The following is a 56,550-nucleotide window of genomic DNA, read 5'->3' on the forward strand; positions in this document are numbered from 1 at the left end:
CCACTCAGACAATTGGCCTAAAGGGAGGGGTGGGTTGTTCCGGAGCCCTGCGCGCACGGGCCGGAGCAGGCACACTGGCCGGCCTTCCACCCACGCACGACCCATGAGCGATCTGTCCGCATTCCCCGTCACCCGGAAGTGGCCCGCGGCGTTCCCGGAGCGCCTGCAGCTGTATTCGCTGCCGACGCCCAACGGCGTCAAGGTTTCCATCGCGCTGGAGGAGACCGGCTTGCCCTACGAGGTGCACAAGGTCGCCTTCGACAGGAACGACCAGCTCACGCCGGAATTCCTGTCCCTCAATCCGAACAACAAGATCCCGGCCATCCTGGACCCGAACGGGCCCGGTGGCAAGCCGCTGGCGCTGTTCGAGTCCGGCGCCATCCTGGTCTACCTCGCCGACAAGACCGGGCAGCTGATGCCGAAGGACGTGGCCGGCCGCTACCAGGCCTTGCAGTGGCTCATGTTCCAGATGGGGGGCATCGGGCCCATGTTCGGCCAGCTCGGGTTCTTCCACAAGTTCGCCGGCAAGGACTACGAGGACAAGCGGCCGCGCGACCGCTACGTGGCCGAATCGAAGCGGCTGCTGGGCGTGCTCGAGCAGCACCTGAAGGGCAGGCAGTGGATGCTCGGGGACGAGTACGGCATCGCGGACATCGCGATCTTCCCCTGGGTGCGCAACCTGGTGGGTTTCTACGGCGCGCGCGACCTGGTCGGCTTCGACGCCTTCCCGCAAGTGCAGCGCGTGCTCGACGCCTTCGTCGCGCGGCCCGCGGTGCAGCGCGGCCTGGACATCCCGAAGCGCGAAGGCTGACCGGGCGCGCCCGGGCCGCTAGGGCTGGCGCAGGCGCAGCTGGCCCGGCAGCGGCACCGAGCGGCGCAACACGTCCTCGCCCAGCCACATGGCGGAGCGCAGCGCACGCTGCGCCACCATGGGCAGGGGCATCTGCACGTAGTCGTCGTTGAACACCTCGAAGCTGTAGTCGCCGGCATAGCCGAGGGCGTCGAGCTTGAGCACCAGTTGCACGAGCTCCTGCGTGTGCACGCCTTCGCCCGGGAACACGCGGAAGGTGCGCGCGGTGGCCATGCGTTCCTCGAAGGTGCGCGTCTCCTGCCACATGAAGTCCGAGAGCTGCACGAGAAAGATCTTCGCGGGGTCGAGGTCGTCGATGGCGTCCAGCGAGGTCTTCGCCGCGAGGATGTGGAAGGAATCCATGCCGATGCCCAGGTTGGGACAATCGGCGCGGCACACCACGTCCCAGGCGGTGGTGAACTCGTTGACCGTGCGGCCCCAGGACAGCCCTTCGTACGCGATCCTGATGCCGAAGGGGACGGCCAGCATCGCCAGCTTGCGCAGGTCGCGCGCGATGTGATCGAGGTCCTGGCTGGCGTGCGCCGAAGTCGACGAGCAGGCCAGCAGCACCTTGCACCCGAGCGCCGCGCACATCTCCAGCATGGTCTTGGCGATGTCCACCTTGTACTGGTGCAGGTGACCCGACAGGCCCTCGAAGTCGCGCAGCACCTGGAAGCCGGTGCCGCGCAGTCCGCTCGCGTGCACCGCCTTCACCGCGGCCTGCCAGCCCTGCGGATGCCCCACGAGGTCATTGGCCTTGAGCATGACCTGGCGGAAGCCGGCCTCGTGCATCGCCTCCAGCTTCGCCTCGAGCGGGCCGGCCAGCGTGATCGTGTCCATGCCGAAGGCGCGGATCGCCTGGTGCAGGCTGCGCGCGTGGTTCATGGCTGCTGCTCGCTGTGAACGAGCTCGAACACCACGCTGCCGAGGTAGGTCCTGGTGATCGCCCCGCGCCGCTCGGTGTGGGCCGCGGCGTTCTCGACGAACTCCATGCCCAGCGCGCGCAGCTCGCGCACGGCCGCGAGCACGTCCGGCACGCCCAGGCCGATGCGCTGCAGGCGTTCGCTCGTGTCCAGGGAATCCGCTTCCGGCTCGATCACCTGCAGCATGAATCGGTTGGCCGGCTGCAGCGCGGGCGCGCGCAGCAGCTTGCCCGCGGGCATGATGCCGAAGCGCTGCTCGTCCGGGATCGCCTGGATGCCGAAGAGCTCGCGGTAGAACTCGAGCCAGTCGTAGATGCGGTCGGCGCCGATGTACTGCACGATGCCGAAGAAGTGCATGCCGGCCACCGCGGGGGGATTGCGGTCCACGCCGGGGATGGGAATGAAGTCCACGTCGTAGATCGAGAACTCCCGGTACCGGTCCACGAAGTAGATGCGGCTGCCGCCCACGCCATGGATGGCGGGAATGTTCAGTTCCATCGCTTCCGGGTGCGTGGGCACTTCCCAGCCGCCGTGCTCCAGCACGTAGCGGTAGGCCGCGCGCGCATCGCGCACGCGCAGGGCCACTGCGCTGATCGCGGGTGCCGCGTCCCCGTGCGTTGCGCCCTGCGCATCGCGCGGATGCGCGTTCACCACGATGTTGATGCCGCCCTGCCGGTACAGCAGCACTTCGCGCGAGCGATGCCGCGCGACGGGGCGGAAGCCCATCATCTCCAGCACCTGGCCCAGCGCCTGCGGCTTGGAGGTGGCGTATTCGACGAACTCGATGCCGTCGAGGCCGACCGGGTTGTCTTCGTCGCTGAACGAATCCTGCAGGGGCTCGCGCGCGTGTTCGGGTTGCAGGAGGAAGTCGCTCATGGTCAGTACTCCAGCCGTGCGACGGCGCGCAGCGTGTCCGCGCTGGCCGTCGGCCATCCGAAGAATTCGAGATAGGCGGGGATCATCTCGAACAGCATGTCGGTGCCGACCTGCACACGGCAGCCACGTGCTTCCGCGGCTCGCAGGAAGGCAGTCTTCTCGCTCTTCATCACGACCTCGCCGACGAAGGTGCGGCCGTCCAGGCGGTCGATGTCCACGGGCAGCGGATCGCCCGGGTTCATGCCAAGGGGTGTCGCGTTGACGACCAGGTCGAAGCCCGCCGGATCGCTGCTACCCGTTTGCACCGCGATCGCGGGATAGTGGGTCCGCAGCCGTGCCGCCAGTGCATCGGCCGTGCTCGCATGGACGTCATGGAGTGCCAGCGTGCCGACGCCCGCGGCGGCGAGCGAGGCGGCGATCGCGCTGCCGACACCGCCACTGCCCACCACCAGCGCGCTGGCGCCGCGCAGCGCCAGCCCCTTGCCCAGCAGGCCGCGCACGAAGCCTTCGCCGTCGAACATGTCCCCCACCAGCCGGCCGTCCGCCGTGCGCTTCACCGCGTTGCACGATCCCGCCACCTTCACGGTGGGCGTCACTTCGTCCAGCAGGTCCACCACGCTCACCTTGTGCGGCATGGTGATGAGGGCGCCGCGAATGTTCTCCAGCGTGAAGAGGCTGCGCAGCACCCCGGTGAACGCCTCGGGCTTGCAGCCCATGGGCAAGACCACCGCGTTGATCCCCACCGACTCGAAGTAGGGGTTGTAGATCATCGGGGCCTTGAACGAATGCGTGGGCCAGCCCAGGTGGGCGATGAATTCGGTGTGGCCGTTGATCAGCATGGGTGTGGGAATGCGCGCGCTCATGTGAGTCGGGGGTTGTCGGGATCCTGGGTGCGCACGAGGCCTTGCATCGCGATGACGTAGCCTTGCACGCCGAAGCCGATCACGATGCCGGCTGCCGCCGGGGAGATCCACGAATGGTTGCGGAACGGCTCGCGCGCGTGCACGTTCGAGATGTGGCACTCGATCACGGGCAGGCCGTCCACGCCCTTGATCGCATCCTGCAGCGCGACCGAGGTGTGGGTGAAGGCGGCGGGGTTGAACACGCAGCCGAGGGCCTCGCCCTGCTTGAAAAGGCGACCGTACTCGTGGATCTTGTCGATCAGCGCGCCTTCCCAGTTGCTCTGGAAGCACTCGGCCTCGTAGCCCAGGCGCTCGGCGGCGGCGCGGCACATCGCCTCCACGTCCGCGAGGCTGGTGGAGCCGTACAGCGCCGGCTCGCGCGTGCCGAGCAGGTTCAGGTTGGGGCCGTTGAGGATGAGGATCTTCTTCATGGCGGTCTGTCAGGTGGCAGGTGCACTTGCTGGAAGAGCCGTGCAGGATGCGACGTCCTGCCAGGCGCCCTGGCGCGCCGAGGCGAACAGTGCCTCGATGGTCCGCATCGTGTCCAGCGCATCCTCGATGGGCCAGCCCGGCACGGCGTCGCCGAGCAGCCGCCGCGAGAAGCGCTCGACCTGCAGCAGGTAATGGTTCGCCGGCTCGAAGGAAAAGGTCGCGCTCGGGAATGCGCCGACGCTGCCCGCATCGCCGACTTCGATCTGGCATGCCGTCGGGCGCGCGTGGGCGAACGGGAAGTTCATGCGCAACCAGCCGCGCGAGCCCAGCACGGAGAACTGCTGGTGCGTGCCCCACGCGTCGGAGCCGGCTTGGGTGCCCACGGTGAAGGCTGCATGCCGGTCGCCGTAATCGAGCAGTGCGCTGGACAGGCGATCGATCCCGAAGGCGGGATCGCGCTCCAGGGCCGCCACGACGCGCGCAGGCGGCCGACCGAACACGAGATTGCACGCGCTGATCGCGTACGAGCCCAGGTCGTAAAGCGCGCCGCCGCCGGCTTCGAGCTGGTTGCGCACGTCGGCGGGATCAAAGAATTGCTTGGCCAGGGTGGCATGCACGGCGCGCACGTCCCCGATCGTTCCCGCTGCAATGATCCCGGCGAGCTTCGCCCACTGCGGATGGTTGCGGAAGGCGAAGGCTTCCTCGATGTGCCTGCCGCTGCGGTCACGCGCGGCACAGAGGCGCTGGACCTGCTCCGAGCTGATGCACAGCGGCTTTTCGCAGAGCACGTGCTTGCCGGCCTGCAAGGCGCGCAGCGACCATTCGAAATGCAGCTGGTTCGGCAGCGGCACGTAGACGGCGTCCACCTCGGGGTCCGCCAGCAGCGCTTCGTACGTGGCGTGGACGCGCGGGATCGCGAACTCCTGCGCGACGCGGCGACCCTTGGCCGGATCGCGCGACGCCAGCGCCACGAGGGTGGCGCTGGGCGCTTCGCGCATTGCCGGCATGGTGCGTCCGGTCGCGATCGCTGCCGCGCCCAGTACGCCCCATCGAACGGTCGCCGTCATCCCGTGCCCCGGCCCGTGCCTTATTTGCTGCCTTCGGCCTGCTTGACGGCAGCCTGGATGCTGTCGATCAGCTTGGGGTCGACCTTGGTCTTCAGGAACTCGACCACCGGCGGCTGGGCAGCGGCGCGGAACTCCGCCATTTCGGCGGCGGTCGGCGTATAGACGGTCACACCCTTCTCGGCCAGGATCTTGGTGCCGTTCGCCGTGAACGTGCGGTTGGCCTTGCGCTCGGCGCTGCACGCCACGCGCGCCGAATCGGTGACCACCTTCTGCAGGTCGGCCGGCAGCGACTTGTAGAACTTGTCGCTCAGCACGAACCAGTCGATGCCGTAGTTGTGGCCGTCCAGTGTCACGTTCTTCTGCACTTCGTAGAACTTGGCGAAGATGAACGTCGGCAGCGGGTTCTCCTGGCCGTCGACCACGCCGGTCTGCAGCGCCGTGTACGTTTCAGGGAACGCGATGGGCGTCGGCTGCGCGCCCAGGGCCTTCATCTCGGTCACGTACAGGGGCGTCTCCTGCACGCGGATCTTCAGGCCCTTCAGGTCCTTGGGCGAGTGGACCGGGGTCTTGCCCGTGCTGAAGTGGCGGAAGCCCACTTCGCCGAAGCACAGGTTGTGCATGCCGGTGGCGGCCTGGAAGTCTGCCGACAGCTTCTGGCCGAAGGGGCCGTCCATCACCTTGTCCGCGACCTCATCGTTGGGAAACAGGTAGGGCAGGTCGGTGACCATCGCGCTCGGGAAGAAATTGGCCATCACGCCGGAGGCGAGGCCGGCCTGGATCACGCCGTTCTTGACACCTTCCACCAGGTCCTTCTCACCGCCCAGCGCGCCCGCGCCGAACACCTGCACGTCGATGCGGCCGCCGCTCCTCGCCTTGACTTCCTTGGCGAACACGTCGGACATCACCGCCTTGCGCGAGGTGGTCATGTCCGCCGAGTCGGAGTGCGCCAGTTTCAGGACGAACTTGTTCTGGGCCAGGGCCGGCGCGCAGGACAGGGCGGCCGCCAGGGCAACGGCGGACAGCAGGGTGGGCGTGGTTTTCATGCGTGAGTCTCCTTGGGGCTACGGGTCAGTGAAGGTTGAAGGCGTGGGGCAGGGCCAGGCTGATGGCCGGGAACAACGCGATGAACACCAGGCCGATCAGCAGCATGGCCAGGTAGGGCAGGAAGCGGGGCGTCACCCGTTCGACGGTGGTGTCCATCACGGAGCAGGTCACGAAGTAGCAGACGCCGAAGGGCGGGATGAAGGTGCCGATGCCCATCGAGATGATGATCACGATGCCGTAGGCCATGGGGTCGATGCCGTAGTTCCTCGTCAGCTGCAGCAGCATGGGCCCGAAGATCAGCAGCGAAGGCAGGCCTTCCAGGATGGAGCCCATGATCACCATCAGCACGACCGAGAAGACCATGAAGGCAAAGGTCGAGCCGCCGAGCAGCGCCAGGAAGTCCGACACGACAGTCTGCAGGCCCGTGATCGCGAGCGTCCAGGAGAAGGCGCTGCCCGCGCTGACCATGAACAGCACCATCCCGGCCATCGCGGCCGAGGTCGCCAGGGTCCGGATGAACTTGCGCATGTTCATGCCGCGGTAGATGAAGACCGAGACCAGGATGGAGAACACCACGGCGATCGAGGACACCTCGGTCGTGGTCGCGATGCCGCCGACGATGCCGATGATCAGGATGACCGGGACCGCCAGGGCGGGCAGCGCGCGGCCGGAGAGGCGCAGGCGCTCGGGCCAGGAGATCGGTGCACAGCGCGGCCAATCGTGCTTCTTTGCGCGCCGGTGGATGATGATCATGAGGCACACGCCCAGCACCGCGGCGGGGACGACGCCGGCGACGAAGAAGGTGGCGACGGACAGCGTGGTGATCGAAGCCAGCACCATCATCACGAGGCTGGGCGGGATCGTCTCGCCCATGATGCCGGCGGCCGACAGGACGGCGGCGCTTTCCGCCGGGTCGTAGCCCTGCTCCTTGAGCATGCCCTTGAGCGTGGTGCCGACCGCGGCAACGTCGGCGATCTTGGAGCCCGAGATGCCGGAGAAGATGTACATCGCCACCACCAGCGCCTGCAGCAGTCCGCCGCGCATGCGGCCGACCATCGCGGTCACCCAGTCGGCCAGCGGCTTGGTGAGGCCGCCGTCGGTCATGACGTTGCCGGCCAGGATGAAGAAGGGGACGGCCAGCAGGATGAAGCTGCTGATGCCGTTGGACATGGCCAGCGACACGGCCATCGGGTCCTCGCCCGAGCTGTAGATGCAGATGTAGGCAGTGACCGAGAGCACGTACGCGATCGGCACGCCGGCAAACACCAGGAACAGCAGCAGCAGCAGCGCGATGAGGATGGCCGGGCTGCCGGTCCAGGGGCCGGTGAAATACTGGGCCAGGAACCAGGCCAGCGCCAGCACGCCCACCGCCATGCCGGCGACGATGTTTTCCTGCAGCGTGTGCCGGCGCAGCTCCGCCAGCGCGAAGACCACCGTCAGGCCCATGCCGATGAAGAAGGGCAGCAAGGTCCACGACTTCGGGATCTGCAGCACCACCGTCAGGACGTTCCAGGAATCGTGCCACATGGGGTAGGCGTAGCACAGGGCGACAATGGCCACGGCGATCACGAAATAGTGCCGCGCACATTCGGCGTAGTCCTGCCAGCGCCTGGGCAACTGGTCGATGCCGATGCGCACCACCAGGTGCAGGCCGCGGTGGTACGCGATCGCGCCGCCGATGAACGCGAGGCTCGTCAGCGAATACTCGGCCACTTCATTGGCCCACACCACCGACGTGTTGAACATGCCGCGCAGGGCCGTGTTTCCGAACAGCAGCAGCAGTTCGAGAAACAGCACCAGCGCGAGCAGCACGTCGAACACATGCTCGATGCGCGGCGAGAAGGGGCGATGCGGCAGGGCGACCGTATTGGCTGCCGCCACTGCAATGGAATCGCCCTCGGGGCTCGCGATGGCATGGTTCATGTTCTGGCTCCGTTGCGGGTGCGGGGACAGGTCCGCGGAACGAGCGCAAAATGTACCATCCGGTTAATTCATCGTTATCCGTAATGACCCTAATACGGACGGATGACCTCGCGCGCTGGCGAACGCGTCCCGCAGGAAGAGGTGGTGCTCAGTCCGCGCGCATGAAGCGCACGACCATCTCGACCACGTTGTCGCGGCGGTGCGCGATGTAGGCGGGTGAGCGCGTGTCGAGCTTGAAGATCACGCCGAAGGTATGGCGGTTGGACACGTTGAAGAAGCTCAGCGCCGAGATGGACGCATGGATGTCCACCGGATCCAGGCCGGGGCGGAACACGCCGGCCTTCAGGCCGCGCTGGTACAGGTGCCGGATGGCCGCGATCGCCGGGACGTTGAGCGCCTGGATGTTCTTCGACTGCTTGATGTACTGCCCGCGGTGGATGTTCTCGGACATCACCAGCCGGATGTAGTTCTCGTGGGAGAGGTGGTGGTCGAAAGTGAAGGCCACCAGCCGGCGCAGGGCCTGCTCGGGCTCGAGGTCCTGCAGGTGCAGTTCGGCCTCGATGTCGCGCACGCGCTTGTACGACTCTTCCAGCACGGCGAGGTACAGACCCTCCTTGCTGCCGAAGTAGTAATAGATCATCCGCTTGCTGGTCTGCGTGAGCGCGGCGATCTCGTCGATGCGCGCACCGGCCAGCCCCTTTTCGCCGAACTCCACCGCCGCCACCTCGAGGATGTCGGCCTTCGTGCGCTCCGGGTCGTTGGTGCGGGTCGGCTCCTTGACGGCCGGTTTCGCCGACCGGCCGGTAGCACGCTTCGCATGTACTAGTTCGTTCATTTCGGCAGTATAGGAGCGCACGAGGCTCGCGCGCAATCGCGGCGGCGCGCGTGCTACAGCGAGAGGCTGGCGTCCAGGTAGCTGCGCACGCGGTCCGTGATCACGGTCGCGTCGTCCAGCGGCGGCTGCTGCGGGTGGATAGGCTGGCCGTACACGAACCAGCGCACGCCGCCATAGAAGATGCCTCCGTGCAGGCCCATCAGCAGCTCATATTCGCGCACGCTCGGCGCGCCGCGCGCGCGGCTGCCGCGGTGGCGGCGGGTCTCTCGGAGCAGGCGCGGGAACAGGCGCTCGGCCAGCAACGCGAAGTAGCGGTCCGGGATGCTGCGGTCGCTCAGGCCCGAGAACACCATGATGCGCACGAAGTCGCGCGTCAGCACCGCGCGCGAGTAGGCGATGTAGAAGCGCACCAGCTTGTCCTCGACGCCGAGGTCGCGGCGGTCCAGCAGCTGTTCCCACTCCTTCTTCCAGCGGCCCGCGAACACCTCCTGGTACACGCGGTCGACCAGCGCCTGCTTGGTGGGGAAGTAGTGATAGACCAGCGTGTGGGTCACGCCGATGGCGCTGGCCAGTTCGCGCATCTGCGCGTCGAGCCCGTGCTCGGAAAAGAAGGTGATGGCGCCGTCGACGATGTGCCGTTCGCGCTCGGCGACGCTCATGCGCCGGCGCGGCGCCGGCTCCGCCTGCACGGACTTCGCGACCGTCGCAGCGCGCGCACTGCCGACGCCGCTAGGGTTTGTCCGGGGCCCAGGCCCATGGTCCGATCGTTCGGCCATTCCTATGATTGTTGAACATCTGGTCAATATGCTAACCCGAAGCGGCGCGGCTTCCCACCCCGGAGCGCGCCCCAACCAGGAAGAGCCCACCCCATGAAGGCCCCGCGCTTCGACTACGTGCGCGTCCGCTCCATCGAAGAGGCGATCGCGCAGCTGCAGCAGCACGGCGAGGGCGCGCGCCTGCTCGCCGGCGGCCAGACGCTGCTCGCCACGCTGAACCTGCGCCTGTCGGAGCCGCAGATGCTGGTGGACATCGGCGGCATCGCGGCACTGCGCGGCATCGAGCGGCGCGGCGAGCAGCTCTGGATCGGCGCCCTCGCGACGCATGGCGAGATCGAATCGTCACCCCTGGTGGCCGAGCATGCGCCCCTGCTCGCGGCGGCCGCACCCCACATCGCCCACCGCGCCATCCGCAACGTGGGCACCTGGGGCGGCTCGCTCGCCTACGCGGACCCTGCGGCGGAATGGCCGGCGTGCCTGGTCACGCTCGAAGGCACGGTGGTGCTGCAAGGCCCGCGCGGGCGCCGCAGCGTGCCCGCGCGCAATTTCTTCCGCTCCATCCTCACCACCGCCATGGAGCCCGACGAGTTGCTGCTAGGCGCGGAGGTGCCCGTGGCGGCGGCGGGCGACTGGTTCGGCTTCGACGAGCTGGCACGCCGGCGCGGCGACTACGCAGCCGCGGGGCTCGCGGTGGCGGCGCAGTTCGACGGGACCGTGGCGCGCCGGGTCCGCCTCGGGTTCCTTTCGGTCGGCCCCACGGCCTTGCGCGTGCCGCGCACCGAGGCGCTGCTCTCGGGCAAGGAACTCACCGCGGGCAACATCGAGATCGCGATCGCCACCCTGAAGGCCGAGCTGGATCCGCTGTCCGACCTGTACCACGCCGTCGAGACGAAGCGGCACCTCGCCGCCGTCCTCGCGCGCCGCCTGCTCACCGCCGCGCACGCCAGCCGCGTCGCGCTCGCCGCCTGAACCCGACCTCCATGCCCGAACTGCACACCATCGAAGTCACCGTCAACGGCCAGGCGCAACGCCGCGCCGTCGAACCGCGCCAGCATCTCGTCGACTTCCTGCGCGGCCCGCTGGGCCTCAAGGGTTCGCACCTCGGCTGCGAGCACGGCGTCTGCGGCGCCTGCACGGTGGAGGTCGACGGCCACATCGTGCGCGGTTGCCTGACGCTGGCGGTGCAGGCCGATGGCCGCAGCGTCCGCACGATCGAGGGCGTGAGCGCGGACGGCGACGTCGCCGACCTGCAGGCCGCCTTCGTGCGGCACAACGCGCTGCAATGCGGCTTCTGCACGCCGGGCATGGTCATGGCGGCCAAGGAGCTGCTGGAACAGAAGCCCGATGCAACGCGCGCCGAGGTGCGCGAGTGGATGAGCGGGAACTACTGCCGCTGCACCGGATACCACGCCATCGTCGATGCGGTGTGCGAGACACTGGACCAGCGCGCCGGGCGGCCGCGCACGGGAGCTTCGGCATGAGCAGCCTCGAGATGCACGTGCACGCCGGCAGCGAAGTCGTGGAACGGCCGGAGCAGGCCGAGACGCTGCGCCCGGTCACCGAAGACGCGCGCTACATCGGCAGCAGCAGCGAGCGGCCGAGCGCGCGCCGGCTCGTCCAAGGCCAGGGCGTATACGTCGACGACATCGAGCTACCCCGCATGGCGCACGCCGTCTTCTGGCGCAGCCCGGTCGCCCATTGCCGCATCCTGGGCATCCGTGCCGAGGAGGCGCGCCGCATGCCCGGCGTGGTGCTGGTCGCCGACGGCCGCGACATAGCCACGGTGTGCAAACCCTGGGTGGCCACGCTGGCGCACATGGTGGGCATGAAATCCGCGCCGCAGTACCCGCTGGCCATAGCCCGGGCCTGCTGGCAAGGCGAGCCCGTGGTGGCGGTCGTCGCCGAGACGCGTGCGCAGGCCGAGGATGCGCTGCAACGCATCGAGGTGGACTACGAGATGCTGCCCGCCGCGCTCGACATGCAGACGGCGCTGGACCCGGCCACACCGGTGATCCATCCGGAGCTCGGCGACAACCTCTGCTTCACGCGCCACCTCGAGGTGGGCGGCGTGGACGAAGCCTTCGCGCGCGCCGACGCGGTGGTGGAGTGCGACTTCGAGTTCGGCCGGCACACCGGCGTGACGCTGGAGCCGCGCAGCCAGCTCGCCGACTGGAACGCCGCGGAGCAGCGCCTGACGGTCTACCACTCCTGCCAGGCGCCGCACATGATGCAGGACCTGTACGCGCGCCAGTTCGAGCTGCCGGAGTCGGCGGTGCGCGTCGTCTGCAAGGACGTCGGCGGCTCCTTCGGCATCAAGGTGCACGCCTATCCCGACGACTTTGCCACCGTGGCGCTGTCCATGCTGTGCCGGCGGCCGGTCAAGTTCGTCGCGGACCGCCTCGAGTCGTTTACCAGCGACATCCATGCGCGCCACCACCGCGTGCACGCGCGGCTCGCCGCCAGCCGCACGGGCGAGATCCTTGCCTTCGAGCTGGATGACCTCACGGGCGTGGGACCCTATTCGATGTTCCCGCGCACCAGCGCCATCGAAGGCAACCAGGTGGTGAACCTGGTGGGCGGCCCGTACCGGCACCAGGCATACCGCGCGGACCTGAAGGTCGTGTTCCAGAACAAGACGCCGACCTGCCAGTACCGTGGCGTCGGCCACCCCATCGCCTGCGCCGTCACGGAGGGCCTGGTGGACCTCGCCGCGCGCAAGCTGCGCATCGACCCGCTGGAGTTCCGCCGCCGCAACGTCATTCCCGACGATGCCTACCCCACCAAGGGCGTGAGCGGCATCGCCTTCGAGCAGCTCTCGCACGAGGCCTGCCTGCGCAAGATCGAGGTGATGATGGATTACCCGGTGCTGCGAGCCGAGCAGGCGGCGCTGCGCGAGCGCGGCATCTACCGCGGCATCGGCTTCGCGACCCTGATCGAACTGACCAACCCGAGCGCCGCGTTCTACGGCGTGGGCGGCGCCCGCATCGCGTCGCAGGACGGCGCCACGATCCGGCTGGATCCCGCGGGCGGCATCACCCTGATGGCGAGCGTGGGCGAACAAGGCCAGGGCAACGACGGCATCTTCCGGCAGATCGCGGCCGACGCCGTCGGCGTGGACCTCGAGCGCGTCCGCGTGGTGACGGGCGACACCGAGGTCACGCCTTACGGCGGCGGCACCTGGGCGTCGCGCGGCGCCGGCATCGGCGGCGAGGCGGTGCTGCTGGCCGGCCAGGCGCTGCGCGCGAACATCCTCAAGCTCGCGGCCGCGATGCTCAAGCGCGACGTCGCCGGCCTGGCGGTGCGCCGCGGGCATGTGGTGGACGCCGGGAGCGGCGAGATGCTGCTGCCCTTCGCCGAGCTGGGTCGCGTGGCCTACTACCGCTCCGACACGCTGCCGCGCGACTTCACGCCCGAACTGATGGTGACGCGCCACTACGCGCAGCGGGACTACCCCTTCATCTTCACCAACGGCGTGCAGGCCTCGTACGTGGAGGTGGACGTGGACACGGGCTTCGTGCGGTTGCTGAAGCACTGGGCGGTGGAGGACTGCGGGCGCGTGGTGAATCCCAAGCTCGTGGATGAGCAGATCCGCGGCGCCATCGTGCAGGGCATCGGCGGAGCGCTGCTGGAGGAGTGCCTGTACGACGAGCACGGGCTGATGCTCAATGCGACGCTGGCGGATTACCTGCTGCCGATGAGCGCCGAGATGCCGGACATCCACGTCGCGCACGTGCAGACGCCCACGCGCAGCAGCCAGCTCGGTGCGAAAGGCGCCGGCGAAGCAGGCACCGCGGGCGCGCCGGCCGCGGTGATGAACGCCATCAACGACGCCCTCGCGCCGCTCGGTGCGCAGGTGTGGTCGCAGCCGGCGACGCCGGAAAAGATCCTGCGCGCGCTCGGCGTTCCGGCGTGATCTGCACCAGCCTACGGGTTGGTCCCGATGCAGGGGGACACCCCCGCTCCAACAATCCGCCTTGTTTACCCGTTGATCAATAAAGTGACCCTCTCCCTCAACCACTTCTCGATCCGCACGATGGACCTCGACGCCACGCAGCGGTTCTACGAACGCGTGCTGGGGCTCACGGTCGGCCCGCGTCCCAACTTTCCCTTCCCGGGCTTGTGGATGTATCGCGGCGACCACGACAGCTACACCAATGCCGTCGTGCACATCATCGGGATGGATCGCAACGACCCCGAGGGTCTGAAGAGGTACCTCGGTGACCGCGACGTCTCCAGCCTGCATGGCAGCGGCGCGGTGGACCACGTCGCCTTCTTCGCCACCGGGCTGGCGGCCATGCGGGCGCACCTGCGCAGCCTGGGCGTGGCCGCGCGCGAGCGCACCGTCCCCGACCTGGGCCTGCACCAGGTCTTCCTCGACGACCCCAACGGCGTCGTCATCGAACTGAACTACCCGGCGGCGGAAGAGGCCGCAACCAGGTCCTGAGCATGGCCCATGTGCTGGTCGCGGGCGGCTCGCTCGGCGGGCTGATGGCCGCGAACCTGCTGGCACGCGCGGGCCACGCCGTCACGGTGCTGGAACGCGTCGCCGGCCCGATGATGGGGCGCGGCGCCGGCATCATCACCCACCCGGTGCTCGAGCGCGGCCTGCGCCGCTGCGGCATGCCGCAGGATTTCGCGCTGGGCATCCCGGTGGTGGACCGCGTGACCCTGGACAGCGCCGGGCGCGAACTCGGCGTGCTGCGCATGCCGCAGGTGCTGACGTCCTGGTCGCGCCTGTACCAGTTGCTGCACGGCCAGTTGGCGCAACTGCCGCAGGTGCACTACCGCCAGGGTGTCGCGGTGCAGTCGGTCGAGGAAGAGAGCGACCGCGTTCGCGTGCAGACCAGCGCGGGCCCGTTCGAGGGCGAACTGCTCGTCGCCGCCGACGGCATCCGCTCGGCGATCCGCCAGCAGTACTGGCCCGAGGTGCAGCCCGAATACGCCGGCTACGTCGCCTGGCGCGGGCTCACCGACGAAGCGGTGCTGTCCCGCGGCACGCAGCAGGCGATCTTCGAACGCTTCGGCTTCTGCCTGCCGCCCGGCGAGCAGATGCTGGGCTATCCGGTCGCGGGTCCCGGCAACGGCACGCGCCCGGGCGAACGCTCCTGGAACTTCGTCTGGTACCGCGCCGCGCCGGCGCCGGACCGCCTGGCCGAACTGCTCACCGATGCCGACGGCGTGCACTACGCGCAAGGCATTCCGGCCCCCAAGGTGTCCTGGCGGGCGATCGCGGCGATGCGCGAAGACGGCCGCCGGCTGCTGGCTCCCGCCTTCGCGGAGGTGATCGAGAAATGCGGGCTGCCTTTCCTGCAGCCGATCCACGACCTGGTCTCCCAGCAGGTCGCGCGCGGCCGCGTGGCGCTGCTGGGCGATGCCGCCTTCGTGGCGCGCCCGCATGTGGGCATGGGCGTGACCAAGGCCATGCAGGATGCGCTGGTGCTCGAAAGCGCGCTGCGCCTGCACGGCCCGACGCCGCAGGCGCTGCAGGCGTATGCGGCCGAACGGGTCGCAGCCAGCCAGGCCGTCGTGCAACGCGGCCGGCGGCTGGGCGCCTACATGCAGGCCTGCGGCCAGGACGGCAACACCGCGCAGGCGCGCGATGCGCTGGCCGTGATGGCCGAGACCGCGACCGATCCCGAGCAAGACCACTTCGAGGAGACTCCCCATGAGCGACCAGCAACCCTCCCCATCGCCTGAGCTGTCCCGGCGCCGCCTGCTCCAGGCCGGTGCGGCGGGTGCGGCGCTCGCGTCGTCGCCGTTCGCGGTGAACATCGTCCGCGCGCAACCGGCGAACATCAAGATCGGCTTCCTCGTGCCGCAGACCGGGCCGTACGCGCCGGAAGCGCGCGACCAGGTGCGCGCCGCCGAAATCGCGGTGGCCGACTTCAATGCCGCCGGCGGCTTCAACGGCCGCAAGGCCGAACTGCTGGTGCGCGACGACAAGCTCAATCCCGGCGAGGCGGCCACGCGCACGCTGGAGCTGATCGAGAAGGACAAGGTCGACTTCATGGTCGGCTCGCTGTCGGCCGCGACGCAGCTGTCCATGAATGCCGTGACGCGCGAGCGGCACGTGATCTTCAACTCCATCAGCCAGTCCGACGCGATCAACGAGGCCAAGGACTGGAGCCCGTGGACCTTCCACGAGGCGCTCAACCCGCACCTCACGGCGGGCGCGGTCGCACGCTACTGCTTCCCGAAGTTCGGCAAGAAGATCGTGTACCTCACGGCGGACTACGCCTACGGCCACGAGATGGTCCGCGGTTTCGAGCGCGCCGGCAAGGAGTTCGGCGCCACCACGCTGGCGGACATCCGCCATCCGCTCGGCGCGGCCGACTACTCCGCCTTCCTGCCGCGCATCCAGCAGCTCAAGCCCGACATCCTGGTGCTGTGCAACTTCGGCCGCGACCTGGTGAACTCGTGCAAGCAGGCCACCGACTTCGGGCTGAAGTCGACGACGCGCATCATCACGCCGGTGCTGGTGTTCACGGCACGGCAGGTGGGCGGCGCCGACGTGTTCGAGGGCGTGGTCGGCGGCACCTCGTACTACTGGGGCATGGAGAACAACATTCCCAGCGCCAAGGCGTTCAACGACAAGTTCCGCAAGGCCTACGGCGGCGCGGTGCCCTCGGACTACGGTGCGCTCGGCTACGCGGGCGTGCGCAGCGTGCTGCAAGGCGTGCTCGATGCCAGGTCCACGGAGTCGGACAAGGTGGCCGAGGCCATGAGCCGGCTGCGCTACGACTGGTACAAGGGCCCGCAGTTCTACCGCAAGTGCGACCACCAGTCGGTGCAGTCGGTGATCGTCGTGGAGTCCAAGGCCGAGAAGGACATGAAAGGCAAGGACGACGTGTTCAACATCGCGCACATCGAAGCGCCGAGCGAAGCCAACCTGCGAAGCTGCACCGAACTCGGCTTCAAAGCCTGACCACTCGGCACCGTGGACCAGGTCACCCCGTCGCTGATCGCGCTGCAACTGGTCACGGGCGTGGCGCTCGGGGCCGTGTACGCGCTGCTGGCGGTGGGGCTGTCGCTGATCTTCGGCATGCTCACGGTGGTGAACTTCGCCCACGGCGCCTTCTTCATGGTGGGCGCCTTCCTGGGCGTGTACTTCCAGGCCCTCACCGGCAGCTTCTTCCTGAGCCTGTTGATCACGCCGCTGGCCGTGGGCAGCATCGGCCTGCTGTGCGAACGTTTCCTGGTGCGGCCGCTGTACGGGCGCGGCATCGACTACCCGCTGCTGCTCACCTTCGGCCTCAGCTACGTGCTGATCGAAGGCATCCGCATGATCTTCGGCATCGAGGGCATGCCTTCGAGCACGCCGACGGCGCTGCGCGGCGCGGTCGACCTGGGTTTCGGCCATTTCCCGCTGTATCGGCTGGTGCTGATCCTCGCGACCGCCGTGGTGGTGGCGGCGCTGTGGCTGTTCATAGAGAAGACGCGCTACGGCCTGATCATCCGGGCCGGCTCGCGCGATCCCGAGATCGTGCGCGTGCTGGGGATCGACGTCTCGCGCGTGTGGTGGATGGTGTTCGGCATCGGCACGGCGATCGCCGGGCTGTCGGGCGTGCTGGCCGCGCCGACGCGCGCCGTGAATGCCGAGATGGGCATCACGGTGCTGGCGGAGTCCTTCGTGGTGACGGTGGTGGGCGGCATGGGCTCGCTACCGGGCGCCGTGGTCGCCGGACTGCTCGTGGGCATCGTCTTCAGCCTCACTTCGCTGCTCGCGCCCGACCTGGCGGAGCTGTCCATCTTCGTGTTGATGGCGCTGGTCCTGCTGGTGCGGCCGCAAGGGCTGTTCGGCAAGGCCGGCCTCATGTCCTGAGGGCCGGCCCGTGCATTCGCTGATCCGCACGATCGCGCGGCACCGGGTCGCGGCGGTCCTGCTGTTCCTGCTGGTGTTCCCGCTGCTGATGCCCTACGAGGCGCTCGCGGTCAACATCCTCGTGTTCGGCCTCTACGCCGTCGGCTTCAACCTGCTGTTCGGCTACACCGGGCTGCTGTCGTTCGGCCACGCGGCCTTCCTGGGGACCGGCAGCTACGCGACCGGTATCGCGATCGTGCACGCCGGCCTGCCCTGGCCGGTGGCGGTGCTGGTGGGCGTGGCGGCTTCTGCGCTGCTGGGCGCCGTGATCGGCTTCCTCGCGATCCGCACGCGCGGAATCTACTTCTCGATGGTCACCCTGGCGCTGGCCCAGATCGTCTACTACGCCTTCTACAAGGCAGAGCACTGGACCGGCGGCGAGAACGGGCTGCGCGGCGTGCGCGTGGATCCCTGGGAGTTCGCGGGCTTCCGGCTGGACTTCACCAACCCCACGACCAAGTACTACGTGCTCTTCCTGTTCGTCGCGGTGGCCCTGTGGCTGGTTTCGCGCATCCTCGCGTCGCCGTTCGGCGCGGTGATGGAGGCCATCCGCGAGAACGACAAGCGTGCGGCCGCCTGCGGCTACGACGTGGCGCGCTCCAAGCTGCTGGTGTTCGTGCTGTCCGCGGCGATCTGCGGGCTGGCCGGTGCGCTGCGCGCCATGCACCTGTCCATCGTGCCGATCGACTCGCTGCACTACCTCACCTCGGGCCAGGCGGTGATGATGTGCCTGCTGGGAGGCATGGGCACCTTCTTCGGACCCTTCGTCGGCGCCGCGCTGTTCCTCTACCTCGAGGACGTGGTCACCAACCTCACCTCGCACTGGATGCTGGTGGTGGGCGTGATCTTCATGCTGTTCGTGCTGTTCTTCCCGCGCGGCGTCTGGGGCACGCTGCTGCACGAGATCCGCCGGCGCACCCGCGAGCCGGAGCCGCCCGCGGCGCGCGACGTGGGCGAAGCGGCCGCACCCGCGCCGGCGCGGGAGGTCGCCCCATGAGCGAAGTGATCCTCGAGGCGCGCGGCATCGGCATGCGCTTCGGCCGCTTCCAGGCGCTGAGCAAGGTGGACGCGCAGTTCCGCGAGCGCGAGCTGTGCGCCATCATCGGCCCCAACGGCGCCGGCAAGAGCACCTTCTTCAACGTGCTCTCCGGCTCGCTCGCGCCCACCACCGGCCAGGTGCTGTTCCGCGGCGAGGACGTGACGGCCTTGCCGCAGCATGCGTATGCGCGGCTCGGCATCGCGAAGAGCTTCCAGATCACCAACGTGTTCAAGCAGTTGAGCGCGCACGAGAACGTCCGCGTGGCGGTGCAGATGCGGCACGCGCGCTTCGACTTCCTGCGGCCCCGCAGCGCGCTGGCGGACGTCGCGCAACAGGCGCAGGTGCTGCTGGAGCGCGTGGGCCTCGCCGGCGTCGGCCAGCGCACGGCGGCCGACCTCGCGCACGGCCAGCAGCGCGCGCTGGAGATCGCGATGGCGCTCGCCTGCGACCCGCAGTTGCTGCTGCTCGACGAGCCCACGGCCGGCATGTCCCCCGAGGAAACGAGCGCGATGATGGACCTGATCGCACGCCTGGCCGCCGAGCGCACGGTGATCCTGGTCGAGCACAAGATGAAGCTGGTGATGGGCATCTGCCGGCGCCTGATCGTGCTGCACCATGGCGAGGTGCTTGCCGAGGGCTCGCCGCAGGACATCCGCGGCAACGACGAAGTGCGCCGCGTCTACCTCGGGCAGGGCTGACATGGCATTGCTCGAAGTACGCAACCTGAATGCCTGGTATGACCGCAGCCACGTCGTGCAGGACATCTCGTTCGAGGTGCACGCGGGCGAGATCGTCACGCTGATGGGCCGCAACGGCGCCGGCAAGACCACCACGCTGCGCACGCTCATGGGACTGCTCGCGCGCAGTTCCGGCGCGATCCGTTTCGACGGCCAGGAGCTGCAGGGCCGGCCCGCGCACGTTCGCTACCACCTGGGGCTGGCGTACGTGCCGGAGGACCGGCGCATCGTCACCGGCCTCACGGTGCGCGAGAACCTGCAACTGGGCCTGATCGCCAGCTCGCGCCGCGGCGAGAGCGACGCGATGATCGACGAGATCGCCGAGACTTTCCCGCGCCTGAAGGAGCGGCTGGCGCAGGACGCGACCTCCCTGTCCGGCGGCGAGCAGCAGATGCTGGCGATCGCGCGCGCGATGATGGCGCGTCCGCGCATGATCCTGCTGGACGAACCGTCGGAAGGGATCATGCCCTTGCTGGTCCACGAGATGTTCGTGCTGTTCTCGCGCCTGAAGGATCAGGGCACCACGATCCTGCTGGTGGAGCAGAACGTCGAACGCGCGCTCGGCATCTCCGACCGCGCCTACATCCTGGACCAGGGCCGCGTCGTGCACACGGGCGGCGCCGCCGCGCTGCTGGCCGACGAGGACATCCAGAACCGCTACTGCGCAGTATGAGGACAGCGATGCCGAACGAAGACATGCAGATCGATTGGGACGTGGGCATCCGGATGGACGACGGCACCGTGCTGCGCGCCGACGTGTTCCGGCCCGCGCGCGCAGGGCGCTATCCGGTCCTCCTCAGCTACGGACCGTACGCGAAGGGGCTCGCCTTCCAGGATGGCTATCCCAGCGCCTGGCAGAAGATGGTGGCCGACCACCCGGACGTGCCGCACGGCTCGTCCAACCTGTACCAGAACTGGGAAGTGGTGGACCCCGAGAAGTGGGTGCCCGATGGCTACGTCTGCGTGCGCGTCGACTCGCGCGGCTGCGGCCGGTCGCCGGGCTACGTGGACCACTTCTCGCCGCGCGAGACGCGCGACTTCCACGACTGCATCGAATGGGCCGGCGTGCAGCCCTGGTGCAACGGCAAGGTCGGCCTGTCCGGCGTCTCCTATTTCGGCATCAACCAGTGGCAGGTGGCCGGCCTGCAACCGCCGCACCTGGCGGCCATGTGCATCTGGGAAGGCGCGGCCGACTGGTACCGCGACATGACGCACCACGGCGGCATCCTGTCGACCTTCTGGGCCAACTGGTACGACATGCAGGTGAAGACCGTGCAGTACGGCCTGGGCGAACGCGGTCCCCGCAGCCGTGCGAACCCCGCGTTGGCCGTCTGCGGTGACGAGACGATGTCCGATGCCCAGCTCGCGGCCAACCGCTGCAGCTTCGGCGACGACATCCTGGCCCACCCCCTCGAGGACGACTATCACCGCGAGCGTTCGGCGCAGTGGGACCGCATCACCGTGCCCTTTCTCTCCGCCGGCAACTGGGGCGGCCAGGGGCTGCACCTGCGCGGCAACACGGAAGCCTTCATGCGCGCCGCCTCCTCGCAGAAGTGGCTGGAGATGCATGGGCTGGAACACTGGACGCACTTCTACACGGACTACGGGCTCGCCATCCAGAAGCGCTTCTTCGGGCATTTCCTGAAAGGCGAGCGCACGGGCTGGGACGAGGAGCCGCCGGTGCGCCTGCAGGTGCGGCATGTCGACCATTTCGAGGAACGCACCGAGCGCGAGTGGCCGATCGCGCGCACGCAGTGGACGAAGCTGCACCTGGCGCCCGAGGGAACGCTGGGGTTCGCTGCGCTCACCACCAGCCTACCTGGTGAGCCGCAGGACCGTAGGCTGGCGGTGAGCGCAGCGAACCCCAGCACCCCGTTTACACTGTCCTTCGACGCGCAAGGCGACGGCCTGACCTTCCTCTCCGAGCCGCTGCCCGAAGCAACCGAGATCACCGGACCGCTGGCGGCGAAGCTCTGGGCGTCCTCTTCCACCACCGACGCCGACCTGTTCCTCGTCTTCCGCGTCTTCACCGCAGACCTGCGCGAGGTGACCTTCGCCGGTGCGATCGACCCGCACACGCCGGTCGCGCAAGGCTGGCTGCGCGCCTCGCACCGCGAACTGGATGCGCAGCTCTCGCGCGAAGGCCGGCCGTACCACACGCATGCGCGCGAGCAGAAGCTCACGCCCGGTGCGCCGGTGGAACTGGACATCGAGCTGTGGCCCACCTCCATCGTCGTGCCGGCGGGCTGCCGCATCGCGCTGACCGTGCGCGGCCGCGACTATGTGTATGCGGAGAAGACGGGCCTGAAGCTCTCGAACTTCAAGAACGAGCTGCGCGGCTGCGGCCCTTTCCTGCACGACGATCCGCGCGATCGCCCGGCGCGCGAATTCGCCGGCCGCACGACGCTGCATTTCGGCCCGGCGCATCCGGCCTGGCTGGTCCTGCCGGTGATCCCGGCGCCCTGAGCCTTTCCTTCACGAACTACAGGAGACGAAGATGCAAAGCAGACGCGAATTGTTGAAGGGGGCCGCTGCCGCGGCCGCCGGCGTGAGCCTGCCCGGGCTCGCCATGGCGCAGGCCGAACCGGTGCGCGTGGGCCTGCTGACGGTGAAGACCGGTCCGCTCGCCTCCGGCGGCATCGACATGGAACGCGCCATGCAGATGTACCTGAAGGAGCGCAATGACACGCTCGCGGGCCGCAAGATCCAGCTGATCGTCGCCGACACCGGCGGCGTGCCGGCGACCGCCAAGGCCAAGACGCAGGAGCTGGTCGAGCTGAACAAGGTCGACCTGCTGATCGGGCCGCTCGCCGCCTTCGAGGCGCTCGCGATCGACGACTACATCCGCCAGCACAAGATCCCCACGCTGTCGGTCGCCGCGGCCGAGGACATGACGCAGCGCAAGCCCAATCCCTGGTTCGTGCGCGCCACCTCGTCGTCGGCCCAGTGCTCGCACGTGATGGCGGACCACTGCGTGAACGACCTGAAGTACAAGCGCATGGCCGTGATCGCCGACGACATCGCCTATGGCCAGGAGATGAACGCGGGCTTCCAGCGCGTGTTCGAAGAGGGCGGCGGCAAGATCGTGCAGAAGATGTTCCCGCCGCTCACGGCGCCGGACTACGGCAGCTTCCTGGCGCAGCTGAAGACCAACGTCGACGCGATCTTCCTCGGCTTCGCGGGCTCCAACGGCTTCCGCTTCATCCGCCAGTTCAACGAGTACGGCCTCAAGGGCAAGCTCGCCATCGTCGGCGGCATGACGGCCATCGACGAATCGGTGCTGCGCAACATGGGCGACGAGGCGCTGGGCATCCAGACCTCCTGCTGGTACTCGGCCGAACTCGCGAACCCGATCAACGCGCGCTTCGCTCCCGCCTTCCGCAAGGCCTTCGGCTACGACCCCGGCTTCTATGCCGCGGCGACCTACACCAACGGCTCCGTGCTCGAGGCAGCGCTCAACGCGGTGAAGGGCAACGTCGCGAACAAGGACGCGTTCATGGCGGCGCTGAGGAAGACCAACGTGCAGACCTGCCGCGGGCCGGTGCACTTCGACGAATACGGCAACGTGGTGGGCGACGTGTACATCCGCCAGGTCGAGCGCAAGGAAGGCCGGCTGGTGAATGCGGTGGTCAAGACCTACCCGAACGTGAGCCAGTTCTGGAAGTACGATCCCAAGGCCTTCCTCGGCAACCCGGTGTATTCGCGCGACTGGCCGCCGGCGAAGAACCTGGAGAACTAGTCCATGCAGATCTGGGCCATCCAGACCCTCAACAGCCTCGCCCTCGGCGGGCTGTTGTTCATGCTGTCGTCGGGATTCGCCCTGATCTTCGGCCTCATGCGCGTGGCCAACCTCACGCACGGCTCGCTCTTCATGATCGGGACGTACGTGGCGGCGGTCGCCGTGCGCGCGGGCCACAACCTGCTGGTCGCGGCGGTCGCCGCCATGGTCTGCGTCGGCGTGCTGGGCGGCCTCATAGAGCGGCTGATCCTCAGGCGGCTGGGCAACAACGCGCAAGGGCAGGTGCTGGCCACGCTGGGCCTGTCCTTCGTCGCGGCGGACGCCTGCCTGATGATCTGGGGCGGTGATCCGCTGCCCGTGCAGACGCCCGCCTTGCTGCAGGCGCCACTGCGCCTGTTCGGCCTCACCTTTCCGATGTACCGTCTGGTCGTCCTGGCCATCGCCATCGTCGCTGCCCTGCTGCTGTACCTGCTGATCGAGCGCACCCGCCTGGGCGCGATGATCCGCGCCGGCGTCGACGACATGCCGATGGCCCGTGCCGTCGGAATCCCGGCCTCGCGCCTGTTCACGATCGTGTTCTGCCTCGGTTCCGCGCTGGCCGGCCTGGGCGGCACGCTGGGCGGTCCCATCTTCAACGCCTATCCGGGCCTCGACTCCGAAATGCTGCCGCTCGCCCTGATCGTGGTGATCCTCGGCGGCATCGGCAGCCTCGCCGGCACCTTCATCGCCAGCTTCATCGTGGGCTTCATCTACACCTTCGGCATCTTCCTCGTGCCCGACCTCGCCTATGTCGTGCTGTTCCTGCCGATGGTGGTGGTGCTGGCCTTCCGGCCGCAAGGGCTGTTCGGGCGGGCTCTGGCATGAGCGCCATTCCGGGGACCGAGAGCGAAATGATCGTCACGCCGTTGCGTCGCTCGCCCTCGCTGGCGCGCGTCCTTCCGCTGATCGCGCTCGCACTGCTCGCGCTGCTGCCGTTCGCCATCGGCGAATACTTCGTCAACCTCGCCAGCCAGGTGATCATCGCGGTGGTGTTCGCCTCCAGCCTGAACCTGCTGGCGGGCTACGGCGGCCTGACGTCGCTCGGACATGCGGCCTTCCTCGGCATCTCCGCGTACACGAGCGCGTGGCTCGCGACCAAGCTGGGGCTGGGCCACGCGATCACGGCGCCCGCGGCACTGCTGGTCACCACCCTCATGGGCATGCTGTTCGGATGGATCTCCCTGCGGGCCACCGGCCTGGGGTTCCTGATGCTCACGCTGGCCCTGTCGCAGATCGTGTGGGGCCTCGCCTACCGGCTGGTGAACGTCACGAACGGCGACAACGGCATCTCCGGCCTCACGCGCCCGCATCCCTTCGGCTGGAACCTGGACCTCAGCAACAACTACTACTGGTTCTCGCTGCTGGTGGGCGCGCTGTGCATCTGGCTGATGAAGCGGCTGGTCGAGTCGGCCTTCGGCGCCAGCCTGCGCGGCACGCGCGACCAGCCGCGCCGCATGGAGGCGCTCGGCTACCACGTGTGGGCGATCCGCTGGACGACCTTCGTGATCTCGAGCTTCTTCGCCGGCGTCGCCGGACTGCTGTACGTCTGGTTCAACAAGTACATCCACCCGAGCGTCACGGCGGTGCCGGTCTCGGCCGAAGCGCTGCTGAGCGTGATCGCGGGCGGCGCCGGCACCGTGTACGGCCCCGCGCTCGGCGCGGTGATCGTGGTCATCCTCAAGAACTACGCTTCCGCCTTCATCGAGCGCTGGAACATGATGCTGGGCCTGGTGTTCCTGTTCATCGTGATCTTCATGCCGGCGGGCCTGGTGGCGGGACTCACGAGCGCATGGCGCCGCGTGCGGGGAGGGCGCGCATGACGGCGGCCCTGGAACTGCGCAGCCTGCGCAAGAGTTTCGGCGGCATCGCCGTCACGCAGGACGTGTCGATGACGGTGCAGCCGGGCGAGCGCCGCCTCATCATCGGCCCCAACGGCGCCGGCAAGACGACGCTGTTCAACCAGATCGCCGGCGAGATCTCCAGCGACGGCGGCAGCATCCACCTGTTCGGGCAGGATGTGACGCGGCAAGCCGTGCGCCGCCGGGCGCACCTGGGCGTGAGCCGCACCTACCAGGTGATCACGCTGTTCGCGCGCGACACGCTGCTGCACAACGTGGTGCTGGGCATCCTGGGCGTGGACCGCCGCCGCTTCGAGCCGCTGCGCACGCTGGCTTCCGAGCACGAAGTACACGATCGTGCCCTGGCGATACTGGACACCGTGGGCCTCGCGCATCGCGCGCAGGCGCTCGCGGGCGAGATCTCGTACGGCGAGCAACGACGGGTCGAGATCGCGGTCGCCATGGCGCAGAAGCCGAGGCTTCTGCTGCTGGACGAGCCCCTGGCCGGACTCTCGCGCGATGAACGCGTGATCGTGGGCGAGCTGATCGCGGCGATCCCGCGCGAGACCACGATCGTCATGATCGAACACGACATGGACATGGCACTGGAATTCGCGGAACGCATCTCGCTGCTGCATTACGGGCAGTTGATCGTCGAAGGCGACCGCGAGGCGGTGGTCTCCGACCCGCGCACACGGGAGGTGTACCTTGGTGCCTGACGCACTGGTGCTGCAGGGCGTGCACGCGCATTACGGGCGCAGCCACGTGCTGCACGGCATCGACCTGGCCTTGCGGCGCGGCAGCCTGCTGGCCCTCCTGGGTCGCAACGGCGCGGGCAAGAGCACCACGCTGCTGTCCATCGCAGGCCTGCTCAAGCCCACGGGCGGCCGCGTGCTGCTCGATGGGCAACCGGTCGAGTCGCAGGTGCCGGAAGCGATCGCGCGCCGCGGCATCCGGCTGGTGCCGCAAGGGCGGCGTGTGTTTCCCAGCCTTTCGGTGCAGGAGAACCTGTCCGTGGCGGCGCAGGCGCGCGAGTCGGGCCGGAAATCCTGGAACATCGAGCGGGTGTTCGAGCTGTTCCCGCAACTCAAGCCGCGCCACCGCCAGCGCGCGGGCACGCTCTCCGGAGGCGAGCAGCAGATGCTCGCCATCGGCCGCGCGCTCATGGGCAATCCCGAAGTGCTGCTGCTCGACGAGCCCTCGGAGGGTCTCGCGCCGCTGATCGTCGCCGAGGTGGCGGAGGGCATCGCGCGGCTGAAGGCCGAAGGCCTGTCCATCCTGCTCGTGGAGCAGAACTTCAAGCTGGCGATGACGCTCGCCGACGACGTGGTCATCCTCAACACCGGCGCGGTGGCCTTGCGCGGAACGGCGGCGGAGGTGCAGGCCGCACCCGAGCTCGCCACCGCCCATCTCAGCGTGATCTGACCATGGGCGTGCAGTTCAGCGTCAACGGCCGGTCGTGCGAGGTCGCGCAGGACGATCGCCACATGCTGGTGGAGCACTTGCGCCACGCGCTGGGACTGAAGGGCACGCGCTACGGCTGCGGCCAGGAGCGCTGCGGGGCCTGCGTGGTCCTGGTCGATGGCGCGCCGCGCTACGCCTGCCAGACCGAGGTCGGCCACCTGCAGGGCAGCAGCGTGAGCACCGTGGAAGCGCTGGAGCAGAGTGAGGAGGGCCGCGCGCTGCTCGCCGCCTTCGAGCGCTTGCAGGCGGGCCAGTGCGGCTTCTGCCTGAGCGGCATCCTGGTGCGCTCGCTCGCCTTCCTGCGTACGTCCGACGACGGCTCGCCCGCCGCGATCGTGCAGGCGCTCGACGGGCACCTGTGCCGCTGCGGGGCGCACCCGCGCATCCTGGCTGCGGTCGAATCCGCGTGGCAGGCCACCCGGGGTGCGCGCTGATGGACCTCGAACTGCCGCCTGCGCTGGCCGCGCAGCCCGATCCTGCGCTGTGGCTCGCCTTCGAGACGCCGGGACGCGTGACGGTGCGCACCGGCAAGGTGGAACTGGGCCAGGGCATCCTCACCGCGCTGACGCAGTTGATCGCCGACGGATTGGGCGTGGCGCCCGCGCAGGTGGACATGCGCTCGGCTTCCACGCACCGCTGGCCGAACGAGGGCTTCACCGTTGGCAGCCTGTCGCTGGAGCAGTCGGGCCCCGTGATGTGCACGCTGGGCGCCGTGGTGCGCTGGCGCCTGATGGAGGCGGCCGCGCTGGAGTTCGCCCTGCCGATCGACGAACTCACGGTGCGCGAGGGCTTCGTGTGCCACCGCGAGCAGAGCCTGGGCTGGAACTACTGGCGGCACGGGCGCCAGCTGTTGCTGAAGCCCGTGACTGCAGCCGACCGCATGGCGCCCGCGCAGCCGGGCGGCAGCGTGGGCACGCCGCTGCCGCGCGTGGACCTGCGCGCCAAGCTCGCGGGCGGCGCCTTCATCCAGGACCTCGCCTTGCCGGGCCTGCAGCACGCGGTGGCGCTGCGCCTGCCCGTGCGCGGCGCCCGCATCGCGAACTTCGATGCACAGCGCTTCACGCAGCGCGCACCGCAGGCCCGCTGCATCCGCATCGGCGATTTCCTCGCCTGCGTCGCGGCGAGCGAAAGCGCGGCCCGTGCCGCCGCTCAGGTGCTGCGCTCGTGCGTGCAGTGGGACAGCCCCGCGCTGCCGGAGGTCGGTGACGACGCTGCCGGCTGGCTGCAGCGCCAGCCGGCCGAAGAGTCGGTGATCGAACCGGCGCCGGCGGACGCGGGCGAAGCGGTGGAACTCACCTGGACTCGGCCCTTCATCGCGCACGCGTCCATCGGCCTGAGCTGCGCGCTGGCCTGGCAGCAGGGCGAGGTGCTGCAGGTGTGGTCGCACAGCCAGGGCATCTTCCCGCTGCGCGATGCGATCGCGCAGGTGTTGCAGCGGGCGCCGGAGACCATCCACGTGCAGCACGTCGCGGGCGCGGGCTGCTACGGCCACAACGGCGCGGACGATGCGGCGCTCGATGCCGCCCTGGTCGCGGTCGCCCTGCCTGGCACGCCGGTGCGCGTGCAGTGGTCGCGCGAGGAGGAGCTGCGTGAGGGCCCGCTCGGGGCGCCCATGGCCGTGCGCATCCGCGCGGCGCTCGACGCGCAGGGCCGCATCGCCTCCTGGAGCACGCACGTGCGCAGCACCAGCCACAACATGCGGCCCGGCGTCGGCGGCACGCCCAACCTGCTTGCGGCCGCCGCGATCGATCCCGCGCTGGAACGCCAGCGCGACCTCGAAGTGCCGGAGGCGCGCGGCGGCGGCGCCACCCGCAATGCGCGACCGATCTACGCCGTGGGCGAGCGCGGTCTCTCGCTCGCACTCGCCACCACGCACGTGCGCACCTCCGCCTTGCGTGCGCTCGGCGCGTTCGCGAACGTGCTCGCCATCGAAGGCATGATGGATGAACTGGCGCAACGCGCGGGCAGCGACCCGGCCGCGTTCCGCCTGCGCCACCTGCAGGATCCGCGCGCCATCGCCGTCCTGGAGCATGTACTGGCCATCTGCGGCTGGACGGGTCCCGGGTCCGCGGGCGATCCCCTCACGCGCGGCATCGGGCTGGCGCGCTACAAGGAGCGCGGCGCCTATTGCGCCGTGGTCGCCGAGGTGGCGCTGGAGGAAACGGTGCGCGTGCGCCGCTTCTGGTGCGCGGTCGACGCCGGGCTGGTCGTCAACCCCGACGGCGCCCGCAACCAGGTCGAGGGCGGCCTGCTGCAGGCGCTGAGCTGGACGACGCTGGAGGCGGTGCGCTTCGAGGGCGCGCGGCCGGTCGCGACCGGCTGGGAGACCTATCCGATCCTGCGCTTCGCGGACGTGCCCGGGATCACGACGGAGTTCGTTGGCGCGCGCGAGCATCCCACGGTGGGCGCCGGCGAGACGGCGCAAGGCCCGGCCGCCGCCGCGATCGCGAACGCGGTGTCGGTCGCGATCGGGCAGCGCGCGTGCGACCTGCCGCTGGATCGCGCGCGGCTGCTGCAGCTGCTCGCGTGAAGAAGCGGCCCGCGGGCCGCAACCTCAAGTCCGGATGTTCAGCAGCTTCGCCGCATTGAGCCCCAGGATCGCATCCTTCTGCGCGTCGGTGAGCGGCGCATTCAGCACGTGGTCCACCGGGTGCTCTTCCCAGGGAATCGGGTGGTCGGTGCCGATCATGACCTGGCTCGCGCCCGCTTCGGCGACGAGGTGGTGCAGGCCTTCTCCGGTGAACACCAGCGAGTCCACGTAGATCTGCTTCAGGTACTCGGACGGGTGCTTGCGCAGCGCGATCTCCGGATTGCAGTTGCTGGGCGACACGTAGCAGCTGCGGTCGGAGCGCGGCGCATACGAGCCGAAGTAACCGCCGCCGTGCGCCGCCAGCACCTTGAGGCCGGGAAACTTGTCCAGCGTGCCTTCGAAGATCAGCTTGTTCAGCGCAATTGTCGTGTCCAGCGGATTGCCGATCACGTTCGACAGCCAGCCGTTGCCCGCGAGGCGCTTGCCCAGTTCCGGCGTGCTCTGCGGATGGATGAAGAGGACGGCCCCGAGTTCCTCCGCCTTCGCCCAGATCGGGTGGAACTTCGCGCTGGAGAAGTCCTCGCCGTTGAAGCTGCCCCCGATCGCCGCGCCCTTGAGGCCTTGCTTGCGTACCGCTTCCTCGAGCTGCTGCACGGCGATCTGCGGGTCCTGCAGCGTGAGCGAGGCGAAGGCCGCGAAGTGGTCGGGGTGGGAGGCGGTCAGCTCCGCCAGCTTCTCGTTGTGAATCTTGCAGATCGCCCGCGCCGTGTCCACGTCCTTGCGGTACCAGAAGGGATTGATGCTGAGCACCTGCAGGTCGATGCCTTGCGCCTGCATGGCCTGGATGCGCTTCTCGACGACGATGAAGTGTTCCGGGATGCCCTTCACCGGCGGCAACACGCCCTTCGCGTCGGCACCCATCAGGTCGATCGCGTCCTGGAAGAAGCAGTGCGTGTGCACGTCGATGGTCTTGACCTTGCTGCGGCCGCGCCGCACCGCCGGCGCTTGCGGTGCCACGGTCTGCGCGCGCGCCTGGCGCCCGTGCAGCAGCCCGCAGCTGCAGAACATGAGGCCAGCCAGCGTGCTGCCGCTGCCGGCGAGGAAGGACCTGCGGTTCGTCGTCATCGTTGTCTCCTTGTTCGACTAGTCTCAGAGCCGATCGGCGAACTGCAGCCAGGCGTCGGCGAACGCCTGCGGCACTTCCACGGCCGCCTGGTGCGCGGCCGGCAGCACCACCAGCTGCGCGCCCGGGATCGCGTCCGCGATCTGCCGGCCCAGCTCCGGCGGCGTGCCCTTGTCCTCCGAGCCGACGATCACCAGGGTTGGCACGCGGATGGACTTCAGCTGTTCCAGCTGGGACAGGTCGCGCACGGCGGCGGCGCATCCCACGAAGCCCTCGATGCTGGTGCCTTCGATGATGGAGCGGATGCGCGCCACCTCTTTCTGCCGCTGCTGCAGGAAGCCCGGCGTGAACCAGCGTTGCAAGGTGGGTTCGATCAGGGGCGCGATGCCCGACTGGCGTGCGAGGGCGATGCGCTCGTCCCAGGCCTTGGCCGCGCCTTGCACCGCGGCGGTGTTGGCGATCGTGAGCGAGAGCAGGCGGTCGCGGTGGCGGATGCCGACCTGCTGCGCCAGCATGCCGCCCAGCGAGGTGCCGACCAGGTGCGCCTTGCGCACGCCCAGCGCGTCCAGCAGCGCCGGTACGTCGTCGGCGAGTTGCTCCAGTGTGTACGGCGCCGGCGGCGCGCTGCTGCCGCCATGGCCGCGCAAGTCGTAGCGGATGACGCGGTAGCGCGGCGCCAGGCGTTGCGCCACGCCGTCCCAGACGCGGTGATCCGCCTGGATGCCATGCGCGAGCACGACGGGGGGCGCGTCCTCGGGCCCTTCGACCAGGACCGCGACGTCCTGCGTTCCTATGCGAAGCTTGCGAATTCCGTCCGTTTTCATTGCTTCTCCTTCGCGATCGCCGCGTTCACGCGCGGCATGACTTCCGTGGCCATCAGCTCCATCGAGCGCTTGCCCAGCGCCGGGTCCTTCCAGTCGTGGCAGGCATAGAGCAGCGTGCCGAAGTCGCCGATCTCCTCGCGGAATGCCAGCAATTGCTCGACGACGCTGTCGACGGTGCCCGCGATCACCAGCTTGTCGGTGACGTACTCGGGCGTGATCTCCGAATCGGGCTGCGACTGGTCCAGCTTGAACAGGTTGGCGCGGCCGCCGCCGACCAGCTTGCGGGTGAGCTGCTTGAAGTAGAAGTGGTAAGGGCCTTCGGCCGTCTTGCCGTAGCGCTGCGCCGTCTTCTCGTCGTCCGCCACGAAGATCGACTTGGCCACGCGCCACTCGGAGGGATCTGCCTTGGCGTCGACGGCTGCGCGCCCTTCCACGTACTTGGGCCAGTGGCTCTTCACCCACGGCGGCATCAGGAAGTTGGCGGAGATCGGCTGCCAGCCGCGCTTGGCCATCTCGGTGACGCCCGCGGAGAACGGCGCCACCGCCGTGCCCACGACGCGCGGATGCGGGCGCTGGTAAGGCTTGAGGATCAGGCCTTGGCCGATCTCGGGGATCGCGGTCTGCCTGGTCGACACCTTGAAGAACTCGCCCTGCAGGTCCATCGGCCCCTCGCTCTCCCAGATCTTCAGCACCATGTTGATGCTCTCGACGAACATCGCATTGCGGTTCTTCTGGTAGTTGCCGAACACCTCGGCATCCGACATCAGACCGCCCGGGCTGATGCCCATGATGAAGCGGCCCTTGAGGATGTGGTCCAGCATCGCAACCTGTGCGGCGATCGCGGCGGGATGGCTGTTCGGCATGTTGATGGTGCCGCTGCCCAGCACGATGTTCTTGGTCTCGTGCGCGAGGCTCGCCAGGAACATCAGGCAGGAGGTCACGTTCTCCGCCAGGTCCGTCACGTGCTCGCCGACGAAGCCTTCGCAGTACCCGAGGCGGTCCGCGAGCAGGAAGGCCTCGCGGTCTTCCGCCAGCGTTTCGGTGGCATTGCGGCCCGGCGGGTGCAGGGGCATCATGAACATGCCGAGTTTCATTGGGACTCCTTGCTTCAGTTCTTCGAGGGCGCGGGACTGCCGCGCAGTCTCTGGGTGAGTTCTTCGGCGCAGCGGCGCATGCCGCTCACCACCTTGCCGGTCTCGCTGGTGTCCAGCCGGTCGGACGCGCCGATCGCCGTGAGCGCCAGCACCATCGCACCGTCGGGGTCGAACACCGGCACGCTGAGCGCGCTGATGCTGCCGCCATAGAGATCGCTGAAATCGTCGATGCCGACCAGGCGCACGAAGCCGAGGCGGCGGATCTCCTCCAGGCGCTGCGCGAGGCCTTCGGTGCGCGGGACGTGGTTGGCCTGCTTCTGCTCGTTCGCTTCCGCGGTGATGAAGGGCTCCGTCAGTTCCGGCGGCAGCCATGCGGCGAAGGCGAGGCCGGTGGCCGACGTGGTCACGGGCAGGACGAGGCCGGTGCGCAGGTTGTCGCTCACGGGCTGCTTCGACTCCTCCCAGCGCACGATCGTGGCGCCGTGGTTGCCCCACACGCCCAGGCCCAGCGTTTCGTCGAGTTCGTCGGACAGGTCCACCAGCGCGCGCGTCGCCACGCGCACGGCGCCCAGTCGCGCGATGTTGGGGCCGCTGTCGGTGAGCAGCGTGCCGAGGTCGTGCGCCTGCGCCACGAGGTAGCGCCCGCCGCCGAACACCAGCGGCTGCCGCGCGCTGCGCTCGATGCGCTCCACCTGGCCCAGGAAGACCATGTGGTCGCCGCCGCGGAAGGAGTCCATGCGCTTGCATTCCAGCCACGCCGCGCTGCCGCGGATCAGCGGCACGCCGCCGAGGCCGGGATCGGTTGCACAGCCCGCGAACTTGTCGTCCCCGCCACGCGCAAAGCGGTTGGAGACCGCCACCTGGTCGTCGGCGAGGATGTTGACGACGAAGCGCTCGGCGTCGCGGAACACGGGGTGGCTGGGCGCGCTGAGCGATTGGCTCCACAGGATCAGCGGCGGATCCAGCGACACCGAACTGAACGAGTTGACCGTGAGGCCGTGGCGCTGGCCCTTGGCATCCACCGTCGTGATCACCGTGACGCCCGTGACGAAGGAGCCCAGGACCTGGCGCAGCTCACGGGAGTCGAAGGGCATGGCCATGGCTTTCAGCCTTCCACCTTCTCGATGGCGCCGCTCTTCGCGGAGCGGAAGATCGCTTCGAGCGCGCTGACGTTGGCGATCATCTGCTCGCGCGGCACCGGGTAGGGCGCGCGGCCTTCGGCGGCGTCGGCGAACGCTTCGAGGTTGAACAACACGGCCGGCGCGGGCGCGATGTCGACAGCGGTCGCTTCGCCTCCGCGCAGGTGCGTCGTCAGCGTCCAGCCTTGCGGCGCTTCCGGGTGGGTCTTGTCGCGCACCTCGGCCCAGCCTTGCGAGCCGTACACGGCGAAGCGGCCGGCGAAAGGCGTCGCGAGGATCGCACTGATCAGCGCATGGCCACCCTTCCTGAAGGTCACCAGCGCGGCCAGCGTGTCTCCGTTGGTGAGCGGGCTCCCCAGCTGCTTGACGCTGCAATGCACGGTGTCCGCTTCGCCGAACACGCCGACCGACAGGTCGAGCAGGTGGATGCCCGTGGCCGTCATCGGGCCGGCCGGCGCCTCCTTGCCGGAGAGCCGCCAGTTGTCGCTCGCGAGCGCGAGGAACTTGTCCTGGCTGAAGTTCGCTTCCACCTGCAGCGGCGTGCCCAGCGCGCCCGACTTCACCAGCTTCATGATCTCCTGTACGGGGGGCTCGAAGCGCTTCTCGTGGCCCACGGCCAGCGCCACGCCTGCCTTTTCCACGGCAGCGACGGCGCGCAGCACGTCGGCGCGCGACATGGACAGCGGCTTCTCGCAGAACACGTGCTTGCCCGCCTGCGCGGCGGCGACGATCTGGTCGGTGTGCTGCGAATGCGGGGTGCACAGCACCACGCCTTGCACCTTGGGGTCCGCCAGCACGTCTTCGAAGCGCGGCGAGTACGGCAGCTCGCGCTCGCGCGCGAACGCTTCCGACTGCGGGTTCACGTCGGCGACGCGCACCACGCGCAGCTTGTCGCTCTGGCCCACCAGGTCCACGATGATGCGGCCCCACCAACCCAGGCCCACGACGGCGATGTTCAGCATGTTCAGTCCAGCCTGGATTCGAGCGTGGCCCAATCCTCGCAGCGCACCGGCTTGCCGGTCTTCGCCGAGAGGTCCAGCGCCTTGGTGAGGATCAGGTTCCGGTGCGCTTCGAGCGCGGTCGCAGCCTGCGTCGTCCAGCCCGCACCCACGCGGTTCAGCCACGACTCGGTCTCGTCGCGCATTGGGCCGCGCAGTTCGCCCAGCGCCATGTCGCCGGGTGGGTAGCTGCCCATGAAGTCGACGAGGCGCTGCTTGTCCGGCGCATAGCCCGTCATCTGCGGCTTCGACACCGCGAGCACGATGTCGCGATGGGTGTCGTCGATCGTCAGCACGCCTTCGGTGCCGACGATGCCGACGTCCAGGCTGTACACGGCGCCCGGCCAGGTCACGGGCAGCGCCCAGTTGATGCTCAGGTGGTAGGCGCTGCCGTCGGAGAAGGTGATCATGCCCGCCGTGCAGTCGATGCCCTTGTACTGCGGGCCGAGCGCCTTGTCGTTGGACTTGGCGTAGACCTCGACGGGCTGCTTGCCTTCCATCATCCACATCACGATGTCCAGCGCGTGCGTGCCGGAGATCACCATGGGCGAGATGCTGGACGGATCGTCCGTGCGCACGTAGTTGTCGATGGCCACCAGGCGGTTCATGAACGCGCGGCTGGTCACGAGCGTCACCTCGCCCAGCGCGCCGGTGCGCACCTTCTCCTTGGCGGCGAGCCAGCGGCGGCGGAAGCGCTGGGTGTAGCCGACGACCGCGTCGACCTTCGCCTTCGCGATCTCCTCCATCACCTGGCGCGACTCGGTCGCGCGCGTGGCCAGCGGCTTCTCGATCAGCATCGGCTTGCCCAGCCGCGCCGCCTCGAGCACCGGCGCGACGTGCAGGTGTTCGTCGGTGGCGATGATGACGGCGTCGACTTCGGGACGCGCGAGCAGTTCCTTGTAGTCGGCCGTCACGAAGTTCGCGCCGATCTTGCGGCCGACTTCCTGGGCGCGGTCCGGCTTGAGTTCGGCCAGGCCGATCCACTTCACGAGCGGGTGGCGCGCGGCGACTTCGCCGCGGAACAGGCCCACGCGGCCGCCGCCGATGACGGCCAGGCCGATGGGACGGGATGCAACGGTCATGCTGTGATCCTTCGTGTCAGTCGGCGGTGGCGTTGGAGGCCTTGGCCACCGTGCCCCAGCGCCTGGCCTCTTCCTGGATGAAGTCGGCCAGCTCCTTGGGCGAAGCGCTGGTCATGGTCTCGACACCGCCCTTGAGCAGGTCGGCCTTGACGTCGTCACGCGCGAGCACCTTCAGCAGCACCTCGTGCCAGCGCGCGATCACGGCGGGCGGCGTGTCCTTCGGGAACATCACGGCCTGCCACGAGCCGCCGACCACCTTGGGATAGCCGGACTCGGCCAGCGTGGGCACCTCGGGCAGCGTCGTCAGGCGCTGTGCGCTCGCGACTGCGATCGGCTTGAGCCTGCCGGCCTTCACCAGTTGCATGGCGGCAGGTACCGGCACGAACATCACGGGCACGTGGCCGCCCACGACGTCGGTGATCGCGGGGCCGGCGCCGCCCTTGTACGGGACATGCGTCATGTCCAGCTTCGCTTCCTGCCGGAACAGCTCCATCTCCAGGCGATTGAGGCTGCCGCTGCCGGGCGACGCGAAGCTCATGCCCGGCGTCTTGTGCGCGTGCTCGACGAATTCGGCTACCGTCTTCCCGGGGACCGCCGGGTTGGCCACCATGATGTCGGGCGCATTCACTACCAGCGACACAGGGGCGAAGTCCACCGCGGTGACGCGCTGGCTCTTGCCGAAGATCGCGGGATTGATCGCCAGCGTGCCCACGTTGCCGAGAAAGGCGGTGTAGCCGTCCGGCGCGGCCTGGGCGGCCATCTCCATGCCGATGTTGCCCGCCGCGCCCGCGCGGTTGTCGATGAGGATGGTTTGTCCCAGCTCCGCCTGCAGGCGCGGCGCCAGGATGCGCGCGACGAAGTCGGACGCGCCGCCGGGCGCGAACGGCACGATCACGCGGATCGGCTTGCTGGGATAGGTGTCGGCCCGGGCGAGCACGGGGGCGGCCGCCAGCAACGTGGCGGCCGCGGCGGCGAGGAAGGAGCGGCGGATGGTGTTCATGCTTGTCTCCTGTTGTTGTGGTCCGCCGCGCTCAGGCCGCCCTGGCCAGCTGCGGCCGGGCGAGCGGCAGCGTGACGGGCAGGTTGGTCTCGGCGGAAAGGTCCGCGGCGATGTACAGCTCCATCACCATGCGCGCGTGCTCCGGCGTGACCATCACCGGCTCGTCGCGTACCACGGCTTCGAGGAAGTGGTTGGTCTCGGCGGACATCGGTCCGGCCCACACGTGTTCCACCTTCTCGCCGGGCATGGACGACATGGGCAGCTGCATGCCGTCCTTCATGCTGCGCACCACCACGTCGCGATGGCTGTCGTCGACGAACACGGCACCCTCGGTGCCTATCATCTCGATCCACGTCGTGGAGAAGTTGGGGTAGTTGGGGGGCAGGCTCCAGCCGCCGCCGACGACGAAGCTCACGCCGTTGTCCATCGTGACGTTGATCCACTGCAGGTCCGGCGTATCCGTGCCGCTCGCGGCCTTGATCGCGCCGAAGGTGTTCTGCGAATAGACGCGCACCGGCTTGGCGGGCTCCAGGCACCACAGCACGAAGTCGAGGTCGTGCGTGGACTCCATGGCGGCCGGCGACAGCTTGGTGCGGCCGGTGATCTTCTTGCCCAGCGCGCGGCTGATGTGGCGCGACACGAGCACGCTCACCGGCGTGCCGATGGAGCCTTCGCGGATCGCCTTGCGCACGTAGGCGAACTTGGTGTTGAAGCGCTGCGAGTAGCCGATGGTGAACTTGAGCTTCTTCGCCCGGGCGAGCGCGATCAGCTCGTCGGCCTCTTCCAGCGTCATCGCGATCGGCTTTTCCAGGAACACGTGCTTGCCGGCCTGCAGGCAGGCCTTGGCCATCGGGTAGTGCGTGGTCTCGGGCGTCGCGGAGATGTACACGGCCGCGATGCGGTCGTTCGCCACGATCTCGTGCCAGTCGGTGGTCGCTGTCCTGGCGTTCACCAACGCCTTCACCTCGGCCAGGCGCTCGGGCCGGTTCTCGGCGATGTGCAGCGCGTTCACGAAGGGGTGGCGGGCCAGTGTCTCGGCGCGGATGCCGCCGCACCAGCCGGTGCCGATGATCGCGACGTCGATGGAAGTCATGCTTGCTCCTGGGGAATGTCGGGTGGGCATGGATGCTAGGGAAATGCGCAGCCTCTTACCAACGACATGTCGGCATCGGACCCATGCAAGAATGGGATGCCTCGCCTGCCGCCGCCATGGACCTCCGCGACCTGAAATGCTTCATCCTCACCGCTGAACTGGGCAGCATCACGCGCGCCTCCGGCGAACTCGGCCTGGTGCAATCGGCGCTCTCGCGCAAGGTGCAGGCCCTCGAGGAGGAACTGGGCTGCACCTTGTTCAACCGCCTGCCGCGCGGAATCCAGCTCACGCCCGCGGGGCGGCGCTTCCTGGACCGCGCGCGGCGCATCGTGCGCGAAGTGGAGTTCGCCCGCTCCGATGCGCGCGAGGGCGGAGGCGAATTGTCCGGGGCCGTGAGCCTGGGCCTGTCGCCCACGCTCGCTCCCCTGCTCGCACCCGACTGCCTGGCGCAGACGGCGATGGACGCGCCAGGCATCCAGCTGAAGATCGTCGAGGGCTTCAGTTCCACCTTGCTGGACCTGCTGCTCACCGGCCGCATCGACCTCGCGGTGCTGACCAACCCGCCGCGCACGACCATGCTGCGGCAGGAGCCGTCGGTGTCCGAGGAGATCCTGGTCGTCACGCCGCCGGGGGCGCGCGGCATCCAGCCCTTCTTCAGCCTGGACGAACTGTGCAACGAGCCGGTGGTCGTCACCTCGGGATTGCGCACCGTCATCGAGGAGCAGTTGCACAGGCATGGGCGCGCACTGAACGTCGCAGCTGAAATCGATTCGGTCGAGGCGATCCGGCGCATGGTCATGCGCGGCCAGGCGATCACGCTGATGCCCGCGTCCACGTTCCACGAGGACGTGCGCGAACACCGGCTCGACGCCTTCCACGTCACGCATGCCAGCCTGCACCGGCTGCTGGTTATCGCGCAGCCGCTGTCCGGCCGCGACACGCCCGCCATCCGGCAGGTGGCCGAGACGTTGGCCCGCCAGTTCTCCGACCTCTCCGATGCGGGCGCTTTTCGCCTGCAGGCACGGATGTCGCGCAAACCCTCGAAGCCGAAACGCGAACGCTCGTAGACAATCGCGGCCACTTCGAACCTCACAGGAATTGCCGCCATGTCCCGCGCGTCCACCAGCAAGAACAAGCAGCCTGCGCACGGGCGCAGCGAGCGTCCCGCCGCCGTCGGGGTGATCGGCCTCGGCATCATGGGGTCGGCCATGTCGGCGAACCTGGTGAAGGCCGGCTTCGAGGTCTTCGGCTTCGACCCGGTCGCCGCGGCGCGCAAGCGCCTGCGCGCCGCGGGCGGCACGCCGTGCGCCAGCGCCGCCGAAGTGGCCGAGCGCTGCGGTCGGATCGTGCTGTCGCTGCCCAGCGAGAAGGCGCTCGACGCCGTGTGTGAGGAGGTGCTGTCCTCCGGCGTGCGTGACCGCATCCTGGCCGAGACCAGCACCTTGCCGGAGACGGCGAAGCTGCGCGCGCGTGACGCGCTCGCCGGCGGCCAGCTGGTGCTGCTCGATTGCCCGCTCTCCGGCACCGGTGCGCAGGCCGTGAATCGCGACCTCGCGGTCTATGCGAGCGGCGACGCGAAGGACATTGCAGAATTCGCGCCCGTGTTCGACGGCTTCGCGCGCGTGCGCTACGACGTCGGCGCTTTCGGCAATGGCATCCGCATGAAGCTGGTCGCCAACCTGCTGGTCGCGATCCACAACCTCTCGACCGCGGAAGCCATCCTGCTGGGCGAGCGCTCGGGGCTGGACGCCGCGCAGATCGTCAAGGTGGTGGCGGACGGCGCCGGCGGCTCGCGCATGTTCCAGGTGCGCGGCCCCATGATGGTGGACCGCAGCTGGGACCAGGCGACCATGAAGGTGGCGATCTGGCAGAAGGACATGCGCCTGATCCAGGAGGCGCTGCAGCGCACCGACACGCCCGCGCCGCTCTTTTCCGCCAGCCTGCCGATCTACAACGCCGCCATGGCGCTGGGGCACGGCGAGGACGACACGGCGGCCGTGTACTCGGTGCTGGAGCACATGATCGGCGGGCCGAAGCCGAAGGCGCGCAGGAAGGGCTGAGTGCGCGCTCAGCGCACGCGCTTGAGCTTGCGCGGCTCCAACGCCGCGGGCGCGAACTCCTGCAACAGCCGCGGGTAGGTGACCGCCGCCCCGGCGAGGAAGTTGTCCACGGCAAAGCCCACGTGCTTCATGAAGTCCACGTTGATCCGCGTGCGGTACACGTGCCGGCGCAGCGCCTGGTAGAACATGCCGCCGTGCAGGTTCCACACGAACTCGATCTCCTCTTCGCACACCGGCGCGTTCGTATCGGCCAGCCCGCAGTGCTGGCGCAGCTCGCGCGCGATCACGGGCAGCAGCTCGCGCCGCACCAGCTGGATGTACTTGCGGTTCAGCGTGGGGCTGGACAGGCCCGCGTGCATGTAGATGCGGATCCACTCCGGCCGGTAGGTCGCCTCGGAGTAGCGGCGATAGAACTCGACGAGCCGCTCGCGCAGCGGCTGCTCGCGGTCCTGCAGCAGGGCGATCCAGCTCGGGTCCCAGCGGCCGGCGAAGACGGTCTCGTAGACGCGGTCCACCAGCGCCTGCTTGTTCTCGAAGTAGCGGTACAGCAGCGGCTGGGTGATGCCCAGGCGCTTGGAGAGCTCGCGGGTCTGTCCGGAGAACCCGGTTTCCGCGAAGTAGGCGATGGCGCCCTCGATGATCTGCCGCTCGCGGTCGGCGGGCGACAGTCTCTGGCGCTTGGGCTCGGTCATCCACTGATCTTATTCGCCCTTGATGCCGTTGTCGGCCACGAGCTTGCTGTACTTGGCGTGTTCGGCGGCGAGGAAGCTGCGGAATTCCGACGGGCTGGTGGCCATCGCCTCCACGCCGAGTTGCGCGAACTTCTCCTTCACGTCGGGCTCGGCCATCACCTTCGCCAGCGCCTGCTGGTAGGCAGCGACCACGGGGGCCGGCGTGCCGGTGGGCAGGTACACGCCCCACCAGTTGTCCGCCACCAAGCCGGGGACGCCGCCTTCGCCGAACGTGGGAATGTCGGGGAAGAGGCGGGAGCGCTTGTCGCTGGTGATGGCGAGCGGGCGCACGCGGTTGGCCTTGATGAACTGCGAGACCGGCAGCGCGTCCGAGACGATCATGTCCAGGTGTCCGGCGACTACGTCGTTGACGGCGAGGATGCCGCCCTTGTAGGGCACCGCGTTGAGCTTGATGCCGGCCTGCCGGATCAGCAGCTCGCCGCTCAGGTGCGACATGCTGCCGGGCCCGCTCGTGCCGAAGCTGATGACGCCCGGTTTGGCGCGCGCCGCGTTCACCAGGTCGGCCAGGGTCTTGTACGGCGAAGCCATCGGCACGACCAGGATGTTCGGCCCGGTCGCCACGAGCGACACGGGCACGAAGTCCTTCTCCATGCTGTACGGGACCTTCTGGATGATCGGGTTGACCAGCGCCGGCCCGAGGTTGCCGATCACGAAGGTGTAGCCGTCGCCCGGCTGGCGCGCTGCGTAGTCCATGCCGATGGAGCCGGCGGCGCCCGGCCGGTTCTCGATGATCACCGGCTGCTTCCACACCTCGCTGAGCTTCTCGCCCATGATGCGCGCCATCAGGTCCGAGCTGCCGCCCGGCGGGTAGGTCACGACCAGGTGCACGGGCTTGGCGGGAAACGACTGGGCCTGCGCGGCGGTGGCGCAGCCCAGCAGGGCGGCCGCGCCCGAGGCGGCGAGCAGCGCCCGGCGGGTGAATGGGGTTCGCACTGGTTTGCCTCCTTGCGGCGTGTGCCGATCCCGTGCAGGCTATATGATCGTTTGCTAAATAAGCATCCCCACTTTCCCTCATGCTCAAGACCTCCGCCGCCAGTCGTCCCGACCAGACCTTGTCGTTGAACATGAAGCTGCTGGCGCAGCACGAGCTCGGCGGCTTCGGCGGCCTGGGCGAGGGCATGTCGGTGCAGCTCGCGCGCGACGGCCGCCGCATCCTTTGGCTCGCGCACGAATCCGCCCCCAAGAATTTCACGGGCGTGGACGTCACGGATCCGCGCAACCCGAAGCTGGTGGTGCAGACCGAGCTGCCTCACATGAAGGTGCGCTCCAATTCGCTGGACGTCGTCGGCGACATCCTCGCGGTCGCCTACCAGACGCAGGTGCCCGGGCTGAAGCCCGCGGGCGTGGACCTGTTCGACATCAGCACGCCGGAGTCGCCGAAGCTGATTTCGCATTTCGACTGCTCGGGCCCGCATTCGCGCGGGGTGCACGCGCTGTGGTTCGTGGACGGCAAGACCATCCACATGTCCGCGGGCGCGCCCGACTTCACGCCGCGCAACCCGCTGGACGACCAGTTCTACCGCGTGCTGGACGTGTCCGACCCGACGAAGCCGCGCGAAGTGGGGCGCTGGTGGTATCCAGGCACACGCGAAGGCGACGAGGCGCCGGCGCCGGCGCGCCTGCCCAAGCCCTTCGACATGGGCTTCCGCACGCACAACACCAACGTCTTCCCCGAGCGGCCGGACCGCGCCTTCCTCGGCTACATCGACGGCGGGCTGATCGTGCTGGACATCTCCGACCTGTCGAACATGAAGGTCGTGTCGAAGTGGAACCACTCGCCGCCCTTCAACGGCTTCACGCACACGGTGCTGCCGCTGTTCGAGCGCAAGCTCTGGATCGTCAGCGACGAATGCGTGCTGGACAACGGCGAAGACTGGCCCAAGCTGATCTGGATGCTGGACGCACGCAGCGAAGCGAACCCGGTGCCGATCGGCACCTTTCCGGCGCCGCCGCACCAGGCGTTCGCGAAGCGCGGCGGCCGCTTCGGAGCGCACAACCTGCACGAGAACCTGCCGGGGCCGGCCTCGTTCCGCTCCGACACCATCATCGTCGGCAGCTGGTTCAACGCCGGTGTGCGCGTGTACGACACGAAGGACCCGTACCGCGTGGAGGAGATCGCGTATTTCGTGCCCGGTGCGCCGCGCCTGTCGCCCGCCGGCGCCGTGCAGATCAACGACGTGTACGTGGACGAGCGCCGCATCGTCTACGCGGTGGACCGCTTCACCGGCGGGCTGTACGTACTGGAGATGAACATCTAGTGGACGGCGGACGCGACCTGCTGGCCGGGCGCATCCCGGTCACGCTGCTCACCGGCTTCCTCGGCGCCGGCAAGACGACGCTGCTCGCGAAACTGGTCCGGCACCCGGACATGAAGCGCGTGGCCGTGGTGATCAACGAGGTGGGCGAGATCGGCATCGACCACGACATCGTCGCCACCGCGTCCGAGAACATCTCGCTGCTCGCCAACGGCTGCATCTGCTGTTCCGTGCGCACCGACCTGCAGGACACCTTGCGCGAGCTGTTCGGCCAGCGGCGCGCCGGGGCGATCGCCGACTTCGACCGCGTGGTGATCGAGACGACGGGGCTGGCGGACCCGGCACCCGTCGTGCAGACGCTCTCCAGCGACACCATGCTGGCGACGCACTACCGGCTCGATGGCGTGGTGACGCTGGTCGACGCGGTGAACGGCGCCACGCAGCTCGCGCAGCAGCCCGAGGCGGTGAAGCAGATCGCGCTGGCCGACCGCGTGTTCATCACCAAGAGCGACATCGCCAGCGCCGCCCAGGTGGAAGCGTTGCGCTCCGCGGTCGAGTCGCTGAACCCGGGCGCGCGCGTTTCGCTGCTGGTGAACGGCGAGATCGCGCCGGGCGAACTGACCAACCTCGGGCTCGCCAGCACGCGGGCGGGCGCGCAGACCCTGAGCTTCCTCGGCGAACCGCTGCAAGGCGAGGGCGGCCAGGGCGAGCGCAGCCTGCGCCGCACGCCGCCGCACGATCCGGCAATCCGCACGCTGTCGCTGCGCTTCGAGCGTCCCTTCACCTGGAACGCCTTCTCCGCCGCGATGGAACTGCTGACCACGCTGCGCGGGCCCGACCTGTTGCGCGTGAAGGGGATCGTCAACGTGGAAGGCAAGCCCGTGGTGGTGCAAGGCGTGCAGCACGTGTTCCACGAGCCCGTGGAACTGGACCGCTGGCCGAGCGCGGACACGGACACGCGGCTCGTGTTCATCACGCGCCGGATCGAGGAGCGGACGATCCGCAACCTCTTCGACGCCGTCGCGGCGGCGGCGTCCTGAGCCGGTCTTTGTAGGCTGGCGGTGAGCGCAGCGAACCCCAGCGGCTTGTTCGGCGCCACAAGCTGGGGTTCGCCTACGGCTCACCGCCAGCCTGCGAGATCCGATTTCGTCAGCTCTTGCCGGCCCCCTGCAACCACCACACCGGAACCGCCGTGCAATCCGCATCCTTCATCCCCGCAGCCACCGCAGCCTCGAACACCTTCAGCGTCTGCTCGGTCACCGGCATGCGGTAGTGCTGCGCGAGCCCCTGCTCCAGCATGGTCTTCACGTCCTTGCGCATGCTGGCCAGGTCGAAGCTGGCGGGACCGACATCCTGTCCGCTCAGTGCCTGGGCGATCGCCGGGCCGCGCACCTTCAGCAGGTTGGGGCCGCCGGAGGTGTCGGCGAGGATGTCGACGATGCGTGCCGGGTCCAGCCCGAGCGGCTCGATCAGCGAGAGCGCTTCGCCCAGTGCCTGCCAATACACCATCAGCGGCAGGTTGATCGCGAGCTTCATGCGCGCGGCATCGCCGTAGCCACCCACGTGCTCCACGCGGCGGCACAACTGCCCGAGCAGATCCTTCGCGCGCTCCAGGTCCTGCGCGTCGCCGCCCGCGAACCCGAACAACTTGCCTTGCGCGGCCGGGCCGGTGGTGCCGCCGACCGGGCATTCCACGTAGGAGGCGCCCTTGGCCTTCACCCGCGGCCCCATCTCCTGCTGCTTGGCCGGAGGCACCGTGCTCATCTCGATGAACAGTTTGCCTTGCGCGCCCTGCGCCAGCAGGCCATCGGCGCCGAAGTAGACGTCGTCGAGCGCCTTCGCGTCGGTGAGGATGGTGATGACCGCTTCCGAAGCCGCGGTCACGGCCGCGGGCGTGGCGGCCCACTTCGCGCCGTCCTTCAGCAAGGGCTGCGCGCGCTCCTGGGTGCGGTTCCAGACCGTCACCTCGTGTCCCAGCGACAGCAGCCTGCGCGCGATGGCGCTGCCCATCTTGCCCGTGCCCGCTATGCCCAGCTTCATGGTGATCTCCCGATGTGGCGAAGCGTGAAATTATCATAGGATCAACAACGAGACCAAGGAGAAAAACCCCGTGTTCTATACCTGCACCGCCGGCTGCACCGATCCCACCCACCACCATGCGCCAGCCCGCTCGGCCGCCGCGCGGGCGACGCCGCTCAAGGCGATGGCCACGCGGGCCGTCGCGCGCACGCGCAAGGGCAAGATGAAGGTGGTGGACCTGCACTGCCATTACCTCAACCCCGAGGTCAATGCGAAGACGGCCGACCTCAACCCCGGGCAGTACGACCCCAGCGTGATCTTCGCCAACGCGCTCACGCGCGAGACGAACGTCAAACAGATGAAGACGCGCGCGCCCAAGCTCACGGGAGTGGCCGAGCGGCTGAAGGACATGGACCGCATGGGCGTGGACATCCAGGCGGTCTGTCCGGCGCCGTTCCAGTTCTTCTATTTCACCGAGCCCGACCACGGCGCGCAACTGGCGCGCGAAGTGAACGAAGGCATCGCGAAGATCGTGGCGGACACGCCCGACCGTTTCGTGGGCCTCGGCTCCGTGCCGCTGCAGAACGCCGAGCTGGCCGTGCGCGAGCTCGACTACGCGGTGAAGAACCTGGGCCTGCGCGGCGTGGAGGTCTGCACCAACGTCAACGGCAAGGACCTGACGGACCCCAGCCTGGGCCTGGAGAAGTTCTTCGCGCGCGCCGAGGAGCTGGGCATCCTGATCTTCCTGCATCCCCTGGGCTACACGCAGGGCGAGCGGCTCACCGACCACTATTTCAACAACGTGATCGGCAACCCGCTGGATTCCACCGTCGCCGTGGCGCACCTGATCTTCGACGGCGTGATGGCGCGCCACCCGAAGCTGAAGGTGCTGGTCGCGCACGGCGGCGGCTACCTCGCACACTACTGGGCCCGCATGGACCACGCCTGGCGCGCGCGCCCCGACACGCGCACGGTGATCAAGCGGCCGCCTTCGAGCTACCTGGAAAAGTTTTACTTCGACACGATCACGCACGACCCCGTGATGCTCAAGCGGCTGGTCGATCGGTTCGGCGCCGACCACGTGGTGCTGGGGACCGACTACCCCTACGACATGGGCGACGACGATCCGCTGGGCATGGTCGCGCAGGTCAAGCGCCTGCCCAGGGCGGAGCGCGACCTGATCGTGGGCGGCAACGCGGCGAAGCTGCTGAAGATCAAGTAGCGCGGCGGCGGCCGCGCATCAAAGCGCGAGCCGTTGCCTCCAGCCCAGGCCGGCCTCGGTGCCGGCCGCCGGCTTGTACTCGCAGCCGATCCAGCCGCGGTAGCCGATGCGATCGATGTGCGCGAACAGGAAGTCGTAGTTGATCTCGCCGGTGCCGGGCTCATTGCGTCCCGGGTTGTCGGCGACCTGGATGTGGCCGATGCGGGCCAGGTGCTGTTGCAGCGTCGCCGCCAGCTCGCCTTCGGTGCGCTGTGCGTGGTAGACGTCGTACTGCACGAACGCGTTGTCGGCGCCGACTTCGTCCAGCAGCGCCAGGGCCTGGTCCGTGCGGTTCACGCAGAAGCCCGGGATGTCGAAGGTGTTGATCGGCTCGACCAGCAGTCGCCGGCCTGCGGCCTTCAGCTCCGAGGCCGCGAAGCGCAGGTTCTCCACGAGCGTGCGGTGCGCGGTCGCGGCGTCGACGCCGGCCGGCACCTTGCCCGCGAGGCAATTGAGTTGCGGCACGCCCAAGGCGGAGGCGTACTTGATCGCCTGCGCCACGCCAGCGCGGAACTCCTCGACGCGGTCCGGGTGGCAGGCGATGCCCCGCTCGCCCGCGTCCCAGTGGCCCGCCGGCAGGTTGTGCAGGACGAGCTGAAGCTTGTGTGCGGCTAGCCGTTGCCGGATGTCCGTGGCAGGCCAGGCGTACGGGAACAGGAACTCGACGGCGGTGAAGCCGGCCCGGGCCGCCCGCTCGAAGCGATCGAGGAAAGGCACCTCGGTGAACAGCATCGTGAGGTTGGCAGCGAAGCGCGGCATGTCCTGGTCTCCTGGGATCGAACGGCCGATCGTCGCTGCAGGCCGCCCGCCGCGGAAGCGGGCGCGGGCGCATTAGCGTTATTCCGCGCGGGAATGGCGCCAAGGGCGCGTGCGCTGGCGTGACTCTGCGCACCCAGGGGCGACGGACATCGCCCGCAGGCGTCGCTTCGCAGGGTGCCCCGTTTGAGGCGCCCCGGGCTCACCCGATCAACCCGGAAGCAGGACGTGATCGACGACGTGGATCACGCCATTCGACTGGTACACGTCCGAGGTCGTGACGGTCGCGACGTCGCCCTTCACGTCACTCACGACAATATCGTTGCCGCGCATCGAAACCGTCAGCGGCTCGCCTTCGACGGTCTTGAGCGTGGCATGCCCCCCGCCAGCACGGATCATGCCGGCGAGCGCCGCGGCGTCGAGCCGGCCCGGCACGACATGGTAGGTCAGCACCTGCGCGAGCGTTGCCTTGTTCTCCGGCTTCAGGAGGTTGTCCACCGCGCCGGCGGGCAACATGGCAAACGCGGCATTCGTCGGCGCGAACACCGTGAACGGACCGGGCGTCTTCAGCGTGTCCACCAGGCCGGCCGCCTTGACGGCAGCGACGAGCGTGGTGTGGTCGCGCGAATTCACCGCGTTGTCGATGATGTCCCTGGTCGGGTACATGGCGGCGCCGCCCACCATCTTGGTGCCCATCGCACCCATCGAACGCGCAGCGGCGGGCGCATCGCCCATTGCGGCGGCCACTGCAGCGTTCGTCCCGGCGACGGACGCGTTCCTGTCGACCGGCACGCCTTGACCGTATCCGTCGGCGAGGGCCGGACCCGCAGCAGCTGCGAGAAGGGAAGCGGCACAGATTGCGAAAAGATGACGTTGCATGGAAATCCCCGTTTCTGGAAAGTGGGGCCGCAGAAGTGCTGGCCCGCACTCCTATACGTACGATGCGGGCAACTGGATTCGAAAATCTTTATTCCGCGCGGCAATGGTGGCGAGCCGTGGCCGATGACGGCGGCTGGACTGCGAACGGGAGAGCTCCTGTTGTGTTCCTTCGGCGTGGCCGATGTTCAGTATCGGTCCCTGGCCATTGGAAAAGAAAGATGCGCGCTGCTGAGCGCCCCGGGGCGTAGGATGAAATCGGACAGCGCAGACAGGAGCCCACAAATGACAAGACAGGTTTCCAGCGATGCTGCAACACTACGCGCGCGTCGCAAATCTCCCCTCGGGACGCCGACCGATCTGAAGGCAGAGGCCACCCGCGACATTTCCGCGGCGCTGAACGCCGTGCTCGCCGACGTATTCGCTCTCTATCTGAAGACCAAGAATTTCCATTGGCACATGAGTGGGCCGCATTTTCGCGATTACCACCTCATGCTGGACGAGCAGTCAGACCAGTTGTTCGCCATGACCGATCCCATCGCGGAACGCGTTCGCAAGCTGGGCGGACCCACGCTGCGTTCCATCGGGCACATCGCGCGAACGCAAAGGGTGGCCGACAACGACGCCGAATATGTCGAGCCGATCGACATGCTCGCCGAACTGCGCGAGGACAACCAGGCGCTCGCGGCACGACTGCGTGAAGCACACGGCCTTTGTGATGAGCATGGCGACATCGCGAGCGCAAGCCTGATCGAGGTCTGGATCGACGAGACCGAGCGGCGCACCTGGTTCCTGTTCGAAGCGAGCCGCTCCGGCGATTCGGCCGGTCACTAGGGGCCGGTGGAGGCGCGGTCGCCTCCGGGGTCGCGGGGACGAAGCGTAGCGTCAGCGCCCAACGGCGCAAGGAGGCATTCCATGCCTGCAAGCCAGTCCTGCGACATCCTCGTTCTTGGCAGCGGGGAATCGGGCAAGTATCTCGCGTGGACAATGGCCAAATCCGGACTGCGGGTCGTGGTGATCGAGCGCGCGCTGATCGGCGGCTCTTGCCCGAATGTGGCCTGCCTTCCCAGCAAGAACATCATCTACAGCGGCCATGTTGCCGCCCTGGCTCGCCGCGGCGCGGAATTCGGGTTGCCCGACGGCCCCGCGCGCGTGGACATGGGCGCCGTGCGGGAGCGCAAGCGCAGGATGGTCCAGGACCTCATCGAGGTGCACCGCCGCAACTATGCGGCCAGCGGGGCCGCATTGGTGATGGGTGAAGGTCGCCTGGTCGCGCCGCGGAGCATCGAGGTCGCGCTGCGTGAGGGCGGAACACAGGTCTGCTCGGGCGAGCGCGTCTTCCTGAATCTTGGCACGCATGCTGCGATTCCTGCCGTCCCGGGTCTCGCTGAATCCCAACCCTTGACGCACGTCGAAGCGCTGGAACTCGGCGTCGTGCCCGAACACCTGATCGTGCTGGGCGGTGGCTACGTCGGCCTGGAGATGGCGCAGCCCTGGCGCCGTTTCGGCAGCCGCGTGACGGTGATCGAACAGGGCCCTCAGATCGCCGGCCACGAGGATCCCGACGTAGCGCAGGCGATAACGGAGCGCTTCGAGGCGGAGGGCATCGAGATCCTGGCCGGCGTGAAGCCGGAGCGCGTGGACGGTCGCAGTGGTGATCGCGTCGACTTCCATGTGCAAGGCCCAGCGGGGCCGCAGCGGATCAGCGGCAGCCACCTCCTTGTCGCCGCGGGCCGCACGCCGAACACGCGGGGCATCGGGCTGGAGGAGGCAGGGATCGCCCTGGACGCGCGCGGCTATGTGCGCGTCAACGAACGCCTGGAGACGACGGCGCGGGGCGTCTGGGCGATGGGCGATTGCGCCGGGAGCCCGCAATTCACGCATGTCGCCTTCGACGACTTCCGCATCGTGCACGCCAACCTCACGGGAGGGAAGCGCACGACGCAGGGACGCGTGGTGCCGTACTGCATGTTCACCGATCCGGAACTTGGCCGCGTGGGACTCGACGAAACGCAGGCGCGGAAGGCTGGAGTGGCGTACCGCGTGGCGAAAATTCCCATGGCGGCCGTGCTGCGCACGCGAACATTGTCCGAACCGCACGGCTTCCTCAAGGCGCTGGTGGCCGTCGACAGCGACCAGTTGCTCGGATTCACGGCGGTGGGTGTGGGAGCGGGTGAACTGGTGGCAGTGGTGCAGACCGCGATGCTGGCGGGCTTGCCGTACACCGCCTTGCGCGATAGCGTGCTGACCCATCCCACGATGGCCGAGGGGCTCACCGTTCTCTTCGCCGCGGCGCCCACCCCGCCAGTTGCGGATTCACGGAAGCGCGCATGATGCGTGACTCCAACGAGGAGGCTCCCATGCTCGACACCGGCACCGCACCCTATGCCATCCTGCTGCTTCGCCTGTGTCTGGGCGCGATGTTCATCGCCCACGCGATGTTGAAGGTGCGTGTGTTCACCGTCCCGGGGACCGTGGCCTTCTTCAAGTCGCTGGGCCTGCCGGGCTGGTTCGCTTACGTGACCATCGCCGCGGAACTGGGTGGGGCGGCGGCGCTGATCCTGGGGATCTATCCCCGCTACGTCGCCTTGCTGCTGGTGCCGCTGATGATCGGCACCGTGGTGAAGGTGCACGGCCACAACGGCTGGCTCTTTTCCAACAAGGACGGCGGTTGGGAATATCCCGCGTTCTGGGCCGCGGCCCTGTTCGCCGTGTTCCTGCTGGGTGACGGGTTCTTCGCCTTGTTGCCGTCGCCGCCGCTGGGCGCGCACTGAGCGCGCTTGGGACCGTCGCGCGCGGAAGATCAGGATGCAGCGATGGCGGAAGTCTTGGTTCAATGCGCTGATCCGCAGAGTAGGCGAGGTGATCGATGGAGCTGGGTTTAAAAGGCAGGCGCGCGCTGGTCACGGGCTCGACTGCCGGTATCGGGTTGGCGACAGCCCGTACCCTGGCACGCGAGGGCGCACGAGTTACCGTCAACGGACGCACGTCCGAGCGTGTGCAAAGTACAGTGGATGCGCTCCGGGCCGAGCTGCCCGGTTCGGCGGTCGACGGTATCGCCGCGGACCTGAGCACTGCTTCGGGCTGTGATGAACTGTTGCTTCGGGTGCCGGAGGTCGACGTCCTCGTCAACAACGTCGGCATCTTCGAGCCGAAGCCGTTCGAGCAAATCCCGGATGCGGACTGGTTGCGCTTCTTCGAAACGAATGTCCTGAGCGGCGTGCGCCTCTCGCGGCATTACGTGGGCGGCATGCGTTCGCGAGACTGGGGCCGGATCGTCTTTGTTTCCAGCGAGTCGGCCTTGCAGATCCCCACGGAGATGATCCATTACGGAATGACCAAGACCGCACAGCTCGCCATCGCGCGCGGTTTGGCCGAGACGCTGGTGGGCACGGGTGTGACAGTCAACAGCGTGCTGCCCGGTCCGACCGCGTCCGAGGGCGTGGGCGGATTCGTTGCGAAGATGGCAGCTGATCGCGGGGTGGACGCCGGCACCGTCGAGAAGGAGTTCTTCGCATCAGCCCGGCCATCCTCGGTGATCCAACGCTTCGCCACGCCTGACGAGGTGGCCGCGATGATCGCGTACGTGTGCAGTGCGCAGGCTTCCGCCACCACGGGCGCCGCGCTGCGCGTGGATGGCGGAGTCTTGCGCTCAATCGCCTGAATCCTGCGGGCCGCGCTGGACGGATCCGCTGTGAGCGCCACGTCCACCGATCTTCATCGCACATGGAGACGCTGGTCTCGCTATAACGGTTGGCTCCTTGTCGTCGCCTCACCGGAGGGCCCATGCCGCTGCAATCCATCAACCCCGCCACCGACACCATCCTCTCGACTTACCAGGAGATGTCCTCCTCGGAAGTCGCGGACATCGTCCGCGTCACGCACGCAGCCCATCTCCAGTGGCGCGGCACGTCCATGGACCAGCGCGCCGGCATTCTCCGCGGGGCGGCGCACCTGCTGCGGTCCAGGTCCGACGAATGGGCGCAACTCATGGCGGCCGAGATGGGCAAGCCCGTGCGCGACGGGGTGGCGGAGGCGCGAAAGTGTGCGGACTGCTGTGATTACTTCGCGGAGCAAGGCGCGGCCATGCTCGCGCGCGAGTCCGTCCCGACGGACGACCAGCACGACAGCTTTGTCGTGTACGAGCCGCTTGGCGTGGTGCTCGCCGTCATGCCGTGGAACTTCCCGTTCTGGCAAGCCTTTCGCGCCCTCGCGCCGGCGATCATGGCGGGCAATGCCATCGTGCTCAAGCACGCGTCGAACGTGTGCGGTTGCGCGATCGCCCTGGAACGCATCCTGCGCGATGCCGGCGCACCTGAGCATCTGTTTCGAACGCTGCTGATCGGCAGCAGCCGCGTCGACGCAGTGATCGAGCATCCACTCGTGCGTGGGGTCACGCTCACAGGCAGCAGCGACGCCGGCCGCGCCGTGGCCAGCAAGGCCGGGCAGGTGCTCAAGAAGTGCGTGCTGGAGCTGGGCGGCAGCGACGCCTATCTGGTGCTCGAGGACGCGGACCTGGACATGGCGGCCACGATCTGCGCGAAAGCCCGGCTCGTCAATGGGGGGCAGAGCTGCATCGCGGGCAAGCGCTTTCTGGTCGTCGACCCCGTGCGCGAGGAATTCGAAAAGCGTTTCGTCGCGAAGATGGCGGCGGTGCGGCAGGGCGATCCGCTCGACCAGGCGACCGAGATCGGCCCGATGGCGCGCCGCGACTTGCGCGATCAATTGCAGCGGCAGGTCACGGCCAGTGTCGATCGCGGCGCGCGGTGCCTGCTGGGCGGCAGCATCCCCGCAGGGCCGGGCGCGTTTTACCCGCCGACGGTGCTGACCGATGTGCGGCCGGGGATGCCCGCGTACGACGAAGAGGTGTTCGGCCCGGTGGCCGCCATCATCCCCGTGCGCGACGAAGCGGCTGCCATCGAAGTTGCGAACGATTCGATGTTCGGGCTGGGCGGTGGCGTCGTCACGCGCGACCTCGCGCGCGGGCAACGCGTGGCGGCAGCGCTGGAATGCGGATGCATGTTCGTCAACGAGCCGGTGCGCTCTGATCCGCGGCTGCCCTTCGGTGGCGTCAAGCAGAGCGGCTATGGCCGCGAGTTGTCCGCCTTCGGCATCAAGGAGTTCGTGAACGTGAAGAGTGTGGTGGTGAACCGCGGATGATGGAAATGTCACCCAAGCACGTGCTGATTGCGGGTGGCAGCGGCGTGGTGGGCCGCGCCGCGCTGGACGCCTTCGGCGGGGCGGGATGGGAGATCACCACACTGAGCCGAGATGCGAGTGGACCAGCGAGCCCCCGGCATGTGTCGGCGGACCTGCTGGACCCCGGCAGCCTCGCGGTCGGTGCTGAGACGTTCAAGACCGTCACGCATCGCGTCCACCAGATACCGCCACGTCGCGCGACGGCCCTTCATTCGATCGCCGTTTGTAGTCAGGCGATGTAGCAGGGCGCACGTTCCTGTCGGAAATCCTTGAGTGTCAAGGACTTGGGAATGTCTGGCGCGGCTGGCGGGGATTGACCCCAAGTCTGCGCAACCCGAGACGGGTTAACTAGGCCTACGCCGGTTGCACCACCGGTTTGCTGTAGCAGGATTTTATCGGCAACTGGCACGAACGCGGTCGGCTGGACCTGGCTCAGCAGTGCGCCCGGTTGGGAAGCGCAAGAGGTAGAAGCGAAGTGCAAGACAATGCAAGGCATTCCGGCAGCTGCGATCGGAGTTCGAGCCCACGTCTGGCGCTTGGCGGGGTGGACCTGACGAGTTCATCCGGGAATCTCACGGATCCGCCGGGCAGCCCCGCAACGCCCCCTTTGCGGTGAAATCTGTGTAGCTGATTTCGGGTGCGGCGAAGACCGTGATCGGTGCTTCTGCTTCTGGTCGTCGGCGTCGAACAACTGCGCATAGACGACCGAGTGCGGATTGGCGGCGGTGCCATTCGAGGTCCAGACGACCACGTGGCCGCCATTGGCGAGTTGCGCTGCACGAAGCGTGTCTCCGACATCCGCCGCTGCGGCGCTGACCTGCACAGGCCCCCTGCGCAGGTGCTGGCGCTGGCTCTGGCTCTGGCTCTGGCGCTGGCGCTGGCTCTGGCGCGCGCCCGTATACAGGAGCTGGTCTTCTGGCGGTCGGAGCGCTGATAGCATCGGGGCAAGAATCAGTACAAATTCGCCTACCGGGCATGCACATCGGAGGCGCTCGCTAGGTTGGGGGATAGAAAACACCAATGAGCAACCCATTCTTCGACAGGCCAATCCTGAACTCGCCATACGAGCACCCCAGACGACACTGGGAACTCGATGCCACGGGGCAGCCGACGCAGCACGTGATTGAGAGCCGCCGGCCGGCGGAGTTCATCACCCCCATCCCCAAGCCCAAGAAGCAAAGTGGCGGCGCGACCAAGCAGGATTCTCTGCTATTCGACGAGGGCCTGTCGACGCAGGAGCAGCAATACCACTCAGCCATTATCAACGGGGTCCGCGCCGAGGTGGACAAGTGGCGGATGCTGAAGAACCCGAGCGAGTGGAAGGTAACGCCGGACACCGCGCGGCTGCTGCAGCATTGGAGGCACCACACGTTCGGAAGCATCCGGCCGTTCTTCTGCCAGGTCGAGGCAGTCGAAACCGCGATCTGGCTGACCGAAGTCGCCCCCCAATTGGGCAAGAGCGGTGAGCGGTTCCTGGAGCACCTTGCAAACGCCAACAACGATGCTAACCCCGAACTCACCCGTCTGGCGCTCAAGCTTGCTACTGGCGCCGGGAAGACCACGGTCATGGCCATGCTCATTGCTTGGCAGACTGTCAACGCCGTGCGGCGTCCGAATAGCAAGAAGTTCACCCGCGGCTTCCTGCTGGTGGCACCAGGTCTGACCATCCGCGACCGTCTGCGCGTGCTGCAGCCCAACGACCCGGACAGCTACTACGCCAGCCGGGAACTGGTGCCGAGCGACATGCTAAGCGATATCGAGCGAGCGAAGATCGTCATCACCAACTATCACAGCTTCAAGCTGCGCGAGCGCATCGAGTTGACCAAGGGAGGTCGACTGCTGCTTCAAGGCCGTGGTGGCGCCGAGCTCAACACCCTGGAAACCGAAGGCCAGATGCTCCAACGCGTGATGCCCGACCTGATGGGCATGAGCAACATCCTAGTCATCAACGATGAAGCGCACCACTGCTACCGCGAAAAGCCCGGTGTCGCCGCGGACGGTGACAACCTGAAGGGCGATGAAAAGAAGGAGGCCGAAGAAAACAACGAGGCTGCGCGGCTATGGGTCTCCGGGCTGGAGGCGGTCAACCGCAAGCTCGGCGTGGCTCGGGTGTTCGATCTGTCGGCCACGCCGTTCTTCCTGCGCGGCTCCGGCTACGCCGAGGGCACGCTGTTCCCTTGGACCATGAGCGACTTCTCGCTGATGGATGCCATCGAGTGCGGCATCGTCAAGTTGCCTCGCGTTCCGGTCGCAGACAACATCCCCGGCAATGAAATGCCGATGTTCCGCAATTTATGGGAACACATCCGCGCCAAGATGCCCAAGAAGGGCCGGGGCAACGCCGAGGGGCTGAACCCGCTCGATTTGCCAACGCAACTACAGACTGCGCTGGAAGCGCTGTACGGGCATTACGAAAAGACCTTCGCGCTTTGGGCTGAGGAGAAAATCCCCGTTCCCCCGTGCTTCATCATCGTCTGCAACAATACTTCGGCGTCGAAACTGGTCTATGACTACATATCCGGTTTTCGCCAACCACACAAGGATGGGAGCAGCAAGCTGGTCGAGGGGCGGCTGCCGCTGTTTCGCAACCACGACGAGCACGGAAACGCCCTCGGTCGCCCGCGTACGCTACTGATCGACAGCGAGCAACTTGAATCAGGCGAAGCACTCGACGACAGCTTCCGTGGTATGGCCGCCGACGAGATTGAGCGCTTCCGCCGCGAGATCGTTGAGCGTACAGGCGACGCCCAAGCCGGACAGAACATCAGCGATCAGGATCTACTGCGCGAGGTCATGAACACCGTCGGCAAGCCGGGGCGCCTCGGTGACTCCATCCGATGCGTTGTGTCTGTTTCCATGCTCACCGAGGGCTGGGACACGAACACCGTGACCCACGTGCTAGGAGTACGCGCCTTTGGCACGCAGCTTTTGTGTGAACAAGTCATTGGCCGGGCGCTGCGCCGGCAGTCGTATGAGTTGAATGAAGACGAGCTATTCAACGTTGAGTACGCTGACGTGCTGGGGATCCCGTTCGACTTCAATGCCAAACCTGTGATCGCGCCGCCGCAGAAGCCGAGAGAGACGATTCAGGTCAAGGCCGTGCGGCCCGACCGAGATGCTCTGGAGATCCGATTCCCGCGCGTTCAAGGCTATCGTGCCGAACTGCCCGAAGAGCGCCTTAATGCCGAGTTCAACGACGACTCCACGCTCGAACTGACTCCAGATTTGGTTGGTGCGACGGAAACGCGCAACTCTGGGATCATCGGCGAAGCTGTGGACCTTAACCTAGTTCACACTGGCGACGTGCGTCCGTCGCAGGTGGTGTACGAACTAACTTCGCACCTCGTGCTCAGCAAATTTCGTGACGCCAACGACGAGCCGCAACTGCACTTGTTCGGTCAGCTAAAGCGCATCGCCCGCCAGTGGCTCGAAAGCCATCTGATTTGCAAGGGCGGCACGTATCCGGCGCAGCTCAAGTACAAGATGCTCGCCGACATGGCGTGCGAAAAGATCACCGCCGGCATCACCCGTGCGTTGATCGGTCTTCGTCCCATCAAGGCCGTTCTCGATCCGTACAACCCTGTTGGTACGACGGCACACGTCAACTTCAACACGTCGAAAACCAACCGCTGGGAAACCAGCGCCGAGCGTTGCCAAATCAACTGGGTAATCCTAGACAGCGACTGGGAGGCCGAGTTCTGCCGTGTGGCTGAGGCCCACCCGCGCGTGAAGGCCTATGTCAAGAACCACAGCCTCGGGCTGGAGGTTCCATATCGCTACGGCTCCGAGACGCGCCAATACAGGCCTGACTTCGTCGTGCTCGTCGACGACGGACATGGCGACGACGACCCGCTGCATCTGATTGTCGAGATTAAGGGCTACCGGCGTGAAGACGCAAAGGAGAAGAAGTCCACGATGGACACGTATTGGGTGCCTGGCGTCAACCACTTGGGCAGCTACGGGCGCTGGGCCTTCGCGGAATTTACTGAGGTTTGGCAGATGCAGTCGGACTTCGCGAAGAGGGTCGAGGCCGACTTCAACAAGATGATTGAGGCGGCCGCCCTGGCCGCCAAAGCCCAGCCAGCGGAACTGAGCAACTGAAATGGCCACCAAGAAGAGCACCTCATTAACCGTCGAGACACTG

At 68.0% G+C, this 56,550-nt stretch carries 55 protein-coding genes (1 of these 55 only partly in view); 33 read left to right on the forward strand and 22 right to left on the reverse strand.

Going from position 1 to position 56,550, the window contains the following annotated elements:
- The first annotated feature begins 103 nt into the window (after positions 1-103).
- Entirely contained in the window at positions 104-811 is a 708-nt protein-coding gene (locus JJB11_RS07230) for a glutathione S-transferase N-terminal domain-containing protein (protein ID WP_201167762.1), read from the forward strand.
- 18 nt (positions 812-829) lie between these two features.
- Here the strand turns inward: JJB11_RS07230 and JJB11_RS07235 are convergent, their stop codons facing one another.
- The 9 genes from JJB11_RS07235 to JJB11_RS07275 all read right to left on the reverse strand — a co-directional run bounded on the left by JJB11_RS07235 (position 830) and on the right by JJB11_RS07275 (position 9,628).
- On the reverse strand, positions 830-1,735 hold the full coding sequence (locus tag JJB11_RS07235) for a sugar phosphate isomerase/epimerase family protein (RefSeq protein ID WP_201167765.1): 906 nt from the start codon (positions 1,733-1,735) through the stop codon (positions 830-832).
- A complete protein-coding gene (locus JJB11_RS07240; RefSeq protein WP_201167768.1) occupies positions 1,732-2,649 on the reverse strand; it encodes a 4-hydroxyphenylpyruvate dioxygenase in 918 nt (305 codons plus the stop codon). Before JJB11_RS07240 ends, JJB11_RS07235 begins: the two co-directional genes overlap by 4 nt.
- A 2-nt stretch (positions 2,650-2,651) precedes the next feature.
- The gene (locus JJB11_RS07245) at positions 2,652-3,485 is read right to left on the reverse strand and encodes a shikimate dehydrogenase family protein (protein ID WP_201169057.1); all 834 of its coding nucleotides are present in this window, start codon (positions 3,483-3,485) and stop codon (positions 2,652-2,654) included.
- Positions 3,486-3,508: 23 nt separating this feature from the next.
- Positions 3,509-3,982: a type II 3-dehydroquinate dehydratase gene (gene aroQ / locus JJB11_RS07250; protein WP_201167771.1), complete on the reverse strand. Its 474-nt coding sequence runs from the start codon at positions 3,980-3,982 to the stop codon at positions 3,509-3,511.
- Between the two features lie 9 nt (positions 3,983-3,991).
- Complete coding sequence (locus JJB11_RS07255; protein WP_201167774.1) at positions 3,992-5,050, reverse strand: Gfo/Idh/MocA family protein; 1,059 nt, start codon at positions 5,048-5,050, stop codon at positions 3,992-3,994.
- Between the two features lie 20 nt (positions 5,051-5,070).
- Positions 5,071-6,093, reverse strand: a complete 1,023-nt coding sequence (locus JJB11_RS07260) for a TRAP transporter substrate-binding protein (RefSeq protein WP_201167777.1) — start codon at positions 6,091-6,093, stop codon at positions 5,071-5,073.
- Positions 6,094-6,118: 25 nt separating this feature from the next.
- The gene (locus JJB11_RS07265; protein WP_201167781.1) at positions 6,119-8,017 is read right to left on the reverse strand and encodes a TRAP transporter large permease; all 1,899 of its coding nucleotides are present in this window, start codon (positions 8,015-8,017) and stop codon (positions 6,119-6,121) included.
- A gap of 148 nt (positions 8,018-8,165) precedes the next feature.
- Entirely contained in the window at positions 8,166-8,852 is a 687-nt protein-coding gene (locus JJB11_RS07270) for a TetR family transcriptional regulator (protein ID WP_201167790.1), read from the reverse strand.
- Between the two features lie 53 nt (positions 8,853-8,905).
- Positions 8,906-9,628, reverse strand: a complete 723-nt coding sequence (locus JJB11_RS07275; protein WP_201167793.1) for a TetR/AcrR family transcriptional regulator — start codon at positions 9,626-9,628, stop codon at positions 8,906-8,908.
- 93 nt (positions 9,629-9,721) lie between these two features.
- On the opposite strand from JJB11_RS07275, the gene JJB11_RS07280 reads away from it, so the two are divergent.
- The 18 genes from JJB11_RS07280 to JJB11_RS07365 all read left to right on the forward strand — a co-directional run bounded on the left by JJB11_RS07280 (position 9,722) and on the right by JJB11_RS07365 (position 28,875).
- Positions 9,722-10,597 (forward strand): FAD binding domain-containing protein, encoded by an 876-nt coding sequence (locus JJB11_RS07280; protein ID WP_201167795.1) that lies wholly within the window; start codon positions 9,722-9,724, stop codon positions 10,595-10,597.
- 11 nt (positions 10,598-10,608) lie between these two features.
- Positions 10,609-11,109, forward strand: a complete 501-nt coding sequence (locus JJB11_RS07285) for a (2Fe-2S)-binding protein (protein ID WP_201167797.1) — start codon at positions 10,609-10,611, stop codon at positions 11,107-11,109.
- Positions 11,106-13,541, forward strand: coding sequence for a xanthine dehydrogenase family protein molybdopterin-binding subunit (locus JJB11_RS07290; RefSeq protein WP_201964680.1), 2,436 nt, complete (start codon positions 11,106-11,108; stop codon positions 13,539-13,541). Before JJB11_RS07285 ends, JJB11_RS07290 begins: the two co-directional genes overlap by 4 nt.
- A gap of 84 nt (positions 13,542-13,625) precedes the next feature.
- Positions 13,626-14,072 (forward strand): VOC family protein, encoded by a 447-nt coding sequence (locus JJB11_RS07295; RefSeq protein ID WP_201964681.1) that lies wholly within the window; start codon positions 13,626-13,628, stop codon positions 14,070-14,072.
- Between the two features lie 2 nt (positions 14,073-14,074).
- Positions 14,075-15,325 carry an FAD binding domain-containing protein gene (locus tag JJB11_RS07300; protein ID WP_201167801.1) on the forward strand — a complete coding sequence of 417 codons (1,251 nt, stop codon included), beginning with the start codon at positions 14,075-14,077 and terminating at the stop codon, positions 15,323-15,325.
- Positions 15,294-16,553, forward strand: a complete 1,260-nt coding sequence (locus JJB11_RS07305) for an ABC transporter substrate-binding protein (protein WP_201167803.1) — start codon at positions 15,294-15,296, stop codon at positions 16,551-16,553. Before JJB11_RS07300 ends, JJB11_RS07305 begins: the two co-directional genes overlap by 32 nt.
- Positions 16,554-16,565: 12 nt before the next feature.
- Positions 16,566-17,450 (forward strand): ABC transporter permease subunit, encoded by an 885-nt coding sequence (locus JJB11_RS07310; RefSeq protein WP_201167804.1) that lies wholly within the window; start codon positions 16,566-16,568, stop codon positions 17,448-17,450.
- A gap of 10 nt (positions 17,451-17,460) precedes the next feature.
- Positions 17,461-18,486 carry an ABC transporter permease subunit gene (locus tag JJB11_RS07315; protein ID WP_201964682.1) on the forward strand — a complete coding sequence of 342 codons (1,026 nt, stop codon included), beginning with the start codon at positions 17,461-17,463 and terminating at the stop codon, positions 18,484-18,486.
- A complete protein-coding gene (locus tag JJB11_RS07320) occupies positions 18,483-19,226 on the forward strand; it encodes an ABC transporter ATP-binding protein (RefSeq protein WP_201167806.1) in 744 nt (247 codons plus the stop codon). The genes JJB11_RS07315 and JJB11_RS07320 overlap by 4 nt, the downstream gene beginning before the upstream one ends.
- A gap of 1 nt (position 19,227) precedes the next feature.
- Entirely contained in the window at positions 19,228-19,938 is a 711-nt protein-coding gene (locus JJB11_RS07325; RefSeq protein ID WP_201964683.1) for an ABC transporter ATP-binding protein, read from the forward strand.
- An 8-nt stretch (positions 19,939-19,946) separates the two neighbouring features.
- Entirely contained in the window at positions 19,947-21,731 is a 1,785-nt protein-coding gene (locus tag JJB11_RS07330) for a CocE/NonD family hydrolase (protein ID WP_201964684.1), read from the forward strand.
- Between the two features lie 31 nt (positions 21,732-21,762).
- Positions 21,763-23,004, forward strand: coding sequence for an ABC transporter substrate-binding protein (locus JJB11_RS07335; protein ID WP_201167808.1), 1,242 nt, complete (start codon positions 21,763-21,765; stop codon positions 23,002-23,004).
- A gap of 3 nt (positions 23,005-23,007) precedes the next feature.
- Positions 23,008-23,868 carry a branched-chain amino acid ABC transporter permease gene (locus JJB11_RS07340; protein WP_201167810.1) on the forward strand — a complete coding sequence of 287 codons (861 nt, stop codon included), beginning with the start codon at positions 23,008-23,010 and terminating at the stop codon, positions 23,866-23,868.
- Positions 23,865-24,863 carry a branched-chain amino acid ABC transporter permease gene (locus JJB11_RS07345; RefSeq protein WP_201964685.1) on the forward strand — a complete coding sequence of 333 codons (999 nt, stop codon included), beginning with the start codon at positions 23,865-23,867 and terminating at the stop codon, positions 24,861-24,863. The genes JJB11_RS07340 and JJB11_RS07345 overlap by 4 nt, the downstream gene beginning before the upstream one ends.
- Entirely contained in the window at positions 24,860-25,600 is a 741-nt protein-coding gene (locus tag JJB11_RS07350) for an ABC transporter ATP-binding protein (protein WP_201167812.1), read from the forward strand. The genes JJB11_RS07345 and JJB11_RS07350 overlap by 4 nt, the downstream gene beginning before the upstream one ends.
- Entirely contained in the window at positions 25,593-26,306 is a 714-nt protein-coding gene (locus JJB11_RS07355; RefSeq protein WP_201964686.1) for an ATP-binding cassette domain-containing protein, read from the forward strand. Before JJB11_RS07350 ends, JJB11_RS07355 begins: the two co-directional genes overlap by 8 nt.
- A gap of 2 nt (positions 26,307-26,308) precedes the next feature.
- Complete coding sequence (locus tag JJB11_RS07360) at positions 26,309-26,779, forward strand: (2Fe-2S)-binding protein (RefSeq protein WP_201167813.1); 471 nt, start codon at positions 26,309-26,311, stop codon at positions 26,777-26,779.
- A complete protein-coding gene (locus JJB11_RS07365; protein ID WP_201167816.1) occupies positions 26,779-28,875 on the forward strand; it encodes a molybdopterin cofactor-binding domain-containing protein in 2,097 nt (698 codons plus the stop codon). The genes JJB11_RS07360 and JJB11_RS07365 overlap by 1 nt, the downstream gene beginning before the upstream one ends.
- A gap of 24 nt (positions 28,876-28,899) precedes the next feature.
- Here JJB11_RS07365 and JJB11_RS07370 read toward each other — a convergent pair whose 3' ends face one another.
- From JJB11_RS07370 to JJB11_RS07405, 8 genes are read right to left on the reverse strand one after another with little or no spacing between them, the layout of a single operon-like run.
- Positions 28,900-30,000 carry an amidohydrolase family protein gene (locus JJB11_RS07370; RefSeq protein ID WP_201167819.1) on the reverse strand — a complete coding sequence of 367 codons (1,101 nt, stop codon included), beginning with the start codon at positions 29,998-30,000 and terminating at the stop codon, positions 28,900-28,902.
- A gap of 24 nt (positions 30,001-30,024) precedes the next feature.
- A complete protein-coding gene (gene pcaD / locus JJB11_RS07375; protein WP_201167822.1) occupies positions 30,025-30,822 on the reverse strand; it encodes a 3-oxoadipate enol-lactonase in 798 nt (265 codons plus the stop codon).
- Positions 30,819-31,916: an LLM class flavin-dependent oxidoreductase gene (locus JJB11_RS07380; RefSeq protein WP_201167824.1), complete on the reverse strand. Its 1,098-nt coding sequence runs from the start codon at positions 31,914-31,916 to the stop codon at positions 30,819-30,821. Before JJB11_RS07380 ends, pcaD begins: the two co-directional genes overlap by 4 nt.
- 14 nt (positions 31,917-31,930) lie before the next feature.
- Positions 31,931-33,016: a flavin reductase gene (locus JJB11_RS07385; RefSeq protein WP_201167826.1), complete on the reverse strand. Its 1,086-nt coding sequence runs from the start codon at positions 33,014-33,016 to the stop codon at positions 31,931-31,933.
- Between the two features lie 5 nt (positions 33,017-33,021).
- Complete coding sequence (locus tag JJB11_RS07390) at positions 33,022-34,017, reverse strand: Gfo/Idh/MocA family protein (protein WP_201167828.1); 996 nt, start codon at positions 34,015-34,017, stop codon at positions 33,022-33,024.
- 2 nt (positions 34,018-34,019) lie between these two features.
- Complete coding sequence (locus tag JJB11_RS07395; protein ID WP_201167830.1) at positions 34,020-35,135, reverse strand: Gfo/Idh/MocA family protein; 1,116 nt, start codon at positions 35,133-35,135, stop codon at positions 34,020-34,022.
- A gap of 16 nt (positions 35,136-35,151) precedes the next feature.
- A complete protein-coding gene (locus tag JJB11_RS07400) occupies positions 35,152-36,135 on the reverse strand; it encodes a Bug family tripartite tricarboxylate transporter substrate binding protein (RefSeq protein ID WP_201167832.1) in 984 nt (327 codons plus the stop codon).
- A gap of 31 nt (positions 36,136-36,166) precedes the next feature.
- Positions 36,167-37,228, reverse strand: coding sequence for a Gfo/Idh/MocA family protein (locus JJB11_RS07405; protein WP_201167834.1), 1,062 nt, complete (start codon positions 37,226-37,228; stop codon positions 36,167-36,169).
- Positions 37,229-37,344: 116 nt separating this feature from the next.
- Here JJB11_RS07405 and JJB11_RS07410 point away from each other — a divergent pair, with 116 nt between their 5' ends.
- Positions 37,345-38,295: a LysR family transcriptional regulator gene (locus JJB11_RS07410; RefSeq protein WP_201167836.1), complete on the forward strand. Its 951-nt coding sequence runs from the start codon at positions 37,345-37,347 to the stop codon at positions 38,293-38,295.
- Positions 38,296-38,298: 3 nt separating this feature from the next.
- Positions 38,299-39,288, forward strand: a complete 990-nt coding sequence (locus JJB11_RS07415) for an NAD(P)-dependent oxidoreductase (protein WP_340643143.1) — start codon at positions 38,299-38,301, stop codon at positions 39,286-39,288.
- Between the two features lie 8 nt (positions 39,289-39,296).
- Here the strand turns inward: JJB11_RS07415 and JJB11_RS07420 are convergent, their stop codons facing one another.
- Positions 39,297-39,980 carry a TetR/AcrR family transcriptional regulator gene (locus JJB11_RS07420; protein WP_201167842.1) on the reverse strand — a complete coding sequence of 228 codons (684 nt, stop codon included), beginning with the start codon at positions 39,978-39,980 and terminating at the stop codon, positions 39,297-39,299.
- A gap of 9 nt (positions 39,981-39,989) precedes the next feature.
- Positions 39,990-40,973 (reverse strand): tripartite tricarboxylate transporter substrate-binding protein, encoded by a 984-nt coding sequence (locus JJB11_RS07425; RefSeq protein ID WP_201167845.1) that lies wholly within the window; start codon positions 40,971-40,973, stop codon positions 39,990-39,992.
- An 80-nt stretch (positions 40,974-41,053) separates the two neighbouring features.
- On the opposite strand from JJB11_RS07425, the gene JJB11_RS07430 reads away from it, so the two are divergent.
- Both JJB11_RS07430 and JJB11_RS07435 read left to right on the forward strand, forming a co-directional pair.
- The gene (locus JJB11_RS07430) at positions 41,054-42,298 is read left to right on the forward strand and encodes an LVIVD repeat-containing protein (RefSeq protein ID WP_201167848.1); all 1,245 of its coding nucleotides are present in this window, start codon (positions 41,054-41,056) and stop codon (positions 42,296-42,298) included.
- On the forward strand, positions 42,298-43,335 hold the full coding sequence (locus tag JJB11_RS07435; RefSeq protein WP_201167851.1) for a GTP-binding protein: 1,038 nt from the start codon (positions 42,298-42,300) through the stop codon (positions 43,333-43,335). Before JJB11_RS07430 ends, JJB11_RS07435 begins: the two co-directional genes overlap by 1 nt.
- A 109-nt stretch (positions 43,336-43,444) precedes the next feature.
- On the opposite strand, the gene JJB11_RS07440 is transcribed toward JJB11_RS07435, so the two are convergent.
- The gene (locus JJB11_RS07440) at positions 43,445-44,335 is read right to left on the reverse strand and encodes an NAD(P)-dependent oxidoreductase (protein ID WP_201167854.1); all 891 of its coding nucleotides are present in this window, start codon (positions 44,333-44,335) and stop codon (positions 43,445-43,447) included.
- A 70-nt stretch (positions 44,336-44,405) separates the two neighbouring features.
- Between JJB11_RS07440 and JJB11_RS07445 the strand changes: the two genes are divergently transcribed.
- Positions 44,406-45,536, forward strand: coding sequence for an amidohydrolase family protein (locus JJB11_RS07445; RefSeq protein ID WP_201167857.1), 1,131 nt, complete (start codon positions 44,406-44,408; stop codon positions 45,534-45,536).
- An 18-nt stretch (positions 45,537-45,554) separates the two neighbouring features.
- On the opposite strand, the gene hyi is transcribed toward JJB11_RS07445, so the two are convergent.
- Positions 45,555-46,334 (reverse strand): hydroxypyruvate isomerase, encoded by a 780-nt coding sequence (hyi, locus tag JJB11_RS07450; RefSeq protein WP_201167860.1) that lies wholly within the window; start codon positions 46,332-46,334, stop codon positions 45,555-45,557.
- 207 nt (positions 46,335-46,541) lie between these two features.
- A complete protein-coding gene (locus JJB11_RS07455) occupies positions 46,542-47,066 on the reverse strand; it encodes a fasciclin domain-containing protein (RefSeq protein ID WP_201964732.1) in 525 nt (174 codons plus the stop codon).
- A gap of 426 nt (positions 47,067-47,492) precedes the next feature.
- Here JJB11_RS07455 and JJB11_RS07460 point away from each other — a divergent pair, with 426 nt between their 5' ends.
- The 9 genes from JJB11_RS07460 to JJB11_RS07500 form a co-directional block, all read left to right on the forward strand.
- The gene (locus JJB11_RS07460; protein ID WP_201167866.1) at positions 47,493-48,041 is read left to right on the forward strand and encodes a Dps family protein; all 549 of its coding nucleotides are present in this window, start codon (positions 47,493-47,495) and stop codon (positions 48,039-48,041) included.
- Positions 48,042-48,122: 81 nt separating this feature from the next.
- Positions 48,123-49,541: an FAD-dependent oxidoreductase gene (locus tag JJB11_RS07465; protein ID WP_201167868.1), complete on the forward strand. Its 1,419-nt coding sequence runs from the start codon at positions 48,123-48,125 to the stop codon at positions 49,539-49,541.
- Entirely contained in the window at positions 49,538-49,981 is a 444-nt protein-coding gene (locus JJB11_RS07470) for a DoxX family protein (protein ID WP_201964687.1), read from the forward strand. The genes JJB11_RS07465 and JJB11_RS07470 overlap by 4 nt, the downstream gene beginning before the upstream one ends.
- Positions 49,982-50,076: 95 nt before the next feature.
- Positions 50,077-50,871, forward strand: coding sequence for an SDR family NAD(P)-dependent oxidoreductase (locus tag JJB11_RS07475; protein WP_201167870.1), 795 nt, complete (start codon positions 50,077-50,079; stop codon positions 50,869-50,871).
- Positions 50,872-50,993: 122 nt separating this feature from the next.
- Complete coding sequence (locus JJB11_RS07480) at positions 50,994-52,367, forward strand: NAD-dependent succinate-semialdehyde dehydrogenase (protein WP_201167873.1); 1,374 nt, start codon at positions 50,994-50,996, stop codon at positions 52,365-52,367.
- Between the two features lie 5 nt (positions 52,368-52,372).
- Entirely contained in the window at positions 52,373-52,648 is a 276-nt protein-coding gene (locus JJB11_RS07485) for an NAD-dependent epimerase/dehydratase family protein (RefSeq protein WP_201167875.1), read from the forward strand.
- Between the two features lie 416 nt (positions 52,649-53,064).
- A complete protein-coding gene (locus JJB11_RS07490) occupies positions 53,065-53,340 on the forward strand; it encodes a hypothetical protein (RefSeq protein WP_201167877.1) in 276 nt (91 codons plus the stop codon).
- Positions 53,341-53,426: 86 nt separating this feature from the next.
- Entirely contained in the window at positions 53,427-56,507 is a 3,081-nt protein-coding gene (locus JJB11_RS07495) for a BPTD_3080 family restriction endonuclease (protein ID WP_201167879.1), read from the forward strand.
- A 1-nt stretch (position 56,508) separates the two neighbouring features.
- Positions 56,509-56,550, forward strand: the 5' portion of a protein-coding gene (locus JJB11_RS07500; protein WP_201167881.1) for a site-specific DNA-methyltransferase. 2,739 nt of this gene lie beyond the right edge of the window; the window shows 42 of its 2,781 coding nt (coding positions 1-42); the start codon lies at positions 56,509-56,511; its stop codon lies beyond the right edge, outside the window.

This window comes from Ramlibacter ginsenosidimutans (assembly GCF_016654015.1).
GTDB lineage: Bacteria > Pseudomonadota > Gammaproteobacteria > Burkholderiales > Burkholderiaceae_C > Ramlibacter > Ramlibacter ginsenosidimutans.

Excerpts from the sequence above, each read along its gene's own strand:
- JJB11_RS07230 (WP_201167762.1), top strand. The coding sequence starts at position 104 with ATGAGCGATCTGTCCGCATTCCCCGTCACCCGGAAGTGGCCCGCGGCG.
- JJB11_RS07235 (WP_201167765.1), bottom strand. The coding sequence starts at position 1,735 with ATGAACCACGCGCGCAGCCTGCACCAGGCGATCCGCGCCTTCGGCATG.
- JJB11_RS07240 (WP_201167768.1), bottom strand. The coding sequence starts at position 2,649 with ATGAGCGACTTCCTCCTGCAACCCGAACACGCGCGCGAGCCCCTGCAG.
- aroQ (WP_201167771.1), bottom strand. The coding sequence starts at position 3,982 with ATGAAGAAGATCCTCATCCTCAACGGCCCCAACCTGAACCTGCTCGGC.
- JJB11_RS07255 (WP_201167774.1), bottom strand. The coding sequence starts at position 5,050 with ATGACGGCGACCGTTCGATGGGGCGTACTGGGCGCGGCAGCGATCGCG.
- JJB11_RS07260 (WP_201167777.1), bottom strand. The coding sequence starts at position 6,093 with ATGAAAACCACGCCCACCCTGCTGTCCGCCGTTGCCCTGGCGGCCGCC.
- JJB11_RS07265 (WP_201167781.1), bottom strand. The coding sequence starts at position 8,017 with ATGAACCATGCCATCGCGAGCCCCGAGGGCGATTCCATTGCAGTGGCG.
- JJB11_RS07270 (WP_201167790.1), bottom strand. The coding sequence starts at position 8,852 with ATGAACGAACTAGTACATGCGAAGCGTGCTACCGGCCGGTCGGCGAAA.
- JJB11_RS07275 (WP_201167793.1), bottom strand. The coding sequence starts at position 9,628 with ATGGCCGAACGATCGGACCATGGGCCTGGGCCCCGGACAAACCCTAGC.
- JJB11_RS07280 (WP_201167795.1), top strand. The coding sequence starts at position 9,722 with ATGAAGGCCCCGCGCTTCGACTACGTGCGCGTCCGCTCCATCGAAGAG.
- JJB11_RS07285 (WP_201167797.1), top strand. The coding sequence starts at position 10,609 with ATGCCCGAACTGCACACCATCGAAGTCACCGTCAACGGCCAGGCGCAA.
- JJB11_RS07290 (WP_201964680.1), top strand. The coding sequence starts at position 11,106 with ATGAGCAGCCTCGAGATGCACGTGCACGCCGGCAGCGAAGTCGTGGAA.
- JJB11_RS07300 (WP_201167801.1), top strand. The coding sequence starts at position 14,075 with ATGGCCCATGTGCTGGTCGCGGGCGGCTCGCTCGGCGGGCTGATGGCC.
- JJB11_RS07305 (WP_201167803.1), top strand. The coding sequence starts at position 15,294 with ATGAGCGACCAGCAACCCTCCCCATCGCCTGAGCTGTCCCGGCGCCGC.
- JJB11_RS07320 (WP_201167806.1), top strand. The coding sequence starts at position 18,483 with ATGAGCGAAGTGATCCTCGAGGCGCGCGGCATCGGCATGCGCTTCGGC.
- JJB11_RS07325 (WP_201964683.1), top strand. The coding sequence starts at position 19,228 with ATGGCATTGCTCGAAGTACGCAACCTGAATGCCTGGTATGACCGCAGC.
- JJB11_RS07330 (WP_201964684.1), top strand. The coding sequence starts at position 19,947 with ATGCCGAACGAAGACATGCAGATCGATTGGGACGTGGGCATCCGGATG.
- JJB11_RS07335 (WP_201167808.1), top strand. The coding sequence starts at position 21,763 with ATGCAAAGCAGACGCGAATTGTTGAAGGGGGCCGCTGCCGCGGCCGCC.
- JJB11_RS07340 (WP_201167810.1), top strand. The coding sequence starts at position 23,008 with ATGCAGATCTGGGCCATCCAGACCCTCAACAGCCTCGCCCTCGGCGGG.
- JJB11_RS07345 (WP_201964685.1), top strand. The coding sequence starts at position 23,865 with ATGAGCGCCATTCCGGGGACCGAGAGCGAAATGATCGTCACGCCGTTG.
- JJB11_RS07350 (WP_201167812.1), top strand. The coding sequence starts at position 24,860 with ATGACGGCGGCCCTGGAACTGCGCAGCCTGCGCAAGAGTTTCGGCGGC.
- JJB11_RS07360 (WP_201167813.1), top strand. The coding sequence starts at position 26,309 with ATGGGCGTGCAGTTCAGCGTCAACGGCCGGTCGTGCGAGGTCGCGCAG.
- JJB11_RS07365 (WP_201167816.1), top strand. The coding sequence starts at position 26,779 with ATGGACCTCGAACTGCCGCCTGCGCTGGCCGCGCAGCCCGATCCTGCG.
- JJB11_RS07370 (WP_201167819.1), bottom strand. The coding sequence starts at position 30,000 with ATGACGACGAACCGCAGGTCCTTCCTCGCCGGCAGCGGCAGCACGCTG.
- pcaD (WP_201167822.1), bottom strand. The coding sequence starts at position 30,822 with ATGAAAACGGACGGAATTCGCAAGCTTCGCATAGGAACGCAGGACGTC.
- JJB11_RS07380 (WP_201167824.1), bottom strand. The coding sequence starts at position 31,916 with ATGAAACTCGGCATGTTCATGATGCCCCTGCACCCGCCGGGCCGCAAT.
- JJB11_RS07385 (WP_201167826.1), bottom strand. The coding sequence starts at position 33,016 with ATGGCCATGCCCTTCGACTCCCGTGAGCTGCGCCAGGTCCTGGGCTCC.
- JJB11_RS07390 (WP_201167828.1), bottom strand. The coding sequence starts at position 34,017 with ATGCTGAACATCGCCGTCGTGGGCCTGGGTTGGTGGGGCCGCATCATC.
- JJB11_RS07395 (WP_201167830.1), bottom strand. The coding sequence starts at position 35,135 with ATGACCGTTGCATCCCGTCCCATCGGCCTGGCCGTCATCGGCGGCGGC.
- JJB11_RS07400 (WP_201167832.1), bottom strand. The coding sequence starts at position 36,135 with ATGAACACCATCCGCCGCTCCTTCCTCGCCGCCGCGGCCGCCACGTTG.
- JJB11_RS07405 (WP_201167834.1), bottom strand. The coding sequence starts at position 37,228 with ATGACTTCCATCGACGTCGCGATCATCGGCACCGGCTGGTGCGGCGGC.
- JJB11_RS07410 (WP_201167836.1), top strand. The coding sequence starts at position 37,345 with ATGGACCTCCGCGACCTGAAATGCTTCATCCTCACCGCTGAACTGGGC.
- JJB11_RS07420 (WP_201167842.1), bottom strand. The coding sequence starts at position 39,980 with ATGACCGAGCCCAAGCGCCAGAGACTGTCGCCCGCCGACCGCGAGCGG.
- JJB11_RS07430 (WP_201167848.1), top strand. The coding sequence starts at position 41,054 with ATGCTCAAGACCTCCGCCGCCAGTCGTCCCGACCAGACCTTGTCGTTG.
- JJB11_RS07440 (WP_201167854.1), bottom strand. The coding sequence starts at position 44,335 with ATGAAGCTGGGCATAGCGGGCACGGGCAAGATGGGCAGCGCCATCGCG.
- hyi (WP_201167860.1), bottom strand. The coding sequence starts at position 46,334 with ATGCCGCGCTTCGCTGCCAACCTCACGATGCTGTTCACCGAGGTGCCT.
- JJB11_RS07455 (WP_201964732.1), bottom strand. The coding sequence starts at position 47,066 with ATGGGCGATGCGCCCGCCGCTGCGCGTTCGATGGGTGCGATGGGCACC.
- JJB11_RS07460 (WP_201167866.1), top strand. The coding sequence starts at position 47,493 with ATGACAAGACAGGTTTCCAGCGATGCTGCAACACTACGCGCGCGTCGC.
- JJB11_RS07465 (WP_201167868.1), top strand. The coding sequence starts at position 48,123 with ATGCCTGCAAGCCAGTCCTGCGACATCCTCGTTCTTGGCAGCGGGGAA.
- JJB11_RS07470 (WP_201964687.1), top strand. The coding sequence starts at position 49,538 with ATGATGCGTGACTCCAACGAGGAGGCTCCCATGCTCGACACCGGCACC.
- JJB11_RS07475 (WP_201167870.1), top strand. The coding sequence starts at position 50,077 with ATGGAGCTGGGTTTAAAAGGCAGGCGCGCGCTGGTCACGGGCTCGACT.
- JJB11_RS07480 (WP_201167873.1), top strand. The coding sequence starts at position 50,994 with ATGCCGCTGCAATCCATCAACCCCGCCACCGACACCATCCTCTCGACT.
- JJB11_RS07485 (WP_201167875.1), top strand. The coding sequence starts at position 52,373 with ATGTCACCCAAGCACGTGCTGATTGCGGGTGGCAGCGGCGTGGTGGGC.
- JJB11_RS07495 (WP_201167879.1), top strand. The coding sequence starts at position 53,427 with ATGAGCAACCCATTCTTCGACAGGCCAATCCTGAACTCGCCATACGAG.